At 39.3% G+C, this 55,864-nt stretch carries 71 protein-coding genes and 1 other annotated feature (1 of these 72 cut by a window edge); of the genes, 63 read left to right on the top strand and 8 right to left on the bottom strand.

Annotated elements, in window-relative coordinates:
* The 54 genes from V7138_RS22275 to V7138_RS22010 all read left to right on the top strand — a co-directional run.
* Positions 1-302, top strand: partial view of an NYN domain-containing protein gene (locus V7138_RS22275; protein WP_335401737.1) — the 3' portion only. The gene continues 208 nt to the left of window position 1, outside the view; only the last 302 of its 510 coding nucleotides appear in the window; the start codon falls outside the window, past its left edge; the stop codon is at positions 300-302.
* A gap of 127 nt (positions 303-429) precedes the next feature.
* On the top strand, positions 430-1,083 hold the full coding sequence (gene sigH / locus V7138_RS22270) for an RNA polymerase sporulation sigma factor SigH (protein ID WP_335401734.1): 654 nt from the start codon (positions 430-432) through the stop codon (positions 1,081-1,083).
* A gap of 127 nt (positions 1,084-1,210) precedes the next feature.
* Positions 1,211-1,357 carry a 50S ribosomal protein L33 gene (gene rpmG / locus V7138_RS22265; protein ID WP_335401732.1) on the top strand — a complete coding sequence of 49 codons (147 nt, stop codon included), beginning with the start codon at positions 1,211-1,213 and terminating at the stop codon, positions 1,355-1,357.
* Positions 1,358-1,394: 37 nt separating this feature from the next.
* On the top strand, positions 1,395-1,577 hold the full coding sequence (secE, locus tag V7138_RS22260; protein ID WP_335401729.1) for a preprotein translocase subunit SecE: 183 nt from the start codon (positions 1,395-1,397) through the stop codon (positions 1,575-1,577).
* A 230-nt stretch (positions 1,578-1,807) separates the two neighbouring features.
* A complete protein-coding gene (gene nusG, locus V7138_RS22255) occupies positions 1,808-2,341 on the top strand; it encodes a transcription termination/antitermination protein NusG (RefSeq protein ID WP_335401726.1) in 534 nt (177 codons plus the stop codon).
* Positions 2,342-2,564: 223 nt separating this feature from the next.
* Positions 2,565-2,990, top strand: coding sequence for a 50S ribosomal protein L11 (gene rplK, locus V7138_RS22250; RefSeq protein ID WP_010285014.1), 426 nt, complete (start codon positions 2,565-2,567; stop codon positions 2,988-2,990).
* A 158-nt stretch (positions 2,991-3,148) separates the two neighbouring features.
* Entirely contained in the window at positions 3,149-3,838 is a 690-nt protein-coding gene (rplA, locus tag V7138_RS22245) for a 50S ribosomal protein L1 (RefSeq protein WP_335401723.1), read from the top strand.
* A 62-nt stretch (positions 3,839-3,900) separates the two neighbouring features.
* Positions 3,901-4,026, top strand: a sequence feature (ribosomal protein L10 leader region).
* A gap of 75 nt (positions 4,027-4,101) precedes the next feature.
* Positions 4,102-4,602 (top strand): 50S ribosomal protein L10, encoded by a 501-nt coding sequence (rplJ, locus tag V7138_RS22240; protein ID WP_136379923.1) that lies wholly within the window; start codon positions 4,102-4,104, stop codon positions 4,600-4,602.
* A gap of 62 nt (positions 4,603-4,664) precedes the next feature.
* Positions 4,665-5,027 carry a 50S ribosomal protein L7/L12 gene (gene rplL, locus V7138_RS22235; RefSeq protein WP_335401721.1) on the top strand — a complete coding sequence of 121 codons (363 nt, stop codon included), beginning with the start codon at positions 4,665-4,667 and terminating at the stop codon, positions 5,025-5,027.
* 116 nt (positions 5,028-5,143) lie between these two features.
* Positions 5,144-5,749, top strand: coding sequence for a class I SAM-dependent methyltransferase (locus tag V7138_RS22230; protein ID WP_335401719.1), 606 nt, complete (start codon positions 5,144-5,146; stop codon positions 5,747-5,749).
* Between the two features lie 446 nt (positions 5,750-6,195).
* Complete coding sequence (gene rpoB, locus V7138_RS22225; RefSeq protein WP_335401717.1) at positions 6,196-9,765, top strand: DNA-directed RNA polymerase subunit beta; 3,570 nt, start codon at positions 6,196-6,198, stop codon at positions 9,763-9,765.
* A gap of 247 nt (positions 9,766-10,012) precedes the next feature.
* A complete protein-coding gene (gene rpoC, locus V7138_RS22220) occupies positions 10,013-13,609 on the top strand; it encodes a DNA-directed RNA polymerase subunit beta' (RefSeq protein ID WP_335401715.1) in 3,597 nt (1,198 codons plus the stop codon).
* A gap of 141 nt (positions 13,610-13,750) precedes the next feature.
* Positions 13,751-13,999, top strand: a complete 249-nt coding sequence (locus V7138_RS22215; RefSeq protein WP_335401711.1) for a 50S ribosomal protein L7ae-like protein — start codon at positions 13,751-13,753, stop codon at positions 13,997-13,999.
* A 105-nt stretch (positions 14,000-14,104) separates the two neighbouring features.
* A complete protein-coding gene (gene rpsL / locus V7138_RS22210; protein ID WP_335401710.1) occupies positions 14,105-14,527 on the top strand; it encodes a 30S ribosomal protein S12 in 423 nt (140 codons plus the stop codon).
* A gap of 38 nt (positions 14,528-14,565) precedes the next feature.
* Positions 14,566-15,036 carry a 30S ribosomal protein S7 gene (gene rpsG, locus V7138_RS22205; RefSeq protein WP_335401708.1) on the top strand — a complete coding sequence of 157 codons (471 nt, stop codon included), beginning with the start codon at positions 14,566-14,568 and terminating at the stop codon, positions 15,034-15,036.
* Positions 15,037-15,119: 83 nt separating this feature from the next.
* Complete coding sequence (gene fusA / locus V7138_RS22200) at positions 15,120-17,198, top strand: elongation factor G (protein ID WP_335401707.1); 2,079 nt, start codon at positions 15,120-15,122, stop codon at positions 17,196-17,198.
* Between the two features lie 120 nt (positions 17,199-17,318).
* The gene (gene tuf, locus V7138_RS22195; protein WP_335401705.1) at positions 17,319-18,509 is read left to right on the top strand and encodes an elongation factor Tu; all 1,191 of its coding nucleotides are present in this window, start codon (positions 17,319-17,321) and stop codon (positions 18,507-18,509) included.
* Between the two features lie 780 nt (positions 18,510-19,289).
* Positions 19,290-19,598, top strand: a complete 309-nt coding sequence (gene rpsJ / locus V7138_RS22190; protein WP_003348621.1) for a 30S ribosomal protein S10 — start codon at positions 19,290-19,292, stop codon at positions 19,596-19,598.
* Positions 19,599-19,642: 44 nt separating this feature from the next.
* On the top strand, positions 19,643-20,272 hold the full coding sequence (rplC, locus tag V7138_RS22185; protein WP_335401703.1) for a 50S ribosomal protein L3: 630 nt from the start codon (positions 19,643-19,645) through the stop codon (positions 20,270-20,272).
* A gap of 25 nt (positions 20,273-20,297) precedes the next feature.
* A complete protein-coding gene (rplD, locus tag V7138_RS22180) occupies positions 20,298-20,921 on the top strand; it encodes a 50S ribosomal protein L4 (RefSeq protein WP_116354141.1) in 624 nt (207 codons plus the stop codon).
* The gene (gene rplW, locus V7138_RS22175; protein WP_077620217.1) at positions 20,921-21,208 is read left to right on the top strand and encodes a 50S ribosomal protein L23; all 288 of its coding nucleotides are present in this window, start codon (positions 20,921-20,923) and stop codon (positions 21,206-21,208) included. The genes rplD and rplW overlap by 1 nt, the downstream gene beginning before the upstream one ends.
* A gap of 26 nt (positions 21,209-21,234) precedes the next feature.
* Entirely contained in the window at positions 21,235-22,065 is an 831-nt protein-coding gene (rplB, locus tag V7138_RS22170) for a 50S ribosomal protein L2 (RefSeq protein WP_335401701.1), read from the top strand.
* Between the two features lie 57 nt (positions 22,066-22,122).
* Complete coding sequence (rpsS, locus tag V7138_RS22165; protein ID WP_136379910.1) at positions 22,123-22,401, top strand: 30S ribosomal protein S19; 279 nt, start codon at positions 22,123-22,125, stop codon at positions 22,399-22,401.
* A gap of 17 nt (positions 22,402-22,418) precedes the next feature.
* Positions 22,419-22,760 carry a 50S ribosomal protein L22 gene (rplV, locus tag V7138_RS22160; RefSeq protein WP_116354137.1) on the top strand — a complete coding sequence of 114 codons (342 nt, stop codon included), beginning with the start codon at positions 22,419-22,421 and terminating at the stop codon, positions 22,758-22,760.
* A gap of 3 nt (positions 22,761-22,763) precedes the next feature.
* Positions 22,764-23,420: a 30S ribosomal protein S3 gene (gene rpsC / locus V7138_RS22155; RefSeq protein ID WP_335401699.1), complete on the top strand. Its 657-nt coding sequence runs from the start codon at positions 22,764-22,766 to the stop codon at positions 23,418-23,420.
* Position 23,421: 1 nt separating this feature from the next.
* Positions 23,422-23,856 (top strand): 50S ribosomal protein L16, encoded by a 435-nt coding sequence (rplP, locus tag V7138_RS22150; RefSeq protein WP_335401696.1) that lies wholly within the window; start codon positions 23,422-23,424, stop codon positions 23,854-23,856.
* Positions 23,846-24,043, top strand: coding sequence for a 50S ribosomal protein L29 (rpmC, locus tag V7138_RS22145; protein WP_010285065.1), 198 nt, complete (start codon positions 23,846-23,848; stop codon positions 24,041-24,043). Before rplP ends, rpmC begins: the two co-directional genes overlap by 11 nt.
* Before the next feature lie 28 nt (positions 24,044-24,071).
* Positions 24,072-24,335 (top strand): 30S ribosomal protein S17, encoded by a 264-nt coding sequence (rpsQ, locus tag V7138_RS22140; RefSeq protein ID WP_010285067.1) that lies wholly within the window; start codon positions 24,072-24,074, stop codon positions 24,333-24,335.
* A 46-nt stretch (positions 24,336-24,381) separates the two neighbouring features.
* Complete coding sequence (gene rplN / locus V7138_RS22135) at positions 24,382-24,750, top strand: 50S ribosomal protein L14 (protein WP_116354133.1); 369 nt, start codon at positions 24,382-24,384, stop codon at positions 24,748-24,750.
* 37 nt (positions 24,751-24,787) lie between these two features.
* Positions 24,788-25,099, top strand: a complete 312-nt coding sequence (gene rplX / locus V7138_RS22130) for a 50S ribosomal protein L24 (RefSeq protein ID WP_335401692.1) — start codon at positions 24,788-24,790, stop codon at positions 25,097-25,099.
* A gap of 24 nt (positions 25,100-25,123) precedes the next feature.
* Positions 25,124-25,663, top strand: coding sequence for a 50S ribosomal protein L5 (rplE, locus tag V7138_RS22125; RefSeq protein ID WP_335401689.1), 540 nt, complete (start codon positions 25,124-25,126; stop codon positions 25,661-25,663).
* Between the two features lie 13 nt (positions 25,664-25,676).
* Positions 25,677-25,862: a 30S ribosomal protein S14 gene (rpsN, locus tag V7138_RS22120; protein ID WP_010285078.1), complete on the top strand. Its 186-nt coding sequence runs from the start codon at positions 25,677-25,679 to the stop codon at positions 25,860-25,862.
* A gap of 30 nt (positions 25,863-25,892) precedes the next feature.
* Entirely contained in the window at positions 25,893-26,291 is a 399-nt protein-coding gene (gene rpsH, locus V7138_RS22115) for a 30S ribosomal protein S8 (protein ID WP_335401687.1), read from the top strand.
* A gap of 28 nt (positions 26,292-26,319) precedes the next feature.
* A complete protein-coding gene (rplF, locus tag V7138_RS22110; RefSeq protein ID WP_335401684.1) occupies positions 26,320-26,856 on the top strand; it encodes a 50S ribosomal protein L6 in 537 nt (178 codons plus the stop codon).
* Positions 26,857-26,888: 32 nt separating this feature from the next.
* Entirely contained in the window at positions 26,889-27,251 is a 363-nt protein-coding gene (gene rplR, locus V7138_RS22105; protein ID WP_335401682.1) for a 50S ribosomal protein L18, read from the top strand.
* Between the two features lie 22 nt (positions 27,252-27,273).
* A complete protein-coding gene (gene rpsE / locus V7138_RS22100; protein WP_335401681.1) occupies positions 27,274-27,774 on the top strand; it encodes a 30S ribosomal protein S5 in 501 nt (166 codons plus the stop codon).
* Positions 27,775-27,787: 13 nt separating this feature from the next.
* Complete coding sequence (gene rpmD, locus V7138_RS22095) at positions 27,788-27,970, top strand: 50S ribosomal protein L30 (RefSeq protein ID WP_335401679.1); 183 nt, start codon at positions 27,788-27,790, stop codon at positions 27,968-27,970.
* A gap of 33 nt (positions 27,971-28,003) precedes the next feature.
* A complete protein-coding gene (gene rplO, locus V7138_RS22090; protein ID WP_335401678.1) occupies positions 28,004-28,444 on the top strand; it encodes a 50S ribosomal protein L15 in 441 nt (146 codons plus the stop codon).
* Positions 28,444-29,736, top strand: coding sequence for a preprotein translocase subunit SecY (gene secY, locus V7138_RS22085; RefSeq protein WP_335401676.1), 1,293 nt, complete (start codon positions 28,444-28,446; stop codon positions 29,734-29,736). The genes rplO and secY overlap by 1 nt, the downstream gene beginning before the upstream one ends.
* A gap of 59 nt (positions 29,737-29,795) precedes the next feature.
* Complete coding sequence (locus V7138_RS22080) at positions 29,796-30,446, top strand: adenylate kinase (protein ID WP_335401674.1); 651 nt, start codon at positions 29,796-29,798, stop codon at positions 30,444-30,446.
* Entirely contained in the window at positions 30,447-31,193 is a 747-nt protein-coding gene (gene map / locus V7138_RS22075; protein WP_335401672.1) for a type I methionyl aminopeptidase, read from the top strand. It begins immediately after the preceding gene.
* Between the two features lie 166 nt (positions 31,194-31,359).
* Positions 31,360-31,578: a translation initiation factor IF-1 gene (gene infA / locus V7138_RS22070; protein ID WP_010285101.1), complete on the top strand. Its 219-nt coding sequence runs from the start codon at positions 31,360-31,362 to the stop codon at positions 31,576-31,578.
* A gap of 32 nt (positions 31,579-31,610) precedes the next feature.
* Positions 31,611-31,724 carry a 50S ribosomal protein L36 gene (gene rpmJ / locus V7138_RS22065; protein WP_003156543.1) on the top strand — a complete coding sequence of 38 codons (114 nt, stop codon included), beginning with the start codon at positions 31,611-31,613 and terminating at the stop codon, positions 31,722-31,724.
* A gap of 23 nt (positions 31,725-31,747) precedes the next feature.
* Positions 31,748-32,113 carry a 30S ribosomal protein S13 gene (gene rpsM, locus V7138_RS22060; protein ID WP_335401671.1) on the top strand — a complete coding sequence of 122 codons (366 nt, stop codon included), beginning with the start codon at positions 31,748-31,750 and terminating at the stop codon, positions 32,111-32,113.
* 19 nt (positions 32,114-32,132) lie between these two features.
* Positions 32,133-32,522, top strand: a complete 390-nt coding sequence (rpsK, locus tag V7138_RS22055) for a 30S ribosomal protein S11 (protein ID WP_335401669.1) — start codon at positions 32,133-32,135, stop codon at positions 32,520-32,522.
* A gap of 277 nt (positions 32,523-32,799) precedes the next feature.
* Entirely contained in the window at positions 32,800-33,744 is a 945-nt protein-coding gene (locus tag V7138_RS22050; protein WP_335401667.1) for a DNA-directed RNA polymerase subunit alpha, read from the top strand.
* A gap of 121 nt (positions 33,745-33,865) precedes the next feature.
* Positions 33,866-34,228: a 50S ribosomal protein L17 gene (gene rplQ / locus V7138_RS22045; RefSeq protein WP_116354123.1), complete on the top strand. Its 363-nt coding sequence runs from the start codon at positions 33,866-33,868 to the stop codon at positions 34,226-34,228.
* Positions 34,229-34,541: 313 nt separating this feature from the next.
* The gene (locus V7138_RS22040) at positions 34,542-35,381 is read left to right on the top strand and encodes an energy-coupling factor ABC transporter ATP-binding protein (protein WP_335401665.1); all 840 of its coding nucleotides are present in this window, start codon (positions 34,542-34,544) and stop codon (positions 35,379-35,381) included.
* Positions 35,357-36,232: an energy-coupling factor ABC transporter ATP-binding protein gene (locus tag V7138_RS22035; RefSeq protein ID WP_335401663.1), complete on the top strand. Its 876-nt coding sequence runs from the start codon at positions 35,357-35,359 to the stop codon at positions 36,230-36,232. Before V7138_RS22040 ends, V7138_RS22035 begins: the two co-directional genes overlap by 25 nt.
* The gene (locus tag V7138_RS22030) at positions 36,229-37,020 is read left to right on the top strand and encodes an energy-coupling factor transporter transmembrane component T family protein (protein WP_335401661.1); all 792 of its coding nucleotides are present in this window, start codon (positions 36,229-36,231) and stop codon (positions 37,018-37,020) included. The genes V7138_RS22035 and V7138_RS22030 overlap by 4 nt, the downstream gene beginning before the upstream one ends.
* 8 nt (positions 37,021-37,028) lie before the next feature.
* Positions 37,029-37,781: a tRNA pseudouridine(38-40) synthase TruA gene (gene truA / locus V7138_RS22025; RefSeq protein WP_335401659.1), complete on the top strand. Its 753-nt coding sequence runs from the start codon at positions 37,029-37,031 to the stop codon at positions 37,779-37,781.
* A gap of 172 nt (positions 37,782-37,953) precedes the next feature.
* Positions 37,954-38,391 carry a 50S ribosomal protein L13 gene (gene rplM, locus V7138_RS22020; protein ID WP_335401658.1) on the top strand — a complete coding sequence of 146 codons (438 nt, stop codon included), beginning with the start codon at positions 37,954-37,956 and terminating at the stop codon, positions 38,389-38,391.
* Positions 38,392-38,411: 20 nt separating this feature from the next.
* Positions 38,412-38,804 (top strand): 30S ribosomal protein S9, encoded by a 393-nt coding sequence (gene rpsI / locus V7138_RS22015; protein WP_335401655.1) that lies wholly within the window; start codon positions 38,412-38,414, stop codon positions 38,802-38,804.
* Between the two features lie 284 nt (positions 38,805-39,088).
* Positions 39,089-39,808: a UTRA domain-containing protein gene (locus tag V7138_RS22010; RefSeq protein WP_335401652.1), complete on the top strand. Its 720-nt coding sequence runs from the start codon at positions 39,089-39,091 to the stop codon at positions 39,806-39,808.
* Positions 39,809-39,850: 42 nt separating this feature from the next.
* Here the strand turns inward: V7138_RS22010 and V7138_RS22005 are convergent, their stop codons facing one another.
* Positions 39,851-41,587, bottom strand: coding sequence for an amylo-alpha-1,6-glucosidase (locus tag V7138_RS22005; RefSeq protein ID WP_335401650.1), 1,737 nt, complete (start codon positions 41,585-41,587; stop codon positions 39,851-39,853).
* A 105-nt stretch (positions 41,588-41,692) separates the two neighbouring features.
* Here V7138_RS22005 and V7138_RS22000 point away from each other — a divergent pair, with 105 nt between their 5' ends.
* The 3 genes from V7138_RS22000 to fni all read left to right on the top strand — a co-directional run bounded on the left by V7138_RS22000 (position 41,693) and on the right by fni (position 45,820).
* On the top strand, positions 41,693-43,123 hold the full coding sequence (locus V7138_RS22000) for a PTS transporter subunit EIIC (protein WP_335401648.1): 1,431 nt from the start codon (positions 41,693-41,695) through the stop codon (positions 43,121-43,123).
* Between the two features lie 780 nt (positions 43,124-43,903).
* A complete protein-coding gene (locus V7138_RS21995) occupies positions 43,904-44,716 on the top strand; it encodes a squalene/phytoene synthase family protein (RefSeq protein WP_335401645.1) in 813 nt (270 codons plus the stop codon).
* Positions 44,717-44,791: 75 nt separating this feature from the next.
* Positions 44,792-45,820, top strand: a complete 1,029-nt coding sequence (gene fni, locus V7138_RS21990) for a type 2 isopentenyl-diphosphate Delta-isomerase (RefSeq protein ID WP_335401644.1) — start codon at positions 44,792-44,794, stop codon at positions 45,818-45,820.
* Between the two features lie 113 nt (positions 45,821-45,933).
* Here fni and V7138_RS21985 read toward each other — a convergent pair whose 3' ends face one another.
* From V7138_RS21985 to V7138_RS21965, 5 genes are all read right to left on the bottom strand, one after another.
* Positions 45,934-46,575, bottom strand: a complete 642-nt coding sequence (locus V7138_RS21985) for a response regulator transcription factor (RefSeq protein ID WP_335401642.1) — start codon at positions 46,573-46,575, stop codon at positions 45,934-45,936.
* A 12-nt stretch (positions 46,576-46,587) separates the two neighbouring features.
* Positions 46,588-47,706 carry a GAF domain-containing sensor histidine kinase gene (locus V7138_RS21980; RefSeq protein ID WP_335401640.1) on the bottom strand — a complete coding sequence of 373 codons (1,119 nt, stop codon included), beginning with the start codon at positions 47,704-47,706 and terminating at the stop codon, positions 46,588-46,590.
* Between the two features lie 77 nt (positions 47,707-47,783).
* The gene (locus V7138_RS21975; protein WP_335401638.1) at positions 47,784-48,125 is read right to left on the bottom strand and encodes a VOC family protein; all 342 of its coding nucleotides are present in this window, start codon (positions 48,123-48,125) and stop codon (positions 47,784-47,786) included.
* 10 nt (positions 48,126-48,135) lie between these two features.
* Positions 48,136-49,164, bottom strand: coding sequence for an S-adenosylmethionine:tRNA ribosyltransferase-isomerase (locus V7138_RS21970; protein WP_335401636.1), 1,029 nt, complete (start codon positions 49,162-49,164; stop codon positions 48,136-48,138).
* Positions 49,165-49,166: 2 nt separating this feature from the next.
* A complete protein-coding gene (locus V7138_RS21965; RefSeq protein WP_335401633.1) occupies positions 49,167-49,886 on the bottom strand; it encodes an SDR family NAD(P)-dependent oxidoreductase in 720 nt (239 codons plus the stop codon).
* Positions 49,887-50,130: 244 nt separating this feature from the next.
* Here V7138_RS21965 and V7138_RS21960 point away from each other — a divergent pair, with 244 nt between their 5' ends.
* From V7138_RS21960 to V7138_RS21945, 4 genes are all read left to right on the top strand, one after another.
* A complete protein-coding gene (locus V7138_RS21960; protein ID WP_335401631.1) occupies positions 50,131-50,358 on the top strand; it encodes a hypothetical protein in 228 nt (75 codons plus the stop codon).
* Between the two features lie 297 nt (positions 50,359-50,655).
* The gene (locus V7138_RS21955) at positions 50,656-51,099 is read left to right on the top strand and encodes a YbaK family protein (RefSeq protein ID WP_335401629.1); all 444 of its coding nucleotides are present in this window, start codon (positions 50,656-50,658) and stop codon (positions 51,097-51,099) included.
* A 66-nt stretch (positions 51,100-51,165) separates the two neighbouring features.
* The gene (cwlD, locus tag V7138_RS21950) at positions 51,166-51,879 is read left to right on the top strand and encodes an N-acetylmuramoyl-L-alanine amidase CwlD (protein WP_335401627.1); all 714 of its coding nucleotides are present in this window, start codon (positions 51,166-51,168) and stop codon (positions 51,877-51,879) included.
* A 120-nt stretch (positions 51,880-51,999) separates the two neighbouring features.
* On the top strand, positions 52,000-53,049 hold the full coding sequence (locus tag V7138_RS21945; RefSeq protein WP_335401625.1) for an Mrp/NBP35 family ATP-binding protein: 1,050 nt from the start codon (positions 52,000-52,002) through the stop codon (positions 53,047-53,049).
* A 48-nt stretch (positions 53,050-53,097) separates the two neighbouring features.
* Here V7138_RS21945 and gerD read toward each other — a convergent pair whose 3' ends face one another.
* Positions 53,098-53,694, bottom strand: coding sequence for a spore germination lipoprotein GerD (gerD, locus tag V7138_RS21940; RefSeq protein WP_335401623.1), 597 nt, complete (start codon positions 53,692-53,694; stop codon positions 53,098-53,100).
* 148 nt (positions 53,695-53,842) lie between these two features.
* Between gerD and V7138_RS21935 the strand changes: the two genes are divergently transcribed.
* On the top strand, positions 53,843-54,439 hold the full coding sequence (locus V7138_RS21935; RefSeq protein ID WP_335401621.1) for a KinB-signaling pathway activation protein: 597 nt from the start codon (positions 53,843-53,845) through the stop codon (positions 54,437-54,439).
* A gap of 36 nt (positions 54,440-54,475) precedes the next feature.
* Here V7138_RS21935 and pdaB read toward each other — a convergent pair whose 3' ends face one another.
* On the bottom strand, positions 54,476-55,240 hold the full coding sequence (pdaB, locus tag V7138_RS21930; RefSeq protein ID WP_335401619.1) for a polysaccharide deacetylase family sporulation protein PdaB: 765 nt from the start codon (positions 55,238-55,240) through the stop codon (positions 54,476-54,478).
* A 144-nt stretch (positions 55,241-55,384) separates the two neighbouring features.
* Between pdaB and V7138_RS21925 the strand changes: the two genes are divergently transcribed.
* A complete protein-coding gene (locus V7138_RS21925; protein ID WP_335401616.1) occupies positions 55,385-55,615 on the top strand; it encodes a hypothetical protein in 231 nt (76 codons plus the stop codon).
* The last annotated feature ends 249 nt before the right edge of the window (positions 55,616-55,864 follow it).

The following is a 55,864-nucleotide window of genomic DNA, read 5'->3' as shown; positions in this document are numbered from 1 at the left end:
AAGTCATTTTTACTCGTGAAAATGAGACGGCTGACGAACGAATTGAAAAGCTTGCCAAACAATTAAGCAATATCAAAACACAAATCCATGTAGCGACTTCAGATTATACGGAGCAATGGCAGATTTTCGGACAAGGAGCCCTACGAAAATCTGCCAGAGAATTATTAACGGAGATGGAAGTTGTGGAGTCCGGAATCCAAAAGGATGTCAAGAAAACCTATCAAGAAAAAAGTGTATCAAAAATACCACTTTCCGACGAAATTGCAGAAATATTTGAAAAATGGCGTCGCGGACAGCGATGAGCGGTTGACGCTTGGAAAAGCACTCCTGTATAATATTTCTAGATAAAGAATTTTTGAACATTACGGATTACATCGAAAGTAAGGTTTTGGGTAGAAACAACTTCTAAGGTAGGTCGGAGGGATCGGTGTGAGTTCAAGCTTCGATGATTATGGCAACAGGTTAAATTATGACCGACTAGAGGATGAGGCAGTCGTCGAATTGGTTCATGCTGGGGAAAGTGAGGCATTGGACTATCTAATCAATAAGTATAAAAATTTTGTGCGTGCCAAAGCCAGATCATATTTTTTAATTGGAGCAGATCGAGAAGATATTGTTCAAGAAGGTATGATTGGGTTATACAAAGCGATACGTGATTTTAAAGAGGACAAGCTGTCTTCATTTAAAGCGTTTGCGGAGCTTTGTATTACACGTCAAATTATTACTGCGATTAAAACGGCTACAAGACAAAAGCATATTCCTTTAAACTCTTATGTTTCGTTGGACAAGCCGATATATGATGAAGAATCTGACCGTACATTAATGGATGTTATATCAGGAGCGAAGATTCTGGATCCTGAGGAATTAATCATCAACAGGGAAAAATTCGATGATATTGAGTTGAAAATGGCAGAGCTCTTAAGTGATTTAGAGCGGAAGGTATTAAACTTATACTTAGACGGAAGGTCCTATCAAGAGATTTCTGAGGACTTAAACCGTCATGTTAAATCGATTGATAATGCCCTCCAACGTGTAAAACGGAAACTAGAGCGGTATTTAGAAATTCAAGAGATTAAATTATAAATATGCGGTATTACCTATTATTTACAGATGGGGCTAGTATTGACATATAATTCATGCCTGTGTTACATTTTTAAGGAAATTGAGACTTAAATAGAATGCTATAGCATTTTACATAGAAGGTGATAAAATGCGAAAAAAGGTAATTTTAGCCTGTGTGGAATGTGGCAGCAGAAATTATTCCACTATGAAGAATAGCACTTCATCTGAGCGACTTGAAATGAAGAAGTTTTGTAAGACTTGCAATTCCCACACGAATCATCGTGAAACGAAATAGATCGCAGACTGTGTTGATAAAGTTGGAGGTTACATGGATGAAACGCTTAACCAAGTTTTTTCGTGAAGTAGTTAGAGAAATGAAGAAAACTAGCTGGCCTAAGAGAAAGGAACTTACGCGCTATACAATTGTTACGTTAACAACAGTAATCTTTGTATCTGTATTTTTTGCTGTGATTGACTTAGGAATTTCCGAATTAATTCGTTTAGTACTTGAATAAACACTGTACACTCATGGTATAATGATGGATAGAGAATAAGAATGTTTACGAAAAGCCCGGGCTCGGGTTTTTTTAATTGCAAAAAAATAACAGTAGGTCCCTAGTCATATAGTTGTTTGAATAAGAACGGTAAAACCTAGTTAGCGAACATATTTCATTGACTGAGTCTACAAAATAGGAATAAGGAATTTGATCGCACAAAGGGAGGGAAGGACGAGCAGTCCTAACATATGGAAAAGAATTGGTATGTTGTTCATACGTATTCAGGGTATGAAAACAAAGTAAAAGCAAATTTAGAGAAACGTGTCGAGTCAATGGGTATGCAAGATAAAATCTTCCGCGTTGTGGTCCCAGAAGACGAAGAGACAGATATTAAAAACGGGAAAAAGAAAATTGTTAAAAAGAAAGTATTTCCAGGATATGTATTAGTTGAATTAATCATGACTGATGATTCTTGGTATGTCGTTCGTAACACTCCTGGAGTTACAGGCTTCGTTGGGTCAGCTGGATCTGGATCGAAACCAACGCCACTTTTACCTGAAGAAGTAACATTCATTCTTAAGAGAATGGGAATGGATGAAAGACCAATGGAAGTGGATTTTGAATTAAAAGAAACAGTTCGTGTCAAAGAAGGGCCATTTACTAACTTCACGGGTGCCATTGAGGATCTTGATGTTGATAAGCAAAAGGTAAAGGTTCTTGTAAACATGTTTGGTCGTGAAACACCAGTTGAATTAGACTTTACACAAATTGAAAAAATCTAGCACGAAATGCCAAACCCTTTTAGAGGGGTGCGCTGAGGCTGGACAAAAAAACTTTAAGAAAAACTTGATATTAAAAATGAAAAGTGGTAATATTGCATAGGTCAGTATGTCTCTAAACATAGAGACTTGCTATGCTAAAAGTTCTTTATCGATATGTAAAGAATAGATGAGTGGGAGGGTGAACCCCTATTACCACATCACGGACTTTAAGGAGGTGTGTCTCGTGGCTAAAAAAGTAATTAAAGAGGTTAAATTACAAATTCCAGCGGGTAAAGCAAACCCAGCACCACCAGTTGGACCGGCTTTAGGTCAAGCAGGTGTTAATATCATGGGATTCTGTAAAGAGTTCAATGCTCGTACAGCAGAACAAGCTGGTTTAATTATTCCTGTTGTAATCACAGTTTATGAAGATCGTTCATTTACATTTATTACAAAAACTCCTCCTGCTGCAGTTCTTTTAAAGAAAGCGGCTGGTATTGAGTCTGGTTCTGGTGAACCAAACCGTAATAAAGTTGCAACAGTTAAGCGTGATAAAGTACGCGAGATTGCAGAAACAAAAATGCCTGATTTAAATGCAGCAAATGTTGAATCTGCAATGCGTATGGTTGAAGGTACTGCTCGTAGCATGGGAATTGTTATTGAAGACTAATTCCAATTTGTTACAATGATTTTGGGGGTTGCGGATGGAACATCTCTTTTCTTTCGTTCGCAACCTTTGTTATGTCTGGCGTCAGTATGGAAAAATGATGCTGTTTGCTGGGCGTGGGAGGTTATTCCGTTAAAACCACAATTGAGGAGGAAATTATAATGGCAAAAAGAGGTAAAAAGTACGTTGAAGCTGCTAAATTAGTAGATCGTACAAAAGCTTACTCAGTTGCAGAAGCAATTGAACTAGTAAAGAAAACAAGCACATCTAAATTTGATGCGACTGTTGAAGTTGCATTCCGTTTAGGAGTTGACCCTAAGAAAGCTGACCAACAAATTCGTGGTGCAGTTGTACTACCAAACGGTACTGGTAAGACTCAACGTGTATTAGTTTTCGCTAAAGGTGAAAAAGCAAAAGAAGCAGAAGCTGCAGGTGCTGACTATGTTGGTGATAGCGAGTTCATCACTAAGATCAACCAAGGTTGGTTCGATTTTGATGTAATCGTAGCTACTCCTGACATGATGGGTGAAGTTGGTAAGCTTGGTCGTGTATTAGGACCTAAAGGTTTAATGCCAAACCCTAAAACAGGTACTGTTACATTTGATGTAACAAAAGCAGTGAATGAAATCAAAGCTGGTAAAGTTGAATACCGCGTTGATAAATCTTCAAACATCCATGTTCCAATTGGTAAGATTTCATTTGACGATCAAAAATTAATTGAGAACTTCACTACAATTTATGAAACTATGCTTAAGGTTAAACCATCTGCAGCAAAAGGTACTTACATGAAGAACATTGCTGTATCATCTACAATGGGACCTGGCGTAAAAGTTGACGCTTCTACATTCTAATTAGAAATAAGTGGATATTGACTTTTGCGAAAGCATTTCATATAATAAATTTTGTTGTTAACAAATGAATAGCATTTGTACCGTAGACAGTAGGTGCTCATAAGCTTAATTTCCTACCGAGGTGTAGTATATTACTTGATCATTACTACCTCTATGTCTACTCGACATAGAGGTTTTTTAATCTAGATACGTGTTCACGTCGAACACCCTCTAACACCGAACGGTTTCAAGTGTCTGAAATTACTCACAGGAGGTGTAGAAGAATGAGTCATGCAGTAGAACAAAAGAAACAAATTGTAACAGAAATTGCTGACAAACTACGTGCAAGTAAATCAACTGTAGTAGTAGACTACCGCGGTCTATCTGTTGCGGAAGTAACTGAACTACGTAAGCAGCTTCGTGATGCAGGCATTGAATTCAAAGTGTACAAAAACACTTTAACTCGCCGTGCTGCAGAACAAGCAGAACTTGCTGGTTTAAATGATGCATTAACAGGACCAAACGCAATTGCATTCAGTAATGAAGATGTAGTTGCTCCTGCGAAAATTCTTAATGACTTCGCGAAAAAGCATGAAGCATTAGAAATCAAAGCAGGTGTTATCGAAGGAAACATTGCAACTCTTGAAGAAGTTAAAGCTCTTGCTGATCTACCATCACGCGAAGGTTTACTTTCTATGTTGCTTAGTGTACTTCAAGCTCCAATCCGCAATCTTGCACTTGCTACTAAAGCAGTTGCAGATCAAAAGGAAGAGCAAGGCGCTTAATCGTAAAACAAACGTACCATTCGAAATAAAAAATAGGATAATTATTTAAGGAGGATTTTCTAATGACTAAAGAACAAATCATTGAAGCAGTTAAAAATATGACTGTTTTAGAACTAAATGACCTAGTAAAAGCAATTGAAGAAGAATTTGGTGTAACTGCTGCTGCTCCTGTAGCTGTAGCTGCTGGTGGCGCTGCTGAAGCTGCTGCTGAGCAATCTGAATTTGATGTTGTATTAGCAGACGCTGGTGCACAAAAAATCAAAGTTATCAAAGTTGTACGTGAAATCACTGGTCTTGGCTTGAAAGAAGCTAAAGAACTTGTTGACAACACTCCAAAAGCAATCAAAGAAGGCGTTTCTAAAGAAGAAGCTGAAGAAGTTAAAGCTAAACTTGAAGAAGTTGGAGCTGGCGTAGAAGTTAAGTAATAATTAATGAACGTAAGAAAAAGCTCGCTATGAAAGCGAGCTTTTTTACTCTTTTATTGTTTTTGGTAATGATATGGGTATACTGTTAATATACTCTTATGTTGGGAGATACATAAATGGCCGAACATTATTATACTAGCAAACCCACGGTAGCAAGCAATCAAAAAACTTGGGATTTTGTTTTAAAAGGACATTCATTTTCATTTACAAGTGATAGTGGTGTTTTTTCGAAAAATGAAGTTGATTTTGGATCAAGATTACTAGTAGAAGAATTTCGTGCTCCTGAAGCGACTGGCCCGTTTTTGGATGTAGGTTGTGGATATGGGCCCATTGGCCTTGCACTGGCAAAAGTACATAATGAACGTTCAGTGGAAATGATTGATGTGAATGAGCGAGCAATTGACCTTGCAAAAAAGAATGCGGAAATAAATAAAGTCAACAATGTTGAAATTTATCAAAGTGATCTGTTTACAAATGTTGAAAATCGAGGTTTTGCTGCAATTATTTCAAACCCGCCCATTCGTGCAGGGAAGAAAGTAGTTCATCATATTTTAGAAGAGAGTTATCGGTATTTGGTGCCTGGAGGAGAGCTTTGGGTTGTAATTCAAAAGAAGCAAGGAGCTCCATCTGCTATACAAAAGCTTGAAACGGTTTTTGAAGAGGTGGAAATCGTTGAAAGAAAAAAGGGCTACCATATCATTAAGGCTATACGATCGATGTAGTATAAAAAAACCACTTGACAAATACAAAAACCTGTTGACTGGCCATTTTTCGTGTGGTAACATTATATAATGCCGATATGTAGATTTTCCATGTATAACTAAAAAATTAAATATATGTATAAATATAGTATGTATGGAAAAACTAATAAAATCAATAGTTTGTTTTTGAAAGTGTGGTTTTCTTAGTAGAAACCCTTTTTCTTTTTGTCTATAAAAATGTCGTATTTTTAGGTTTTTAAAACATCTACATAAGGCAAAAACGATTGCGTATTCGGCTTGAAAAGTCGAGGAATTTAAGAATTGATAGGCTGCGTTATGTGTCCTATCATTTTGATTTGTGGTTAACATTCTTATTGATTATATAAGGTCCCCAAATAGACTTTAATAATTAGTAAGTATTTATAATTTAGCAAGATTAATAACGCTTGATATGAGGGGTGAATGGGTTGATAGGTCAACTAGTTCAGTATGGACGACACCGCCAACGAAGAAGTTATGCTCGTATTAGTGAAGTTTTAGAATTACCAAATCTTATTGAGATTCAAACCTCTTCTTATCAGTGGTTTCTTGATGAGGGTCTTAGGGAGATGTTCCAGGATATTTCCCCAATTGAAGATTTTACAGGTAACCTATCTCTAGAGTTCATTGATTACAGTTTAGGTGAGCCAAAGTATTCTGTCGAAGAATCAAAAGAGAGAGATGTTACTTATTCAGCGCCACTTCGAGTTAAGGTGCGTTTGATCAACAAAGAAACTGGTGAAGTAAAAGATCAAGATGTGTTTATGGGTGATTTTCCACTCATGACAGAAACAGGTACATTCGTAATTAATGGTGCAGAACGTGTAATTGTTTCTCAATTGGTTCGTTCACCAAGTGTCTATTTCAGTGGTAAAGTAGATAAAAATGGAAAACGCGGCTTTACTGCAACGGTAATACCAAACCGTGGTGCATGGTTGGAGTATGAAACAGATGCGAAGGATGTTGTGTATGTTCGTATCGACCGTACCCGAAAATTACCAGTAACGGTTCTTTTGCGCGCGCTTGGGTTTGGCTCTGATCAAGAAATCATCGATTTATTCGGTGAAAATGAATATTTACGCAACACGCTTGAGAAAGACAACACAGAAAGCACAGAAAAAGCATTACTAGAAATATATGAACGTCTACGTCCTGGAGAACCACCAACAGTAGATAATGCAAAAAGTTTATTAGAATCTCGCTTTTTTGATCCAAAGCGTTACGACCTTGCGAGTGTAGGTCGTTACAAGATTAATAAAAAACTTCATATTAAGAACCGTTTGTTTAATCAACGTCTAGCCGAAACACTTGTTGATCCTGAAACAGGTGAAATCATCGTAGAAAAAGATACGCTTCTCGATCGCAGAACGCTAGACCGTATCATTCCGTATTTAGAGAGTGGTATTGGTTTTAAAACACTTCAACCATCAGGCGGCGTAATTGATGAGGAAATTACACTTCAATCGATTAAAATTTACGCTCCAAATGATCCAGATGGCGAACAAGTCATTCATGTCATTGGGAATGCCTATATTGAAGAAGGAGTTAAGAATATTACACAAGCGGATATTCTTTCTTCTATTAGTTATTTCTTTAACCTATTACATCAGGTTGGAGATACAGATGATATCGACCATCTAGGTAATCGTCGTTTACGTTCTGTTGGTGAGCTTTTGCAAAACCAATTCCGTATCGGGTTATCAAGAATGGAGCGTGTTGTTCGTGAGAGAATGTCAATTCAAGATACGAATACCATTACTCCACAGCAACTAATCAATATTCGTCCAGTGATTGCGTCTATTAAAGAGTTCTTTGGTAGCTCGCAGCTTTCACAGTTCATGGACCAAACCAATCCATTAGCAGAATTAACACATAAACGTAGATTGTCTGCATTAGGACCTGGTGGACTAACACGTGAACGTGCAGGATTTGAAGTGCGTGACGTTCACTATTCTCACTATGGTCGTATGTGTCCGATTGAAACGCCGGAAGGTCCAAATATCGGATTGATTAACTCGTTATCATCTTATGCAAAAGTGAATCGATTTGGATTTATCGAAACTCCATATCGAAGAGTTGATCCTGAGACAGGCAAAGTAACAGACCGTATCGATTACTTAACGGCAGACGAAGAGGATAACTACGTTGTCGCTCAAGCGAATGCCCGTTTAAGTGACGATGGCGAATTTTTAGATGAAGATGTAGTAGCTCGTTTCAAGGGTGAAAACACAGTTGTTAACCGTGATCGAATTGACTACATGGACGTATCACCAAAACAAGTTGTATCTGCAGCGACAGCATGTATTCCGTTCTTAGAAAATGACGACTCTAACCGTGCGCTAATGGGTGCGAACATGCAACGTCAAGCTGTTCCGCTAATGAACCCAGAGGCTCCACTTGTTGGTACGGGTATGGAATATGTATCTGGTAAAGATTCAGGTGCTGCTGTTATTTGTAAACACCCTGGTATTGTTGAGCGTGTTGAAGCAAAACAAATTTGGGTACGTCGCTATGCAGAAGTAGATGGTCAAAAGGTAAAAGGTGACCTTGATAAATATCGACTTCTTAAATTTATTCGTTCTAACCAAGGTACATGCTATAACCAACGCCCAATTGTGACAGAAGGGGACGAAGTGGTAAAAGGAGAAATCCTTGCAGATGGTCCTTCAATGGAACAGGGTGAACTAGCTTTAGGACGCAACGTTCTTGTTGGTTTCATGACTTGGGATGGATATAACTATGAAGATGCCATCATCATGAGTGAAAGACTTGTGAAAGATGATGTATATACTTCTATTCATATTGAAGAATACGAATCAGAATCTCGTGATACAAAATTAGGACCTGAGGAAATCACACGTGATATTCCAAACGTTGGGGAAGATGCGCTACGTAATCTTGACGAGCGTGGAATTATCCGTATTGGTGCAGAAGTAAAAGACGGAGACCTACTTGTAGGTAAGGTTACACCTAAAGGGGTAACTGAGCTAACAGCAGAAGAACGACTTTTACATGCAATCTTCGGTGAAAAAGCACGTGAGGTCCGTGATACTTCTCTTCGTGTACCACATGGTGGAGAAGGGATAATCCTTGATGTGAAGGTATTTAACCGTGAAGATGGGGATGAGTTACCACCAGGTGTAAACCAGCTTGTTCGTGTTTATATCGTTCAAAAACGTAAAATTCACGAAGGCGATAAAATGGCTGGTCGTCACGGAAACAAAGGTGTAATTTCAAGAATTCTTCCAGAAGAGGATATGCCATTCCTTCCAGATGGAACACCAATCGATATCATGTTAAACCCATTAGGGGTTCCATCACGTATGAACATCGGCCAGGTACTAGAGCTACACTTAGGTATGGCTGCTAGACAGCTGGGTATTCATGTTGCGTCACCAGTTTTTGACGGTGCAACTGAAGAAGATGTATGGGATACGCTAGAAGAGGCTGGGATGTCTCGTGATGCGAAGACTGTCTTATATGATGGAAGAACGGGTGAACCGTTTGATAACCGAGTATCTGTTGGTGTAATGTATATGATCAAATTAGCACATATGGTTGATGACAAACTTCATGCTCGTTCAACTGGACCTTATTCTCTTGTTACTCAGCAGCCACTTGGTGGTAAAGCTCAGTTCGGAGGACAACGTTTCGGTGAGATGGAAGTTTGGGCGCTTGAAGCTTATGGTGCTGCATATACACTACAAGAAATTCTCACAGTTAAATCAGACGATGTCGTTGGACGTGTGAAGACGTACGAAGCGATTGTGAAGGGTGAAAATGTACCAGAACCTGGTGTCCCTGAATCGTTCAAAGTATTGATTAAAGAACTTCAATCACTAGGTTTAGATGTGAAAATTCTTTCCGGTGATGAAGAAGAGATTGAAATGCGTGATTTAGAAGATGAAGAAGAAGCAAGTCAATCAGAGGGAATATCTCTTGATTCTGACCAACAAATCGACGTAGAACTAGAAAAGAACGCAGTTGTCAAAGAATAAAAACATTATTCAGCAGAAGTCTAAACTCCTGCTGAATAATGATAAGCCTTCGGCGAATGCCACGATTTTTTAAGAAAACTGTCCGAGATTGAGATTGAAATGATACATTCTGTGGCAACGTTTTTGTTTGCCGCCTCGTGCCAGCTTAAAAAATGAGTGCAATTACGCCAAGGCACATTTGATTGTCAGTCATGAAAAGCAAAGGTCAATTAGGGTAATCCTGTAGATCGAAAGGGAGGTAGGCCCCTTGCTAGATGTTAATAATTTTGAATACATGAGCATTGGTCTCGCTTCACCCGATAAAATCCGTTCATGGTCTTTCGGTGAAGTGAAGAAGCCAGAAACAATCAACTATCGTACATTAAAACCAGAAAAAGACGGGTTATTCTGTGAACGAATTTTTGGTCCGCAAAAGGACTGGGAATGTCACTGTGGTAAATACAAGCGTGTTCGCTACAAAGGAGTCGTCTGTGACCGATGCGGCGTTGAAGTAACTCGTGCTAAAGTTCGTCGTGAACGCATGGGACATATCGAGCTTGCTGCACCTGTTTCACATATTTGGTACTTTAAAGGAATTCCAAGCAGAATGGGACTTATCCTAGATATGTCTCCTCGTGCTCTTGAAGAAGTCATTTATTTCGCATCCTATGTAGTAACAGAAACTGGAGATACTCCTTTAGATAAAAAGCAATTGCTTTCCGAAAAGGAATACCGTGCATACCGTGAAAAATACGGAAACACATTCCATGCTGCAATGGGAGCTGAAGCAATTAAAAAACTTCTTCTTGACATTGATTTAGAAAAAGAAGTGGATGCCCTAAAAGAAGAATTAAAAACTTCTCAAGGACAAAGAAGAACTCGTGCAATCAAGCGACTAGAGGTGCTAGAGGCTTTCCGTAACTCAGGAAATGAGCCTTCGTGGATGATCCTTGATGTACTACCGGTCATTCCTCCAGAACTACGACCAATGGTTCAGCTTGATGGTGGTCGTTTTGCCACTTCAGACTTAAACGACTTATATCGACGTGTAATCAACCGTAACAATCGCTTGAAACGTCTCTTAGATTTGGGTGCTCCAAGCATTATCGTTCAGAACGAAAAACGTATGCTTCAAGAAGCGGTCGATGCATTGATTGACAATGGACGTCGCGGAAGACCAGTAACAGGTCCTGGTAATCGTCCATTAAAGTCACTATCCCATATGTTAAAAGGGAAACAAGGTCGTTTCCGTCAAAACCTTTTAGGTAAACGTGTTGACTACTCAGGTCGTTCCGTTATCGTTGTTGGTCCGAATCTTAAAATGTACCAGTGTGGTTTACCGAAGGAAATGGCGTTGGAATTATTCAAACCATTTGTAATGAAAGAGCTTGTTGAAAAAGGGCTTGCTCATAATATAAAGAGTGCAAAGCGTAAAATTGAACGTGTACAGCCAGAGGTTTGGGATGTGCTCGAATCAGTCATTAAAGAGCATCCGGTTCTCTTAAACCGTGCTCCTACATTGCACCGTTTAGGGATTCAAGCATTTGAACCAACGTTAGTTGAAGGACGTGCAATTCGTCTTCACCCACTCGTATGTACTGCCTACAATGCAGACTTCGACGGTGACCAAATGGCGGTTCACGTACCACTTTCTGCAGAAGCGCAGGCTGAAGCAAGATTATTAATGTTAGCTGCACAAAACATTCTTAACCCGAAAGATGGAAAACCAGTTGTTACACCATCTCAGGATATGGTATTAGGTAACTATTACCTCACGATGGAACGTCCTGGAGCAGTTGGAGAAGGAATGGTCTTTAAAGATACAAACGAAGCTATTCTTGCATACCAAAATGGTTATGTACACTACCACACAAGGGTTGCGGTACATGCTGGCTCACTAAATAACGAAACATTTACTGATGAACAAAATAATATGTTGCTGATGACAACAGTAGGTAAGTTGATTTTTAACGAGATTCTTCCTAAATCGTTCCCGTATATTAATGAACCTACAAAAACGAACCTAGAAGTGAAAACACCTGAAAAGTATTTCATTCCTAAAGGTGCAAATGTTAAAGAATTAATTCAAAGTCAGGAACAGATTGACCCGTTCAAGAAGAAAATTCTCGGTAATATTATCGCAGAAGTCTTCAAACGTTTTAAAATCACAGAAACCTCAAAAATGCTTGATCGCATGAAGGATCTCGGATTTAAGCACTCAACAAAAGCAGGTATTACCGTTGGTGTAGCTGACATTGTTGTACTAGCTGAAAAAGAAGAAATCTTAGCACAAGCGCAAGCGAAGGTTGATAATGTATTAAAACAATTCAGACGTGGTTTAATCACAGAAGATGAGCGTTATGATCGTGTTATCTCTATCTGGAGTGCGGCGAAAGATAATATTCAAAATAAGCTAATGGCTTCTCTTGATAAGCGTAACCCAATCTTCATGATGAGTGACTCGGGTGCCCGTGGTAACGCATCTAACTTTACACAGTTAGCAGGTATGCGTGGACTTATGGCGAACCCGGCTGGACGTATTATTGAACTTCCGATTAAATCAAGTTTCCGTGAAGGTTTAACGGTATTAGAGTACTTTATCTCGACTCACGGTGCGCGTAAAGGACTTGCGGATACTGCTCTGAAGACCGCTGACTCTGGTTACTTAACAAGACGTTTAGTTGACGTTGCTCAGGACGTTATCGTACGTGAAGACGATTGCGGAACTGATCGTGGCTTACTTGTTAGTGCCTTAAAAGAGGGAACAGAAATTATTGAACCTCTTGAAGAGCGTCTAGATGGTCGTTACGCAAGAAAGAAAGTTGTTCACCCTGAAACAAATGAAGTATTGGTAGCAGAAAATGAATTAATTACTGAAGATATTGCAAAGACAATTGTTGATGCTGGTGTTGAAGAAGTTACAATTCGTTCTGCATTTACATGTAATACACGCCATGGCGTATGTAAAAAATGTTATGGACGTAACCTTGCAACAGGATCAGAGGTTGAAGTTGGTGAAGCAGTAGGTATTATCGCTGCTCAATCAATCGGGGAGCCAGGAACACAGCTTACAATGCGTACGTTCCATACTGGTGGGGTTGCAGGAGACGACATCACACAAGGTTTACCTCGTATTCAAGAGCTATTTGAAGCGAGAAATCCGAAAGGTCAAGCTGTTATTACGGAAATCAGTGGGGTAGTAACATCCATTAATGAAGTAAAAGATAGACAGCAAGAAATCGTAATCCAAGGCGATGTAGAATCTCGTTCTTACACTGCACCATATAGCGCTCGCTTGAAAGTAGCTGAAGGCCAACAGGTTGAAAGTGGTCAGGTACTAACAGAAGGTTCTGTTGATCCGAAAGAGTTGTTAAAGGTAACAAATACGTCAGCAGTTCAAGAATACCTGTTAAAAGAAGTACAAAAAGTATATCGTATGCAGGGTGTTGAAATCGGAGATAAACACGTCGAAGTAATGGTTAGACAAATGCTTCGTAAAGTACGTGTTACGGATGCGGGTGACACAGATGTGTTACCAGGTTCACTACTTGATATCCATCAGTTTACTGATGCAAACACGAAGGTTTTACTAGAAGGTAAAGCTCCAGCTACAGGTAGACCAGTACTTCTAGGTATAACTAAGGCGTCACTAGAAACTGATTCATTCCTATCTGCTGCATCATTCCAGGAGACTACACGTGTCCTTACAGATGCTGCAATTAAAGGAAAACGCGATGAGTTACTAGGATTAAAAGAAAATGTAATTATTGGTAAGCTTGTTCCTGCTGGTACAGGTATGAATCGTTATCGTCGAGCAGAACCGGTAGTTGTAGAGCAACAAGAAGATCCAGTAGGTGTTGAATAAAGGTTAGAAGAGCATATCTAAGATATTGGATGTCTACTACGAGCAAAATAATTTTATTTACTTGTAGTTGACATCCTTCTCTTAGGGTGTTAATATATCTAAGGTGCTCCTTAAAACCTGTTACTTTGGAGGATATTTTATATGTCTTATGAAAAAGTATTACAGGCAAAGAAGATTATCATTGGTACAAAGCAAGCAGTAAAAGCAATACACTCCAATATGGTAACAGAAATTGTTGTAGCAGAAGATGCGGATCGGCGTGTAATCAACAAAGTATTACAGTTAGCTGAGGAACAGCAAATTCCGATATCAAAGGTAGATTCGATGCTGAAGCTTGGAAAAGCCTGCGGAATCGAAGTAGGAGCTTCTACTGTGGCAATTATTAATTAAAAACTGTTTTTGTGGAGAAAAGATTCTACAAAGACTTTGTTTTTGTAAAAAAATGAACCACCTGGATATGTGGTCTTAAAGAAAGTAGAAGGGAGGAAACAAATAATGCCTACAATTAACCAATTAATTCGTAAGGGTCGTGAATCGAAGGTTCAAACTTCAGACTCTCCAGCGTTAAATAAAGGTTATAACAGCTTCAAAAAGTCACAAACTAATGCTACTTCACCTCAAAAGCGTGGTGTATGTACTCGTGTTGGTACTATGACTCCAAAGAAGCCGAACTCAGCGCTTCGTAAGTATGCTCGTGTACGTTTAACAAACGGAATTGAGGTTACTGCTTACATCCCAGGAATTGGTCACAACTTACAAGAGCACAGTGTTGTACTAATTCGTGGTGGACGTGTTAAGGACTTACCGGGGGTACGTTATCACATCGTTCGTGGTGCACTTGATACTGCTGGTGTTAATAACCGTGCGCAAAGTCGTTCTAAATACGGTACTAAGCGACCAAAAGCAGCTAAGAAATAATAGACTAACATATTTATGACTGAAAGGAGGAAATATCAATGCCTCGTAAAGGACCTGTTGCTAAAAGAGATGTATTACCAGATCCAATTTACAATTCAAAGCTTGTAACTCGTTTAATCAACAAAATGATGGTTGACGGAAAAAGAGGTAAATCTCAAGCGATTTTATATAATGCGTTTGATTTAGTTCAACAACGTTCAGGTAAAGATGCAATGGAAGTGTTTGAACAAGCACTTAAAAACATCATGCCTGTCCTAGAAGTAAGAGCACGTCGTGTAGGTGGTGCAAACTATCAAGTTCCTGTTGAAGTTCGCCCAGACCGTCGTTCTACTTTAGGATTACGTTGGTTAGTAAACTACGCTCGTCTTCGTGGTGAAAAAACTATGGAAGAGCGTTTAGCTAACGAAATTCTTGATGCAGCTAATAATTCTGGTGCGTCAGTTAAGAAACGTGAAGATACACACAAAATGGCAGAAGCAAACAAAGCATTTGCTCACTACCGTTGGTAAAAACAAGAGCTCTGTTAATCTATTTAACAGAGCCATTACTACAATAAAAATCATACTTACTCATAGGAAGGAGAAAGACCCAAATGGCAAGAGAGTTCTCCTTAGAAAAGACTCGTAATATCGGTATCATGGCACACATCGATGCTGGTAAGACAACAACAACCGAGCGTATCCTTTATTATACTGGTAAAATTCACAAACTTGGTGAAACCCATGAAGGTGCGTCTCAAATGGACTGGATGGAGCAAGAACAAGAACGTGGTATCACAATTACATCTGCAGCAACAACTGCATCATGGAAGGGTCACCGCGTCAACATCATCGATACACCAGGACACGTAGACTTCACAGTTGAAGTTGAACGTTCACTTCGTGTACTTGATGGTGCTGTAACTGTTCTTGATGCACAATCTGGAGTTGAGCCACAAACTGAAACAGTTTGGCGTCAAGCTACAACTTACGGTGTTCCAAGAGCTGTATTCGTAAACAAAATGGACAAGATTGGTGCTGACTTCTTATATTCAGTAAGCACACTTCATGACCGTCTTCAAGCGAATGCACACCCAATCCAATTACCAATTGGTGCAGAAGATCAATTCCGAGGTATTATTGACCTTGTTGAAATGAATGCAACAATCTACGGTAATGACTTAGGAACTGATGTTGAAGTAGTTGAAATTCCTGAAGAATATCAAGACCAAGCAAATGAGTACCGTGAAAAGCTTGTAGAAGCTGTAGCGGAATTAGATGAAGAGTTGATGGAAAAATACCTTGGTGGAGAAGAAATCTCTAATGAGGAATTGAAAAAAGCAATTCGTACTGCAACACTTAAGGTAGAATTCTACCCTGTAATGTGTGGTACTGCATTTAAGAACAAAGGTGTTCAAAAAATGCTAGATGCTGTTATCGACTATCTTCCAGCACCAACAGATGTAGCATCTATTCAAGGTCATGATGCTGATACTGGAGAAGAAATTGAACGTCATTCAGACGACAGTGAGCCATTCTCGGCACTTGCGTTCAAAGTAATGACTGATCCTTTTGTTGGTAAGTTAACATTCTTCCGTGTGTATTCAGGTACATTAAACTCTGGATCATACGTGAAAAACTCAACAAAAGGCAAGCGTGAGCGTATTGGACGTATCCTTCAAATGCACGCAAACCACCGCCAGGAAATTTCAACTGTTTATGCTGGCGACATCGCTGCGGCTGTTGGATTGAAAGATACTACAACTGGAGATACATTATGTGATGAAAAGGATAATGTAATTCTTGAATCCATGACATTCCCAGAGCCGGTTATTCAACTTTCTGTTGAACCGAAATCAAAAGCTGACCAAGATAAAATGTCTACAGCTTTACAAAAGCTTCAAGAAGAAGACCCAACATTCAGAGCTCACACTGACACTGAAACAGGACAAACAATCATCGCTGGTATGGGTGAGTTACACTTAGATGTCCTAGTGGATCGTATGAAGCGTGAATTCAAAGTAGAAGCAAACGTTGGTGCTCCACAAGTTGCGTACCGTGAAACTTTCCGTCAATCTGCACAGGTTGAAGGTAAATTCGCTCGTCAATCAGGTGGACGCGGACAATACGGACACGTTTGGATCGAATTCTCACCAAACGAAGAAGGAAAAGGCTTCGAATTTGAAAATGCGATTGTTGGAGGGGTTGTTCCACGTGAATACATCCCTGCTGTACAAGCTGGTTTAGAAGACGCTCTAGATAGAGGGGTTCTAGCTGGTTATCCGTTAGTTGACATCAAAGCAAAGCTTTATGATGGTTCATACCATGATGTTGACTCAAGTGAAATGGCGTTTAAGATTGCCGCTTCTATGGCACTTAAGAACGCTGCAGCAAAATGTCAACCAGTTATACTTGAACCTGTAATGAAGGTTGAAGTTGTTATTCCTGAAGAATACATGGGAGACATTATGGGTGGTATCACTTCTCGTCGTGGACGCGTTGAAGGTATGGAAGCTCGCGGTAATGCACAAGTAGTACGTGCGATGGTTCCACTATCTGAAATGTTTGGTTATGCTACATCTTTACGTTCTAACACACAAGGACGTGGAGTATTTACAATGCATTTTGATCACTACGAAGAAGTACCAAAATCAATTTCTGAAGAAATTATCAAAAAAAATAAAGGTGAATAATTGATTTTCACCCAAACATCAAGTATAACTACTTATGTAGGCCTCGAAAGTGGTTACAAGCCACTTTCGGGAATTCATACTTAATATATTAAATTACAAATACTTAAGGAGGCTTTTCAAATGGGAAAAGAGAAATTTGACCGTTCGAAACCACATGCTAATATTGGTACAATTGGACACGTTGACCATGGTAAAACAACTTTAACAGCTGCTATCACTACTGTTCTTGCTAAAAGAAGCGGTAAAGGTGCAGCGATGGGCTATGACCAAATCGATGGTGCGCCTGAAGAACGTGAACGTGGTATCACAATCTCAACTTCACACGTTGAGTATGAAACTGATAACCGTCACTATGCACACGTTGACTGCCCAGGACACGCAGACTACGTTAAAAACATGATCACAGGTGCTGCACAAATGGACGGCGGTATCTTAGTAGTATCTGCTGCTGACGGCCCAATGCCACAAACTCGTGAGCACATCCTTCTATCTCGTCAAGTAGGTGTTCCTTACCTAGTTGTATTCATGAACAAATGTGACATGGTTGACGACGAAGAATTATTAGAATTAGTAGAAATGGAAGTTCGTGACCTTCTTTCTGAATACGAATTCCCTGGTGATGATGTACCAGTAATCAAAGGTTCTGCTCTTAAAGCTCTTGAAGGAGAAGCTGAGTGGGAAGAAAAAATCATCGAATTAATGGCGGCTGTTGACGAGTACGTTCCAACTCCAACTCGTGACACTGAAAAGCCATTCATGATGCCTGTTGAGGATGTATTCTCAATCACAGGTCGTGGTACAGTTGCTACAGGTCGTGTTGAGCGTGGACAAGTTAAAGTTGGTGACGTTGTAGAAATCATCGGTTTAACTGAAGAGCCTAAATCAACAACTGTAACAGGTGTTGAAATGTTCCGTAAGCTTCTTGACTATGCCGAAGCTGGTGACAACATTGGTGCACTTCTTCGTGGGGTTTCTCGTGAAGAAATCCAACGTGGTCAAGTACTTGCTAAGCCAGGTACAATCAAGCCACACCAAAAGTTCAAAGCTGAAGTTTACGTTTTATCAAAAGAAGAAGGTGGACGTCACACTCCATTCTTCTCAAACTACCGCCCACAGTTCTACTTCCGTACAACTGATGTAACTGGAATTTGTAACCTTCCAGAAGGCGTAGAAATGGTAATGCCTGGTGACAACATCGAAATGACAGTTGAACTAATCGCTCCAGTTGCAATCGAAGAAGGAACTAAGTTCTCAATTCGTGAAGGTGGACGTACAGTAGGCGCTGGCGTTGTTGCTACAATCACTGAGTAATAACTATATGTTTTCAAAAACAGGCGGTTGATCCCGCCTGTTTTTTTGTCCAGTTTCTTCTATATATATGTGTGTTGAAACGTATATTGGCAGAGTTCAAATCAATGGGACAATCGGACAGGGATTAATGAAAATTAAGTAACTCGAGTCCAAATGCATGTGTCATTTGGACAGCATGAATGAATTTTAGAAGAAGTGAGTCCAAATCAAGTGATCATTAGGACAGAGATCAATGAAAGTTCAGTGCTTGAGTCCAAATGAATGCCCCATTCTGACAGCGTGAATGAATTTTTAGAAGAACTGAGTCTAAATTGAGTGGTCAAATGGACAGGGATCAATGAAAGTTCAGTAGCTCAAGTCCAAATGAACAAGTCATTTTGACAGCAGGGCCGAAATTTAGTAGAACTGAGTCCAAAACAAGTGGTCATTCGGACAGCAATCAACGATAATCCAGACGCGCGAGTCCAAATCCAGCTGTCATCTGATCAAAATCAATCATACTCCAGTATGAATTACCAAAATCTAACGTGAAAATAAATCGTGACTTTTGTTGAAATCCCCATTTATGGTGTGTATAATTGAAAAAGTGCGAAAGACATGCATAAAACTAAGAATTATGTTGCATTTCGTATTTGTTTTCTATATAATAGACAATGTTGGTCTTTGACTGCGATGATGTGGAAGGTTGCTGATACACCCGGCCGCTTTGCCATGGCGAGTGTAAGGAAATTTCCACGGAGAAGGTCTATTTTAAAAATAGGCGATAAAGGAGGGAAAATAATGGCAAAACAAAAAATTCGTATTCGTTTAAAAGCATATGATCATAGAATTCTTGATCAATCTGCAGAAAAAATCGTAGAGACAGCAAAACGTTCTGGTGCGGCAGTTTCTGGTCCAATCCCACTTCCAACTGAGAAGTCTGTTTATACGATTCTTCGTGCTGTTCACAAGTACAAAGATTCTCGTGAGCAATTCGAAATGCGTACACACAAACGCTTAATCGACATCATTAACCCAACACCACAAACTGTTGATTCATTAATGCGTTTGGACTTACCATCTGGTGTTGACATTGAAATTAAACTTTAATTCTAAAATGAAATAAATTGTAAAAATTATAGGAGGTGTGACTAATGACCAAAGGAATCTTAGGAAGAAAAATTGGTATGACTCAAGTATTCGTAGGTAATGGCGAACTTATCCCTGTAACTGTAATCGAAGCTGCTCCAAACGTAGTTCTTCAGAAGAAGTCAGCTGAAACTGACGGCTATGAAGCAGTTCAAATCGGTTTCGAAGACAAGAGAGAAAAGCTTTCAAACAAACCTGAAAAGGGTCATGCATCAAAAGCAAACACTGCACCTAAGCGCTTCGTTCGCGAACTACGCGGAGTTAACTTAGATGAGTTTGAAGTTGGTCAGGAAGTCAAAGTTGATATCTTCGCTGAAGGAGATATTGTAGATGTAACAGGAATTTCAAAAGGTAAAGGATTCCAAGGTGCAATTAAGCGCCACGGACAATCTCGCGGACCTATGAGTCACGGTTCACGTTATCACCGTCGTCCTGGTTCAATGGGACCTGTAGCTCCAAACCGTGTATTTAAAAACAAACTTCTACCTGGTCGTATGGGTGGAGAACGTATCACAGTACAAAACTTAGAGATCGTGAAAGTAGATACAGAACGTAATCTTCTTCTAGTAAAAGGTAATGTACCTGGTGCGAGAAAATCTGTTATTACAGTAAAAAGTGCTGTTAAAGCAAAGTAATTTACTAGGAAAGGAGGACATTTGAATGCCTAAAGTATCATTGTATAACCAAACTGGTTCAGCTGTTGGAGAAATCGAATTAAACGATTCTGTATTCGGTGTTGAACCAAATCAACAAGTTTTATTTGATGCAGTTATCATGCAAAGAGCTTCCTTACGTCAAGGAACTCATAAAACAAAGATTCGTTCTGAAGTAGCAGGCGGAGGTCGCAAACCATGGCGTCAAAAGGGTACTGGTCGTGCTCGTCAAGGTTCAATCCGTTCACCACAATGGCGTGGCGGTGGAACAGTATTTGGTCCAACTCCAAGAAGCTATAGCTACAAATTACCTAAAAAAGTACGCCGTTTAGCAATCAAATCAGCATTATCAACAAAGGTATTAGAGGAAAACATTTTAGTACTAGACAATCTAGTATTAGAAGCTCCTAAAACAAAAGACATGGTTGCGGTACTGAAAGGATTAAACGTTGATCGCAAAGCGTTAATCGTAACTGCAGATGTAAATGAAGCAGTAGAACTTTCAGCTCGTAATATTCCTGGAGTAACTGTTGTTGCTGCAAATGGAGTAAGTGTTCTTGATGTTCTAAACCATGATAAGCTTGTGATTACTAAAGCTGCGGTGGAAAAAGTAGAGGAGGTGCTCGCATAATGAAAGATCCTCGTGATATTATTAAGAGCCCTGTTATTACTGAACGTTCATCAGACTTAATGGCTGAAAAAAAATACACATTTGATGTTGACGTGAAATCTAACAAAACTGAAGTTAAAGATGCTATAGAGCAAATTTTCGGTGTGAAGGTTGAAAAAGTAAACATCATGAACTACAAAGGTAAGTTCAAGCGTGTAGGACGTTACAGTGGATATACAAATCGTCGCAGAAAAGCAATTGTTAAATTAACTGCTGATAGCAAAGAAATCGAATTCTTTGAAGTTTAATTTTATAGAGAAGGAGGGAAATAGAGATGGCGATTAAACATTACAAACCAACCTCTAATGGTCGTCGTGGTATGACAACACTAGATTTCGCAGAAATCACTACTGACAGACCAGAGAAATCATTACTTGCACCTTTAAACAAAAAAGCTGGACGTAATAATCAAGGTAAAATAACAGTACGTCATCAAGCTGGCGGACATAAGCGTCAATACCGTATCATCGACTTCAAACGTGATAAAGATGGTATACCTGGACGCGTTGCTACGATCGAATACGATCCAAACCGTTCAGCAAACATTGCATTAATCAACTATGCAGATGGAGAAAAACGTTACATTATTGCTCCAAAAAACCTAAAAGTAGGTATGGAGGTAGTATCAGGACCTGAATCTGATATTAAACTAGGTAACGCACTTCCATTAGTAAACATTCCAGTTGGTACAGTAGTACACAATATCGAATTAAAACCTGGTAAAGGTGGTCAATTAGTTCGTTCAGCTGGTACTTCTGCACAAGTACTTGGTAAAGAAGGTAAATATGTTCTAGTTCGTTTGAATTCTGGTGAAGTTCGTATGATTCTTGGAACTTGCCGTGCAACTGTAGGTCAAGTTGGGAACGAACAACATGAACTTGTTAACATTGGTAAAGCAGGTCGTTCACGTTGGTTAGGTAAACGTCCAACTGTTCGTGGATCTGTAATGAACCCTAACGATCACCCGCACGGTGGTGGTGAAGGTAAAGCACCTATCGGACGTAAGTCACCTATGACTCCATGGGGTAAACCAACTCTTGGTGCGAAAACTCGTAAGAAGAAAAACAAGTCAGATAAATTTATCGTACGTCGTCGTAAAAAATAACGGGATTGTGCTACGGTTCGTTGGAACCGTAGGTCAATCACGAAGGGAGGTTCACTTATGGGACGCAGTTTGAAAAAAGGACCTTTTGTAGATGATCACTTAATGAAAAAGGTTGAAAATCAAAACGGATCTGAAAAGAAACAAGTTATTAAAACTTGGTCACGTCGTTCAACGATTTTCCCACAATTCATCGGTAATACAATAGCTGTATATGATGGTCGTAAGCATGTACCGGTTTATGTTACTGAAGATATGGTAGGTCACAAACTTGGTGAATTTGCACCAACTCGTACTTACAAAGGCCACGCAAGTGACGATAAGAAAACAAGACGCTAATGAGAGGAGGATTATCTATGCAAGCTAAAGCTGTTGCGAGAACAGTTCGTATTGCTCCTCGTAAGGTTCGTTTAGTAGCAGATTTAATTCGAGGCAAGCAAGTAGGTGAAGCAATCGCAATCCTACGTCATACACCAAAAGCTGCTTCTCCTATTGTAGAAAAAGTATTAAATTCTGCGATTGCGAATGCAGAGCATAACTACGAAATGGACGCTAATAACCTAGTTATTACTGAAGCATATGTAAATGAAGGTCCAACATTAAAAAGATTCCGTCCAAGAGCTATGGGACGTGCAAGTCAGATTAACAAGCGCACTAGCCACATTACAATCGTGGTATCAGAAAAGAAGGAGGGATAAGTAGTGGGTCAAAAAGTTAATCCAATAGGAATGCGTGTTGGTATCATCCGTGACTGGGAGTCAAAATGGTACGCAGGCAAAGACTATGCAGATTTATTACACGAAGACATTAAAGTTCGCGAATACATCGCAAAACGTTTAAAAGATGCTTCTGTTTCAAAAATTGAAATTGAACGTGCAGCTAACCGTATTAACGTTACTGTCCATACTGCTAAACCTGGTATGGTAATTGGTAAAGGTGGTACAGAAGTTGAAGCGCTTCGTAAAGCATTAAACCAATTAACAGGTAAGAGAGTCCACATCAACATCCTTGAAATTAAAAGAGCTGATCTTGATGCAACTCTAGTAGCTGAAAATATTGCTCGTCAATTAGAAAATCGTGTATCATTCCGTCGTGCTCAGAAACAAGCAATTCAACGCACAATGCGTGCTGGTGCACAAGGTATTAAAACACAAACTTCAGGTCGTTTAGGCGGAGCTGATATTGCTCGTGCTGAACACTATAGTGAAGGAACAGTTCCACTTCACACTCTTCGTGCAGACATCGATTATGGTACTGCAGAAGCTGATACTACTTATGGAAAAATCGGTGTAAAAGTATGGATCTATCGTGGAGAGGTCCTTCCTACGAAGAAGAAAACTGAGGAAGGAGGAAAATAATATGTTATTACCAAAACGTGTGAAATACCGCAGAGAACACCGTGGAAAAATGCGTGGTCAAGCAAAAGGTGGTACTGAAGTACATTTCGGTGAATACGGTTTACAAGCTCAAGACGCTTCTTGGATTACAAACCGCCAAATCGAAGCTGCTCGTATCGCGATGACACGTTATATGAAACGTGGCGGTAAAGTTTGGATCAAAATTTTCCCATCTAAACCATATACATCAAAACCTCTAGAGGTACGTATGGGTTCCGGTAAAGGTGCTCCTGAAGGATGGGTAGCAGTTGTTAAACCTGGAAAAGTATTATTTGAAATTGCAGGTGTATCTGAAGAGATTGCTCGTGAAGCACTACGCCTAGCAGCTCATAAACTACCAGTTAAAACTAAGTTTGTAAAACGTGAAGAAATTGGTGGTGAATCAAATGAAAGCTAATGAAATCCGTGACCTTACCACTGCCGAAATAGAACAAAAAGTAAAATCATTAAAAGAAGAGTTATTTAACCTTCGCTTTCAACTAGCTACTGGTCAACTTGAGAATACTGCACGTATTCGTGAAGTTCGTAAATCGATCGCTCGTATGAAAACAGTAGTCCGCGAAAGAGAAATCGGTCGTAAATAATCGATAACCAGGAAGGAGGTCTACGATAGTGAGTGAACGTAACCAACGTAAGGTTTACACTGGACGTGTTGTATCTGACAAAATGGATAAAACAGTTACCGTTCTAGTAGAAACTTATAAAAAGCATTCTCTTTACGGGAAACGCGTAAAGTATTCAAAGAAATTTAAAGCACATGATGAAAACAATGTTGCAAAAACTGGCGACATCGTAAAAATTATGGAGACTCGCCCATTATCTGCTACAAAACGCTTCCGTCTTGTTGAAGTAGTAGAAAAGGCAGTTATTATCTAATTATATTTGTTCGGATCAATCAATAATCCGAAGGGAGGTTTCATGAATGATTCAACAAGAAACTCGTTTGAAAGTTGCCGACAACTCAGGAGCACGTGAGGTACTTACTATTAAAGTATTAGGTGGTTCTGGTCGTAAAACAGCAAATATTGGTGATGTTATTGTATGTACAGTAAAACAAGCAACACCAGGTGGCGTTGTTAAAAAAGGTGACGTAGTTAAGGCTGTAGTTGTACGTACGAAGCGTGGTGTACGTCGTAATGACGGAACATACATCCGTTTTGATGAAAATGCTTGTGTTATTATCCGTGACGACAAGAGTCCACGTGGAACTCGTATCTTCGGTCCGGTAGCACGTGAATTACGTGATAGTAACTTTATGAAAATTGTTTCACTAGCTCCAGAAGTATTATAATTCGAAATCGATTGGCCTTTAAGGAGGTGCGAAATAGATGCATGTAAAAAAGGGTGACAAGGTACAGGTTATTTCAGGGAAAGATAAAGGTAAACAAGGTGTGATCCTTGAAAGCTACCCAAAGAAAGACCGTGTTCTTGTAGAAGGCGTTAATATCGTAAAGAAACACTCAAAACCGTCTCAAGCGAATCCACAAGGTGGTATCATTAGCCAAGAGGCACCTATTCATGTATCAAATGTATTGCCATTAGATCCTAAGTCTGGTAATCCAACACGTGTTGGTTACAAAGAAGTTGATGGCAAAAAGGTACGTGTATCAAAAAAATCTGGTGAAGTTTTAGATAAATAGTAAACGAAGAAAGGAGGTAATTACATGAACCGCCTAAAAGAAAAGTTTCAAAAAGAAATTACACCTGCTCTAATGAGCAAGTTTAACTATAAGTCTGTTATGCAAGTTCCGAAAGTAGATAAAATCGTGATCAACATGGGCGTTGGTGACGCAGTTCAAAACTCTAAAGTATTAGATAACGCAGTAGAGGAATTAGCTGCTCTAAGTGGACAGAAACCAGTTGTAACTAGAGCTAAGAATTCAATCGCTGGTTTCCGTCTTCGTGAAGGAATGCCGATCGGTGCGAAAGTTACACTACGTGGTGAGCGTATGTACGAATTCCTAGATAAGCTTGTTTCTATCTCACTTCCACGTGTACGTGACTTCCGTGGTGTATCAAAGAAATCATTTGATGGCCGTGGAAACTACACTTTAGGTGTAAAAGAACAATTAATTTTCCCTGAAATTGATTACGATAAAGTAAGTAAAGTTCGTGGTATGGATATCGTTATCGTAACTACTGCAAATACTGACGAAGAAGCTCGTGAGTTATTAACAGCATTCGGTATGCCGTTCCAAAAGTAAAGGAGGCGAAAACGTGGCTAAAAAATCAATGATTGCGAAACAAAAACGCACACAGAAATTTAAAGTACAAGAGTACACTCGTTGCGAGCGTTGCGGCCGTCCACACTCTGTATTACGTAAATTTAAATTATGCCGTATTTGTTTCCGTGAACTAGCTTATAAGGGTCAAATTCCTGGTGTAAAAAAAGCAAGTTGGTAAACCCCGAATTGGGAAGGAGGTAAAAATACTATGGTGATGACAGATCCAATTGCAGATATGCTTACTCGCATCCGTAATGCGAACATGGTTCGTCACGAAAAACTTGAAATCCCTGCATCAAACATCAAAAGGGAAATCGCTGAAATCTTAAAACGTGAAGGTTTCGTTCGTGATGTTGAATTTATTGAAGATGACAAACAAGGTATCATCCGTATCTTCTTAAAATACGGTGCAAACAATGAGCGCGTAATTACTGGCCTTAAGCGTATTAGTAAGCCTGGTCTACGTGTATATGCAAAGTCTAATGAAGTACCACGTGTGTTAAACGGTTTAGGAATCGCGATCGTTTCAACTTCACAAGGTGTATTAACTGATAAAGAAGCTCGTCAAAAGCAAGCCGGCGGAGAAATATTAGCTTACGTTTGGTAATAGCTTGATAAGAATGGAGGTGTAGTACATGTCACGTATTGGTAAAAAACCAATCGAAATACCAACTGGTGTTACTGTAACTTTCAGCGGTAATACTGTTACTGTAAAAGGACCAAAAGGCGAATTAACTCGTGCTTTCCATCCTGATATGCAAATCAATGTTGAAGACAACGTGATCAACGTTGCTCGTCCAACTGATAATAAAGAACACCGTGCTCTTCACGGCACAACACGTAGCCTACTTGGAAACATGGTTGAAGGTGTATCCAAAGGTTTTGAAAGAGGCTTAGAGCTAATCGGGGTCGGATACCGTGCTCAGAAAGCTGGAAATAAGCTTGTATTAAACGTTGGATATTCTCATCCTGTAGAAATCGTTCCAGAGACAGGCGTTGAAATCGATGTTCCATCTAACACTAAGATTATTGTTAAAGGTATCGACAAAGAACGTGTTGGAGCGTTAGCTGCTAATATTCGTGGTGTACGTCCGCCTGAGCCTTATAAAGGAAAAGGTATTCGCTACGAAGGTGAATTTGTTCGTCGTAAAGAAGGTAAAACTGCGAAGTAAGCCTTTTTAGGTAAAAGAAAGGAGAGACGTAAATGATTACGAAACAGGATAAAAATGCAGTTCGTAGAAAAAGACATGCTCGTGTTCGTTCTCGTGTTTCAGGAACTGCTACTCGTCCTCGCTTAAATGTGTTCCGTTCAAACAAACACATTTACGCTCAATTAATCGATGATGTTAACTCTGTAACAATCGCAAGTGCTTCTACATTAGATAAAGAGCTTTCTATCGAAGGTGCTGGTAACGTAGATGCAGCTACAAAAGTTGGCGAATTAGTTGCAAAGCGCGGAATTGAAAAAGGAATCAAAGAGGTTGTATTTGACCGCGGAGGTTACTTATATCACGGACGTGTTAAAGCACTAGCAGAGGCTGCTCGTGAAGCTGGATTACAATTTTAATTAAAAAGGAGGGACATTATAGATGCGTCGCATTGATCCAAATAAATTAGAACTTGAAGAACGCGTAGTTACCGTTAACCGTGTTGCTAAGGTTGTAAAAGGTGGACGTCGTTTCCGCTTTGCAGCACTAGTAGTAGTTGGTGATAAGAACGGACATGTTGGATTTGGAACTGGTAAAGCACAAGAAGTTCCAGATGCAATTCGTAAAGCAATTGAAGATGCTAAAAAGAATCTAATCTCTGTACCAATGGTTGGAACAACAATTCCTCACCAAGTAATTGGACAATTTGGAGCAGGAGAAGTATTCCTAAAGCCTGCTTCTGAAGGTACTGGAGTTATCGCTGGTGGACCAGTTCGTGCGGTATTAGAACTTGCTGGTATTGGTGATATCCTTTCTAAATCTTTAGGTACGAATACTCCAGTAAATATGATTCGTGCAACACTACAAGGTTTAGGACAATTAAAGCGTGCTGAAGAAGTAGCTAAGTTACGTGGTAAATCAGTAGAAGAACTGTTAGGATAGGAGGGAAAACATAATGTCAAAGAAATTAGCAATCACCCTCACTCGCAGTGTCATTGGACGTCCTGAAGACCAACGTGTAACTGTTCGTACTCTTGGATTGAAAAAATTACATCAGACTGTTGTTCTTGATGATAATGCTGCGATTCGCGGTATGATTAATAAAGTTGCTCACCTAGTTACGGTTAAAGAACAATAATTCGATTTTTTTCTGAAATAAGGAGGTGCCCAAATGAAACTTCATGAATTACAAGCAACTGAAGGGTCCCGTAAAACACGTAATCGTGTAGGACGTGGAACTGGTTCAGGTAATGGTAAAACTGCTGGTAAAGGTCATAAAGGTCAAAATGCACGTTCAGGTGGCGGTGTTCGTCCTGGATTTGAAGGTGGTCAAATGCCTTTATTCCAACGTTTACCAAAACGTGGTTTCACAAACATCAATCGCAAAGACTTTGCAATTGTTAACCTTGAAACATTAAATCGTTTTGAAGACGGAACAGAAGTAACACCTGAACTATTAATTGAAACTGGTGTTGTAAGTAAACTTAATGCTGGTATTAAGGTCCTTGGTAAAGGTACTCTTGATAAAAAGCTAACAGTTAGAGCTCACAAATTCTCCTCTTCTGCTCAACAAGCGATTGAAGCTGCTGGCGGAACAACTGAGGTGATCTAATGTTTCAAACAATCTCCAATTTTATGCGCGTTGGTGATATAAGAAACAAAATTATATTCACCTTACTTATGTTAGTAGTATTTCGAATCGGCACCTTTATTCCAGTACCAAATGTCAATGCCGATGTTTTAAAAGCGACTGATAGCAATACAGCGTTTGGCCTCTTAAATACATTTGGTGGTGGAGCATTGTTTAACTTCTCAATCCTTGCGATGGGAATCATGCCTTACATTACTGCATCAATTATCATTCAATTGTTGCAAATGGACGTTGTTCCAAAATTTACGGAATGGTCTAAGCAAGGAGAAGTTGGACGTCGTAAATTAGCACAGTTTACTCGCTATGGAACAATCGTGCTTGGTTTCATCCAAGCATTGGGTATGTCATACGGCTTTAACAATATGTCAAATGGAATGTTAATTGTAAATCCAAGCATCGGAACGTATTTATTAATCGCTGTTGTATTAACTGCTGGTACTGCATTTCTAATGTGGTTAGGTGAACAAATTACAGCGAAGGGCGTCGGAAACGGGATTTCTATTATAATTTTCGCTGGTATTGTTGCCGGTATTCCTACAGCTGTAAATCAAATCTATATTCAACAATTTGAAGATGCAGGAGATCAATTATTCCTTAGCATCATCACTGTTGTTTTACTGCTAATTGCAATTATAGCTGTTGTCGTAGGTGTAATATTCGTACAACAAGCTTTACGTAAAATTCCAATACAATATGCAAAGCGGTTAGCTGCTAATAGCCCGGTTGGAGGACACTCCACACATTTACCATTAAAAGTAAATGCGGCTGGTGTTATTCCTGTAATCTTTGCAGTTTCCTTCATTATCACACCACCGACGATCGCATCGTTCTTTGGTCCTAATGCGGTAACTGAATGGATTCAAAAATATTTTGATTATACCCAACCTGTGGGAATGATCATTTATATCGCGCTAATCATTGCGTTCTCATATTTCTATACATTTGTTCAAGTGAATCCTGAGCAAATGGCAGATAATTTGAAAAAGCAAGGCGGCTACATTCCAGGGATTCGTCCAGGAAGAAATACGCAAGAATATGTAACAAAAATTCTGTATCGATTGACTTTTGTTGGTTCTATTTTCTTAGCAGCAATTTCTGTTCTTCCTGTATTCTTTATAAAATTTGCGAATTTACCGCAGTCTGCACAAATTGGTGGAACTAGTTTGCTTATCGTTGTCGGTGTTGCACTTGAGACAATGAAGCAACTTGAAAGTCAGCTTGTAAAACGTCATTATAAAGGATTTATCAAATAAGGTTCTGGGAATGTTCTTTCCCAGCACCTCTAAGATAAGAGGCTGAGGGGGCAAATCACTTGAACTTAGTATTAATGGGGCTTCCGGGTGCGGGTAAAGGCACTCAAGCTGAAAGAATCGTAGAAAAGTACAATATCCCTCATATCTCAACAGGAGATATGTTCCGTGCTGCAATAAAAGATGGAACAGAACTAGGACTTCAAGCAAAATCTTTTATGGATAAAGGTGAGCTTGTTCCTGATGAAGTTACGATCGGAATTGTCCGTGAGCGATTAAGCAAAGATGATTGCAACCAAGGATTTTTACTTGATGGATTTCCACGTACCGTTCCACAAGCAGAAGCACTTGAGGCAATCCTTACTGATCTCGGTAAGAAGATTGATTATGTGATTAACATAGAAGTTGATTCTGATATTTTACTCGAGCGACTAACTGGTCGTCGTATTTGTAAGGATTGTGGTTCTACCTACCACTTAGTATTCAACCCACCTAGTCAGGAAGGGACATGCGATAAGTGTGGTGGAGAACTATATCAGCGTGCCGATGATAATGCGGAGACAGTTGGGACTCGTCTTCAAGTGAATATCGAGCAATCTAAGCCACTTCTTGACTTTTATCAGGAAAAGGGCTATCTACGTAATATCGATGGACAACAAGAAATTAACAAAGTTTTTGGTGATGTAGAGGAGCTCCTTGGGGGATTAAAGTAGATGATAATCTGTAAGTCACCTAGAGAGATTGAGATAATGCGCGAAGCCGGTAGGATCGTTGCATTGACACACCAAGAATTACAAAAATATATTGCTCCAGGGATTTCAACGGAAGAACTGGATACAATTGCTGAAAAGTTTATTCGTGGATATGATGCAATTCCTTCTTTTAAAGGGTATAATGGTTTTCGCGGTAGTATCTGTACTTCTGTAAATGAAGAGTTGGTACACGGTATCCCGGGTAATCGCGTCTTAAATGATGGAGATATTATAAGTATTGATATCGGCGCCGAGTACAAAGGATATCATGGTGATTCAGCTTGGACATATCCGGTTGGTACGATTTCACCTGAAAATCAAAAACTTCTTGAAGTTACAAAGGAATCCCTTTATAGAGGATTAGAAGAAGCAAAACCTGGTGTGCGTCTTTCAAATATTTCTCATGCAATTCAAGTTTATGTCGAGTCACATGATTTTTCGATTGTTCGTGAATATGTTGGTCACGGTGTAGGCAAAGAATTACATGAGGAACCACAAATTCCACATTTCGGTCCTCCTAATAAGGGACCACGTTTAAAACCAGGAATGGTACTTGCCGTTGAACCGATGGTAAATGCAGGTAGTCGATACGTGAAGACGTTAGCAGATAACTGGACTGTTGTAACAGTCGATGGCAAAACGTGTGCGCATTTTGAACATACGATTGCTATTACAGAAACAGGGTATGAGATCTTAACAAAATTGTAAGGCACAAACCCTATTCATGAATAACATTCATCTAATTTTTGATTACGTATCTCCGGAAGTTCAGAGCAGTATTAACAAAACTGGTCGATGGCAAACGTTGAAGTCCTGAGTGTATCGAAGTTTGTCAATGAGCAAGTTACTGATTTGAAGAAGGGAGAACATTCCAATGGCGAAAGACGATGTAATTGAAGTTGAAGGTACTGTTGCAGAAACATTACCTAATGCAATGTTTAAAGTTGAATTAGAGAATGGTCATACTGTTTTGGCCCATGTTTCTGGTAAAATTCGCATGCACTTTATTCGTATTTTACCTGGAGACAAGGTTACGGTTGAATTATCACCTTATGACTTGACTCGCGGTAGGATTACGTACCGTTTTAAATAAATGCGCTCCGAACTATCAAGGAGGTTTGAAAAATGAAAGTGAGACCATCAGTAAAACCTATCTGCGAAAAGTGTAAAGTTATTCGTAGAAAAGGTAAAGTAATGGTAATTTGTGAAAACCCAAAACATAAACAAAAACAAGGCTAATTAATAAGGAGGTGTACGTCTAAATGGCACGTATTGCTGGTGTTGATATTCCACGTGAAAAACGTGTAGTTATATCATTAACATATATTTTTGGAATCGGACGTCCAACTGCACAAAAAATCTTAGCAGAAGCTGGTGTTTCTGAAGATACACGAGTTCGTGATCTTACTGAAGACGAACTAACTAAGATTCGTGAAATCGTTGACCGTTACAAAGTAGAAGGTGACCTTCGTCGTGAAGTTTCACTTAACATCAAACGTTTAATCGAAATCGGTTCTTACCGTGGTCTACGTCATCGTCGTGGATTGCCTGTAAGAGGTCAAAATACTAAAAATAATGCTCGTACACGTAAGGGACCTCGTCGTACTGTAGCGAACAAGAAGAAATAGTAAGGGAGGTAATGGATAAATGGCACGTAAAACGAATACTCGTAAACGTCGTGTAAAAAAGAATATTGAAACTGGTGTAGCACACATCCGTTCAACATTCAACAATACGATCGTAACAATTACAGATGCACACGGAAATGCAATCTCTTGGTCAAGTGCTGGTGCTCTTGGTTTCAAAGGTTCACGTAAATCTACTCCATTTGCTGCACAAATGGCTGCTGAAACAGCTGCTAAAGCTTCAATGGAACATGGTATGAGAACTCTTGAAGTAACTGTAAAAGGCCCTGGCGCAGGACGTGAAGCTGCAATTCGTGCTCTTCAAGCTGCTGGTCTTGAAGTTACAGCTATTAAAGATGTTACTCCAGTACCACATAACGGATGTCGCCCACCAAAACGTCGTCGTGTGTAACATTAGCGGACGTATTTGATCTTTTTTCTGTATAAGATTTATTATCCATGGCTATAATGGATTAATGGGTTTTGATAAACTTTTTTATTCTTATAAGTGTAACAACGGCGTGAGTGAGGTCGATTCACGAATCGCCATGTTTTGTTTATAAGTTCTTTACAGAATGAATCGAGTTGTTGTTGTGCACAGATAGGGAACTTAACTATTGGGAATTTCGGTTAGACGTCAATGATCATGGTCTAGCCGAGGTTTCGACGTTTTGAAGGAGGGTTTATAAATGATCGAAATTGAAAAACCAAAAATCGAAACGGTTGAAATCAGCGAAGATGCCAAATACGGTAAATTCGTCGTCGAGCCACTTGAGCGTGGATATGGAACAACTTTGGGTAACTCCTTACGTCGTATCCTATTATCTTCTCTTCCTGGTGCCGCTGTAACGTCTATTCAAATAGACGGGGTACTACATGAGTTCTCAACAATCGAAGGCGTCGTCGAAGATGTAACATCTATAATCTTAAATGTGAAGAAATTAGCTCTTAAAATCTACTCTGATGAAGAGAAGACTCTTGAGATTGATGTTCAAGGTGAAGGTCCGGTTAAAGCTTCTGACATCACACATGACAGTGATGTTGAAATCTTAAACCCAGATCTACACATTGCAACACTTGCTAAGGACGCACATTTTCGTGTGAGATTTACTGCGAAGCGTGGACGAGGATATTCTCCGGCTGATGCGAACAAACGTGAAGATCGACCAATCGGTGTAATCCCGATTGACTCCATCTATACTCCAGTTTCACGTGTTAATTACCAAGTGGAAAAGACACGTGTTGGACAGGTCGCAAACTTTGACAAACTGACTTTTGATGTTTGGACTGATGGTAGTACTGGTCCAAAAGAAGCGATTGCACTGGGTGCGAAAATCCTAACAGAACATTTAAATATTTTTGTAGGATTAACGGATGAAGCTCAAAATGCAGAAATTATGGTTGAAAAAGAAGAGGATCAAAAAGAGAAAGTCCTCGAGATGACAATTGAAGAGTTAGATCTCTCAGTTCGTTCATATAACTGCTTAAAGAGAGCAGGAATCAATACGGTTCAAGAACTTGCTCATAAAACTGAAGAGGATATGATGAAGGTACGTAACCTTGGTCGTAAATCTTTAGAAGAAGTTAAGGCTAAACTAGAAGAGCTTGGTTTAGGTTTACGTAAAGATGACTGACTCGTTTTGAATTATGCGGATTAGAGGCGTCTTTCTTACACGTTCAGTCATACTTGTTACAAGAGCCTAGTTATCTAATGCTTTGTCTTTCATAATAATTCAACAAAGGAGGGAATACCTCATGTCATACCAAAAATTAGGACGTACAAGCGCGCAACGTAAGGCGTTATTACGTGACCTTACTACTGACTTAATCATCAATGAGCGTATCGAAACAACTGAAGCTCGTGCGAAGGAATTAAAATCAGTTGTAGAAAAAATGATTACATTAGGTAAGCGTGGTGACCTTCACGCTCGTCGTCAAGCAGCATCTTACATCCGTAATGAAGTTGCAAACGAAGAGTCTGGTCAAGATGCGCTACAAAAATTATTCAGTGACATCGCAACTCGTTATGAAGAGCGTCAAGGTGGATACACTCGTATCATGAAACTTGGACCTCGTCGTGGTGACGGTGCACCAATGGTTATCATTGAGTTAGTTTAATTCTTTACATTAGAGGGGCGGGACAGTTTATTAAACTGGTCTAAGCCCTTTTTATTTTATATTTATTATTTTTCGAAAAAGATAGAATTATCTACAAATAATAATTTACTCTCCTTATTGATTACGCACAATATAAACATACTTCTCCTGAAATATTGGAATAACACGCTTTTATTCCCTTGACAGATAAGGAAGAAACGAATAATTTTGAAGGTAGTAAGTTGAGATGAGAAACATTTTATTTCTATGGAAATAATTTATTTAACACTGTGCAAATGTGTGATGACACATTTGACTTAAGTGGGGGATGAGCATGAGTGAAAACCTTTTGGTCGTGGATCAGATAAGCTATAAATATGCAGAAAACACGAGGTTTGCATTGGAAAACCTATCATTCTCTGTTCAAAAAGGAGAATGGCTTGCGATTGTCGGCCATAATGGCTCTGGTAAATCCACATTAGCGCGAATTCTAAATGGGTTATTGTTACCTCAAACAGGCAGCGTAACGATTGAGGGCATCAAGCTAAACGAAGAGTCTATATGGGATATTCGCAGGAAAATTGGCATGGTGTTTCAGAATCCAGATAACCAATTTGTTGGAACCACGGTTAAAGATGATATTGCTTTCGGGATGGAAAATAACGGATTGCCTCGCGAAACGATGCTTTCTCGTATTGAAAGAGTGATTGATCTGGTAAAGATGGGGGAATTTCTTGAGCATGAGCCGCATCAGCTCTCAGGAGGTCAAAAGCAAAGGGTAGCAATTGCGGGGGTTCTTGCGGTCCAACCGGATTTAATTATTTTAGATGAGGCAACCTCGATGCTGGATCCTATTGGGCGCACAGAGGTGTTAGAAACAATACGAGAAATCAAAAATGAAAGTCAAATCACGGTGATGTCAATCACTCATGATTTAGAGGAAGCAGCAAGAGCTGACCGAATGATTGTGATGAACCAGGGACGCTTATTTGCTGAAGGAAAGCCAGAGGAAATTTTTGCATTAGATGATAAGCTTGTTGAAATCGGATTAGATTTACCATTTTCTGTAAAGGTATCTAAGAAACTACGATCAATTGGCGTTCCTCTTTCTAAGAATCATATAACAGAAGAAAGCTTGGTGAATGAGTTATGGACATTACAATCGAAAAACTAGAGCATCGTTACCAGATTCGTTCACCCTTTGAAAGACTAGCATTATATGATGTGAATGCGGAAATAAAGTCTGGTTCATACACCGCTATTATCGGCCATACGGGCTCCGGAAAATCAACGATACTTCAACATTTAAATGGACTCTTGCAGCCAACTTCTGGTTCGATTACAATCGGTGACCGTACCATTACATCAAAGCAAAAAGAAAAAAATCTTAAGCCTCTTCGAAAAAATGTCGGGGTAGTGTTTCAATTCCCTGAACACCAACTGTTCGAGGAAACGGTTGAGAAAGATATTTGTTTTGGTCCGTTAAACTTTGGTGTGCCATTAGATGAAGCACAGAACAGAGCACGACAGACAATAAAAATGGTGGGGCTTACGGAAGAGTATTTAACGAAATCACCTTTTGATTTGAGTGGCGGTCAAATGAGACGGGTGGCGATTGCTGGAATCCTGGCTATGAACCCACAAGTACTCGTTTTGGACGAGCCTACTGCAGGATTAGATCCGCGTGGCCGGTATGAAATTATGGAAATGTTTTATAAGCTCCACAAAGAGCGAAGGCTTACGACTGTTCTTGTAACCCATAGCATGGAGGATGCTTCCCGATATGCCGATCAAATTCTTGTTATGGAAAAAGGAACTATTAAATTTCAAGGAAGTCCTATTGAGATTTTTTCAAATCCCGAGCAGGTTCTACATTTGGGGTTGGACGTACCAGAAGCAGTAAGATTGAAAGGGTTGCTTGAGGATAAATTAGGCATTGAGATTCCACCGATGGCAAGTTTATCAGTCAATGAAATTGTTCGCTATGTCGGAGAAGCCTTTAAAGATAAGGGGGCCAGTCAATGAACATCATAATAGGTCGCTATATACCAGGTAACTCCCCCCTACATCGAATGGACCCTCGGGCCAAGCTCTTATTAATTTTCTTTTATGTGTTTATTGTCTTTATCGCGAATTCAGTTCTAACCTACGCACTTTTGGGGATTTACACCTTAACAATTGTACTGCTAACAAAGGTCCCCTTACGCTACATTCTGTCGGGGTTGAAACCAATTTTATGGGTTATCCTGTTTACCTTCATTCTCCATATCTTTTTAACGAAAGAAGGAGACGTCTTAGTCGACTTTGATTGGCTTCAGGTTTATGAAGGCGGAGTGAGACAGGGGATATTTATCTCTTTACGGCTATTATATTTAATTATTATGACCACAATATTAACACTAACTAGTACGCCAATTGAGATAACCGATGGCATGGAAAGTTTATTATCACCGTTTAAAAAAATTGGACTTCCTACACATGAACTTGCACTGATGATGTCGATTTCACTTCGATTTATTCCGACATTAATGCAAGAAACAGAGAAGATTATGAAGGCACAGGCTGCACGTGGTGTCGAATTTACGAGTGGTCCGATTAAGGACCGAATGAAGGCTATTGTTCCTTTATTAATTCCTTTGTTTATTAGTTCATTTAAACGTGCGGAGGAACTTGCAATCGCTATGGAAGCTAGAGGCTATCGTGGTGGAGAAGGACGAACAAAGCTGCGTTTATTACAGTGGCGTGGCCTTGATACACTGATGCTCGTGTTGTTATTTGCAACAGCAGCTATACTATTTTTATTACGTGGATGAGGGAAAAGATGAGTCGGTATAAATGCATCATTTCGTATGATGGGACCCAGTTTTCAGGTTACCAGGTACAACCGAATAAACGAACCGTTCAATCGGAGTTCGAATATGTTTTACAAAAAATGCATAAAGGGGAGCACATAAAAATTGTCGCTTCTGGTCGAACCGATGCAAATGTTCATGCCCTTGGACAAGTCGTTCATTTTGATTCACCTTTGACAATCCCTGTCGAAGGGTGGAGAAAAGCCCTGAATTCGATGCTCCCGGAGGACATTCGAGTTCAGACTGTAGAAAAGGTCGATCCAGATTTTCATGCGCGTTTTGATGTAAAAGCGAAGGAATACCGGTATCGACTGTGGACTAATGAAGAGCCAAGCGTTTTTAAACGCCAATATACTTATCATTATCCATATTCACTAAACCTTCAAGCCATGAAAGAAGCTGCTTCTTTTTTAGAGGGTACACATGATTTTACTAGCTTTTGTGCATCCAAGACAGAAGTGCAGGATAAGGTTCGTACGATTTATCAAATAAAAATGGAAAAACTTGACGATGAACTCATTTTTTCATTTATTGGAAGTGGTTTTTTGTATAATATGGTACGAATAATAATGGGTACTTTACTAGATGTTGGAAGTGGCCAAAAAGATGCAAAAACGGTACCGTCTATATTGACTGGAAAAGACCGATCGCTAGCAGGAAAAACGGCTCCCGGCCATGGTTTATACCTATGGCAGGTGTTCTATGAAGAATGGAAGGAATAGGAAGTTAGAAAAATGTTATAACAACTAATCCTGGTGTAACATTTTCTTGACAATACACCTTGAAAGTTATATTATATTTTAGGTATGATATTTAAACCCCACGTTAAAGCCCCGGAACTTTAATCGTGATTAAATACAATATGAAACGTTAGTGAAATTAGGAGGGAAACTCATGCGTACAACATTTATGGCTAATGCTAGTAATATAGAACGCAAATGGTATGTTGTAGATGCTGCAGGCAAAACTTTAGGTCGTTTATCAACTGAAGTTGCAACATTACTTCGTGGAAAACACAAACCAACTTATACACCACATGTTGACACTGGTGATAATGTGATCATTATCAACGCTGAAAAAATCGAATTAACTGGTAATAAGCTACACGATAAGCTTTACTACCGTCACAGCCAATATTCTGGCGGATTAAAATCAAGAACTGCGTTAGAAATGCGCACAAACTATCCAACAAAAATGCTTGAACTTGCAATCAAAGGAATGCTTCCAAAAGGTTCACTTGGCCGTCAAATGGCGAAGAAATTGCACGTTTATGCTGGAAGCGAACATCCACATCAAGCACAACAACCTGAAGTTTACGAACTTCGCGGTTAATTAATAAGGAGGGTATTAATTTGGCACAGGTACAATATTATGGCACTGGTCGTCGTAAGAGCTCTGTTGCACGTGTACGTTTAGTTCCTGGCGACGGACGTATTGTTATCAACGGTCGTGACATTGCAGAATATATTCCATTCGAAGCTTTAAGAGCAGTTGTAAATCAACCTCTAATTGCTACTGAAACTGTAGGACGTTATGACGTTCTTGTAAATGTAAATGGTGGTGGTTACACAGGTCAAGCTGGCGCAATTCGCCACGGTATCGCTCGTGCGTTACTACAAGCTGACCCTGAGTTCCGTCCATCATTAAAATCAGCTGGACTATTAACACGTGACCCACGTATGAAAGAGCGTAAGAAATACGGTCTTAAAGGCGCTCGTCGTGCACCTCAGTTCTCAAAACGTTAATCTTAATAAAAACATTGATTTATCAACGTTTACAGGCTATTTCATCTATGATGAGGTAGCCTGTTTTATTTTGCCTTAAAACTGGCCATGTAAATTGAAAATAGTTATTTTACGTAAAAAATAAATGAATAAAATTTTAATGATATACTTGTAATAAAGAACGGTATGAAGATAGTATGAGATTTGAAGTTGTTACCCTGTTAATCCAAGTATAGAAAGATTCTGAAGAAGAAAAACCTATGTTTTTATTTTCTTTGAAACTATATAGGGCATAGGAGGCTATTATGTCAGGTATAAAGTACGAAAAAATATATGAAGATTTAAAGAGGAAAATTGAGCAAAATGTTTACCATTATCAACAATTCATTCCTTCAGAGAACACATTAGTTAAAAAGTATGGGTGCTCAAGAAACACATTACGAAGAGCAATCGGAAACCTTGTGGACGATGGATATGTTCAAACCAAACAAGGAAAAGGTGTCCGTGTTATTTATCAGGACTTCGGAAAAAATGAATATATGTTCGGTGAGACGGAAACATTTAAGGAGTTTGCTATTCGAAACCATAAAAAGCATCGGACGGAAGTCATCGTCTTTGAGGAATTGGTGGTAGATCAAAACCTTCATGAGCAAACCAGGTTTCCAATTGGTGTTGTAGTGTATCACCTAAAGCGTGTCCGTTATTTAGAAGGAAATCCGGTCATCATGGACTATAATTATTTTAGGAAAGATATTGCTAAAGGATTAACGTTGGAGATAGCGGAGGATTCAATTTATGAATTCTTAGATAGAGAGCTGGACCAGCGAGCGGTCACTGCAAAACGAAAAATGGTGGTAGAAAGAACAAATGAATTGGATGAAAAATATTTAGAGCTAGATGGATTTAATAGTGTAGTCGTTGTAACTAGTCATATTTTTAATGCGGATGGTGTGATGTTTGAATATACCATGTCTAGGCATACTCCAAGTAACTTTGTGTTCTTCGACCAAACACAACGAAAATAAGAAAGTGTACGAGATAAAGCTTCTCGCACACTTTTTTTGTTATTACTTCGCCAGTTTTTTTGCTAAATGGATAAATACGCTTGACGTCCATGTATGAGCAAGGTCTCGCAAACCTCTTCCTGTTTCAGCATGGAAGTTCTCTGCAAATCCCCCATTTTTACATAGTTCAAGAAACTTCTCAGTTAGTTCATTCGCTAATTCTTGTTCTCCGCATTCTTCAAATGCCTCTATAAAAAGGAGAGTGGTAGGAGCCCAAATTGGTCCTCTCCAATAGGCATCCTCATCATAATAGGGACTGTCAATGGCTTCTGATGCGATTCCCCACTTCGTTAAATACCTTTCACTCTTTAGAATATTGATGATGTTCTTTTTAGTAGCTTCAGGAAGTTTGTTTGCCAAGATGATTGATATTAAAGGCAGGATTCCATCGCTTTCAATGACTTTACCGTCCCTTGTATATCGAGCGACTGGAAGGTCCTCAACAAGGAAATAGTCGCAAAACTTCTGTGTGTATTTTACGGATTGTTCTTCCCAGTATTTTTTATCTTGATCTCTATCAAGTTTTTCTGCCACAACAGCAAGCATATCCATCGATTTTATCAAGAAAGCAGTTAAGTCTGGTGAATCGATAATGTCTGCATTTTTGAATACCGTACTGTTGTCCTGTCCAGAATCATTACCGTGATGGTATTCGCAAATCCCGTCACCATTGAAATCTTTGTATCGGAGATAAAATTCAACATGTCTACGAATCTGAGTAAAGATTTTCTCTAACTGTTCAGTAGTCAAGGTCATTTTTTCCATCATCTTTAATACAAATAATCCTTGTACAGGCGGCTTTGAGAAATTCCAGCGGATGGTTGAATCACTTATAGAACCAGGGATTTGGCCTTTGTCGTCCTGATAATCGAATAATAATTGAATTTGATCCCATGCAAGTTCATCATCAACACCCGCGAGTGCTAATGCATTGAATGCATTATCCCAACTCCAAACTCCTGGAAAGTTCGAGTTTGACATATATATAGCTTTTCTTTTCAATAACCCTTGTTCATTCACTACACATGTCCAATTTAGATAAGCAGCATCTCTTAGTGTTTGTTGATATCTTTTTGGAACAATTGGGTGCTTAGATAAGAAATTCAGAAAATGATTGGTGCTCTTATTCAATGCATCTTCAAACTTGTACTCTCGTTTTTCCGGAATTGCTCCGTTCGTAGCAATGTCTTCAATGACACATAAGAATTCATTTGAATCTTTCGTTGAGGTGATTTGGATACTCGACAGGTTATCTGCTTTGTTTGTGCTGCCTGTCGTATCGATGAATACGTTTTGTTGAAGTGATACTGATCCCTGAGGTGCAAAGACCATGTATTTTGTGAGATTCTTGTAGCTGTTTACAATGCAATATTCTTCACCAGTGTTACCTAAAAGATAGTTATATTCGAAGTTGAAAATTGGTTGGGTATCCAGTGTCAAACCAACATTATCCCCTTGTCCTTTTACAAAAACTCTTTCAGCATCTTCAAAGCATAAATAGATTTTACCGCCATCAAATGACAGGACAATCTTAAATCCGTCAGCTTCATAGGTGAATTCAACAGGAGTCCCATTTATTGTCGGGATAACTTTAAGAGCATTTTGATGATGTTTGGATTTTCCCTTTACTGAATTTATATATAGCCCATTTTTCTCAGGGCTTGGATTCTCTTGGTATGTGACTGCCATGTAAGAACCATAATGACTCATAGGTGTGACCCGTATATCCAAAGTGAACACTCCTCTTTTAAATTTTTTATTGACAACCAAATATACTGTACTATAATTAACTTGTTTAAACAAGTTGAAAATTTATAGGGATTAGTTAGATTGGAGGGGTATCGCATGGATTTTAAAGATCAGGTTTCTAGTATTATTAAAAATATCGGTGGGTCTGAAAACGTCAGTAATGCAACACACTGCGTGACAAGGCTCCGTTTAGTATTAGAAGATGAGAGCCAAGTGAATAAAGAGGCATTAGAGGAAAATGAACTGGTTAAGGGAACATTCTCAGTGAATGGCCAGTACCAAATTATCATTGGTCCTGGGCTAGTTGAGAAAGTTTACAGTGAGTTTGTAAATCAGACCGGTGCGGAAGAGGTAAGCAAGGATGAGATGAAGCAGATTACTGCAAAAAAGGGAAACATCATTCAGAGAGTTGTAAGGGTTTTAGCAGACATCTTTATTCCAATTCTCCCGGCAATTGTTGCTGCAGGTCTTCTATTGGGATTAAATAATATGCTTGCAAACCCTGGTATTTTCTTTGATGAGAAATCCTTATTAGATGTATATGAGGGTTGGACAGGTTTTGCGGAATTTATTAATGTCATTGCTAATACAGCATTTACATTTTTGCCTGTGCTCATCGCATGGTCCGCTGCTAAAAAATTTGGTGGCAGTCCGTTATTAGGGATTGTATTAGGGCTATTATTAGTACATCCTTCATTAATGTCAGCCTATGCATATGCAGAAAATCCAAGTGAAGTAGAATACTGGAGTTTATTTGGCTGGGACATTGCCAAAATAGGATATCAAGGACAAGTTCTTCCGGTTATTTTTGCTACATGGATATTAGTCTGGTCTGAGAAGCGTTTGAAGCGATTTATTCCAGATAATTTACAAATGATATTTGTGGCACCGTTCGCATTAGTCTTCGCTGGTCTATTAACATTCGGAGTTATCGGGCCTATTACGATGACAGGTTCAAACTGGATCACGAATGGTATTCTTTATTTATTTGAAGTATCACCTGCGTTTGCTGGAGGCGTGTATGGATTTATTTCAGGTCCTCTTGTTATTACTGGTATGCACCATATTTTCTTAGGGGTAAATCTCCAAATGGCAGGTACGCTTGGCTATGTGACTTTATGGCCGATTGGGGAAACAGTTACACTCGCCCAAGGTGCTGCTGCTTTGACTATGTTCTTTATTCTGAAACAAAACCCAAAATTAAAAAGTGTGTCACTCACTGCAACCTTATCCGCATGGCTCGGGGTTACCGAACCAGCGATTTACGGAATCAACCTCCGATTCAGATATCCTTTCATAGCTGTTATGATAGGAAGTGCACTTGGAAGTGCCTATCTTGCGGCACAAGGGGTAAAAGCTACCTCTGTCGGAGTGGGGGGAGTTCTATCATTCCTCTCAGTTTATCCGGAACATTGGGTCTTCTATTTCACTGGGATGGCAATCACTTTTATTTTCACCGTTACGTTAACATTTGTGTTCTTTAAAAGTAAATTTTTTAAGGGTGGAAAAGCTGTTGAGAAGAGATAGATAAATAAACACCCTGCCACAAAAGACGTAAAAAAACTTCCAAAGGCTCTCAGGCATTTTGCTTGGGGGTCTTTTTATGTCTTAAAAGAATGTTGAACAATTGTAAATACGATCGACTTTTGGTAGGGAATAGTCCAAATGTAAGTGTCATTTTGACAGCTAGGTTGACTTTTATTAGAACAGAGTCCAAATCAAGTCGTCATTCTGACAGGAATTAATCTCAAAACCCAGCGTTCTAGTCCAAATACAAGTGTCATTTTGACAACATGCACGGCTTTTAGTAGAAGTGAGTCCAAACCAGGTCGTCATTTGGACAGGGACCAACAAAACCCGGTAGCTCCAGTCCAAATACAAATGTCAATTTGACAGGCCGGACGACTTTTAGTAGAACNNTCCAAATTCAATTGTCATTTTGACAGGTAGGTTGACTTTTAGTAGAACAGTGTCCAAATCTGTTCGTCATTCTGACAGGAATCAATCAAAACTCAGTAGCTCCAGTCTAAATACAAGTGTCTTTTTGACAGGCCACACGACTCTTAGTAGAACAGTGTCTAAACCAAGGTATCATTTGGAAGTTCTTTCATTCACTTATTTTATAGAATGTTATGTATAATGGATGTTAGAGGAGAAGTCCAATTCGCATACTAAGATTAAACGATAATAAATTTTTTAATTAATGAGATACATAAGGTTATTTAACTGATTTTTTTGTTTGTTTTAGAGGGTCTGATTGAGTTACCATGGTGAGTATGGATGATTTGGATTTAGGAGGTAAGGAAGATGAGTGGGTTTCCAAAAGATGCAATGAGAATGCTTAAAGAGACGAGTCGTACATTTTATATTCCGATTACTTTTTTGCAGAAGGAGTTAAAGTACTCGGTTGCATCTGCTTATTTGGTATTTCGTGCAATTGATGAAATTGAAGATCATGAAGAACTAGACAATGGTGTAAAATATACAATCTTAATGCAAGTTAGCGATTTATTTAAACGTCCATTTGATAACGAAGCATATTTAAAAATACTAGGATCGACCAAAGAACAACTACCCGAAGTGTCACTTCGTTTAGAAGAATGGCTGCAAGCTTGTCCAAAGGAAGCCCTTCCTATCCTTATGAATGCTGCTAATGAAATGGCATTAGGTATGGCAAAATGGGCAAAAGCTAATTGGGATATCCGTACACGAGAAGATCTGGATGATTATACATATTACGTTGCTGGACTTGTAGGAGTCATGCTTTCAGAACTTTGGGAGCTTTATGGCGAAGAAAAAACAGATCGTGAACTTGCGATTGGATATGGACGTGGTCTTCAGGCTGTAAACATATTGCGCAATGAAAAAGAGGATTTGGATGAACGTGGTGTTAGCTTTGTACCTGATGGATGGAGTCGGGAGGAGCTATTCAAGTATGCAGAAGAAAATCTAACAAAGGCAGATGAATATATGAAGTTTCTTACTAAGAGAAGCATCGTACTATTCTGCCGTCTGCCGCTTGAACTTGCCCATAAAACATTAAAAGCATTGAAAGAGGGGCGCAAAAAGATTACACGTGCAGAAGTGGAACAAACGGTGGAAGAAGTGCAAACGAATTAATTCTTGTGTAGACAGGGGTTGAAGATGCAGGATCTGCCGTCTTTAGAATTTTAATGATAAGGGCAGGTGTTGGTGATGACCAACTCAATCGAGCAAAGAAAATCTCAACATATTAAGATTTCATTAAATGAAAAGGTTACGGGGGAGTCCATTACAACGGGATTAGAGTCGTTTGTTTTTATTCACAATGCGCTCCCTGAAATTGATTTTGATGAAATCTCTATAGAAGCTCCATTCCTCGGCTTTACTAGCAAAACACCGTTTCTCATAAGTTCCATGACGGGTGGGACAGACCTCGCTGAGACCATTAACCGAAATTTAGCTTTAGCTGCTGAAGAAAGAGGTTGGGCGCTTGCGCTTGGATCGACCCGTGCGTTGCTCGACAGTGAAGGACATGCCTCATCTTTCCTAATGAGGAAGTATGCACCGAATGTCCCAATCATCGCAAATTTGGGTGCTGTCCAGTTTAATTACGGATATGGTGTTGAGGAATGCAGGAAAATTATTGAATTGACCGAGGCTGATATGCTCGTTCTTCATTTGAACAGTATCCAGGAAGTGATTCAGGAAAATGGAGATACGAATTTTAAAGGCTTATTAAAAAAGATTGAACAGGTTTGTAACACGTTGGGAGTTCCTGTAGGAGTCAAGGAAGTCGGCTGGGGAATCGATGGACAGACGGCTAGAAAACTAATCGATGTAGGCATTTCATTTATTGATGTCGCTGGCGCGGGAGGGACTTCATGGAGTCAAGTGGAAAAATTCCGTGCCAATGATCCGATCAAGCGGGTTGCTGCTGAAGCGTTTAGCGATTGGGGCATTCCAACGGCAGAGTCAATCAGAATGGTTCGTGAAGAGATTGAAGACCGTCCGCTAATTGCCAGCGGTGGAATCATGACTGGATTGGACGGTGCCAAGGCGATTGCGTTGGGGGCAAATCTAGTAGGATTCGGACGATCTATCCTTAAGGAAGCGACCCAAAGTGCGGACCATGTCATTGAGTTGATGAAAATCCGGGAAATGGAATTACGGATGTCAATGTTCGGAATTGGGGCCTCAACCATCCAGGAACTAAAGAGTACCTCGCGTTTAAAGAAAATATGACAATAGTCGGAGACTCATGACCAATTGGTTATGAATCTTTTTTTGCAACTTTTGCATTTTTTCAAAATCTACTAATATTAAAAACGGATGTAGATTCCTTCCTACATCCGTTTTTAGTCTACTAATTTATTTTTCACGGCATAAAGAGCTGCTTGTGTTCGGTCAGTTACCCCAAGCTTTCCCAGGAGATTGGATACATGCGTTTTAACTGTTTTTTCAGTGATGAATAAGGAGCTTGCGATTTCTTTGTTGCTTTTTCCTTTGGCAATTTCCTTTAACACATCTAACTCACGATTCGTTAGTTCTTCTATTAGGTTTTTATCTTGGTTTCGAGAACTGGATAAGTTGGCCAGTAAGTGTGAAGTAGCTTTTGGATGGAGCTGATTTTCACCGCCCATCATTTTTTTGATGGATGTGACAAGGTCATCAGGTTCAATGTCTTTTAATTGGTAGCCTGATGCACCTCCTTCCAGAGCGGGGATGACATGATCTTGATCGGAAAAGCTGGTAAGCATCATAATTTTAATTTCAGGTCGTTCTTTTTTGATTATTTTGGTTGCTTCAATCCCGTCCATTTCTGGCATCACCAAGTCCATTAAGATAAGATCGGGTTTTAAGGATGTGGCCAATTCAATTGCTTCAATTCCATTAGCTGCTTCTCCGATAATTTCTAGACCCTTTTGTGTTCTGAGAAATATGACAAGGCCACGTCTAACAACATGATGGTCATCCACGACTACTATTTTTATACTCACTACATAATCCCCCTAAAACGGAATGTGGATCTCTATTTCTGTTCCACTTCCCGGTTTACTCTGTAAAGAAAATGTCCCGTTTAAGCCTTCTGTCCGTTTTTTCATGTTCCGTAATCCCAATGACGGTATTTCAAGGTTCTCTTCATAGTGAAAGCCACATCCCATATCCTTTATCGTCATTTTCACTTCATCTTTTGAAGTTTGCAAATGTAAAACGACGTCTGTGGTTTGGGAATGCTTTTTGCAATTTGCTAATGCCTCTTGCCCGATACGCCAAAGGGCTTCCTCTACTTTGCCAGGAACCATTGCTGCACCTGTCACAGTTGTTTCGATTGATAGACCAAGCATTTCGGCAAAGCTTCGTAAGGCGCTTACGAGTCCGTTTTCAAGACCCACAGGCCGCAGTTGCCAGATTAAGGCTCTCATTTCACCAAGAGCCTCTTGGGCCATATCTTGTATATAGGTGAATGTTTGTTTGACGTCATCACTTTCTGTCATCTCTACTCCAGCTCTAGCAGTAAGACTAAGGGAGAATAAAAGTTGATTAACCGAGTCATGAAGGTCCCGGGCCAAACGATTTCGTTCAGCAACAAGTGCCGTCTGTTGCTCGCGTTGAGTCAATTTGATTCGCTTCAATGCGGTTCCGATTTGATAGGCCACAGCCTCGAGCAAGGCAAGTTCATTTTTTTCAAAATGAGTTTTATGTGGTGCCCCCACATTTAGAATCCCAAATCGTTCCTGTCCAGCACGGAGCGGGACAGTTGCGTGATGTGTCAAACCACATGTATCACCGGCTTTCTCATTAATAGCATCTTCAATTCTTTTACACTCAATAATATTGGTTGCTTTATTGAGTTGTAAATTGATGTACTTATTTACACACCAGCATTTGCCCTGACACATTCGTCGCTTTTGGTCACTTGCTAATGCAGGGGGGAGTGCTTCGTCAGCTATAAGATGGTGCATACCGTGCTCATCGATTAAGAATATCCATCCTGTATGGAGCCCTGTTACCTGAAGAAGCTTTTTCAAGACAGCCCCCAATACGTTCTTTGTATCTGTTCCTTCATTTAAAAGTTCAGCTATTTCCTTTAAAATGCCAATTTCCTCATATCTAGCCTCAACGGACATGAATTTCCCTCCACGGTATTTTCTGATTCCATTATAGCCTATTTCTAATTTTCAGACTTCTGAAATTTTAGATGGACTCAATTCGTTTGCAAAAACTCAAGCGTTTCTTTAGTAGGACCTTCATAAAAGACGGTCCGCCACCCGTTATCGAGGTCATAGGGGCCTTCGACTTTTCGAAGCCCCAAAAGCATGGCCATTAACTTATCTAAATCTGATACTTCAAAGCAGATATGAGCATTTATCGCAGTACTAGCTGTGAGCTCTAATCTAAAATCACCGAGGATCAAAAATACGATTTCTTCTTCCATGAAACTAAAACGTGTTTCTTCCTGAAAACCTAAATGATTTTTATAAAAGTCGATAGCATCCTCAAAATTTCTTACTTCAAGACCGTAATGATGAAGTTTCACTGCTGCCATCCCCCCTAAATCAGATGATAAGATTCATGTCCCCGAATTCATGCCATAAATAACGGGCGTCAATTGCTTGGTCGTAAGCACTAAGAAGATGCTGTTCAGAAATAAACGCAGATAACATATCAAGATGGCTCGCTTTTGGCTCGTGAAATCCAGTAATAATCCCATCGGTTATTTTCAAAGGAAACTGGTGGTGAATGTATAAATTTGTTAAGCCTGAAAGGTTTCCAAACGCGCCGGCACTTTCAAGAGCTCGAACAACGGTTGTTCCGACCGCAATAACTCTTTTTCCAGCAGCTTTTGTTTGCATAATCCGTTGCATCGTTTTTTCGGGAATGTGATATTCTTCTACGTTTTCTTCAGGTTTCTGATGCCACTTATCATCAAGTAAGTAACTAAGACCTGTATGGAGTTGAATAAACTCAATTTGTATTCCGCACCGCATTAAGGTAAACAGAAGCTCCCAGCTAAACGCCCTTCCTGCAGAGGGCATTTCTACTGAACCTGGGTGGCTGGCAAAAACCGTTTGGTAATAATCTAACCCCCATGGTTGATCAATATATTCGTATCGAACTGGCTCCCCAAGTGCATAGATCATGTTGAATAGGTCTGAGCCCTTTTTCGTAAACTTCAATATTTTTAATGGTGAATTCTTTTTTTCATTGATTACTGTCGCCGATAAATCCGATGAAAAAATGAATTGATCACCAATATTTGCGTATTTTTCAACAATGAGTGCCTCCCAACTATCTTCATTAAGTCGTCTGGCTAGTCGGATTTCGGCCATGGTTGCAAGTTGAATATTGTTTCTTTGCCATTCGGCATGTAAAACAGCGGGAATGGTGCGGCTATTATTTAAAATAACTAGATCACCTGCCTGAAGATAGTGTGGTAAATGAAAGAAGCGGTCGTGCCGGATGTTGCCGGAACCACGTTCAAGCACCATCATACGGACGTAATCTCGCCTAATTCCACGCTTTTCAGGAGGATGAGATGCATTTAATTGATCTGGAAGATAAAAATCTAAGGCTTTTGCTACCATCGTTATACCTCCTCATGGGATTGGGCTGAAAACCGTTTCCCATTGATTCCTTTAGTCTGTTCAGAAGCAAGCTGTAAAAAAGTATCGACGACATCTTCTGGTTTGGCTAAAGGGTAATCACAGTCAGGAACAGCCAATTGATGCATCTCTGTATCCATTTCGCCAGGATCAACCATATTGACTCGAACGCCGGTCTCGCTTAATTCATCTGCCCATGTTTCGGTGAGGCCTTCAACTGCAAACTTTGATACCCCGTATGCACCCCAGCCTGCAAACCCGGTGTGACCAGCTTCTGAAGTAACATTGATAATTGAACCTTGGTTGCGTTGAAGCATTCCGACAACAACTCTTCTTGTTACTAAAAATGGTGATAGGGCATTTACCTTAAGTACCTCCATAAAGTCCTCTTCGGGGTAATCGAGTAATAACGGCATTGGGCTAGGACCCAACATGGAGGCATTATTTATTAGAACATCAATTTTGCCATATGCTTCCTCAGTTAGAGCAACAAACCTTTCAACATCTCTAGATTTAGAAACATCAGCAGTAACGGCTAAAACTGTTGCGCCAAAGCTTTCCGCTTCATGCTTTACCTTTAATAGGTTATCTTCATTCCTTGCACAGATTGCCAGCATCGCGCCTTTTTTTGCAAAAGCTAATGTCAATGCTCTTCCTAATCCTTTAGATGCTCCAGTAATCATGACAACTTTATTCTTCATCATTTAATCTCTCCTTATATACTTTATGACTTAAGCATACTGGCTACTGGGAAATCCTTCGTCGTCAAAAAGCTTGAACTTTATCTACAACTTTTGGATGAGAAGAGTTAAAAAGGAGTTAAATGACATCATGGAAGAGTAAAAGACGTGTCGGACAACCTTCTGTCAAAATTCAAGTTATTTCGAGCAAATCATCGACATAAGATGGATGTAAGAATGGTAACAAATTTGAAGAGGTGGGTGGAAAATGAGTCGTATCCAAAAATCATTGCTCGGTGCATTTATTGGTGCTTCGTCGGCAGGAATGTGGTTAATCGTTGATCTCTTGCTTCCAGAACCAATCGGAGATTACTTATTATTTGGAATTATGGGTGTCGTTCATATGGTCATTGGTTGGCAGGTTGCAAGGCTAATTGGAAAACAAAAGGATAGTCCATTACCAGCAGAAGAAAGTCTAAAGATTTCGGATATATAAAGATGTAGGCCCTCAATCAAAGGATTGAGGGTTTTTTCATAAATTGATGAAGGAGAAATGTTGTGCGAAAAAAGAGATGGAATTCATTTCATACGCTCGATGATGAAGAGCTTCGCGGCAAAGCTCCATCCGTGTAGGGTCCTCCATACCCTACAAAAACTGCTTAGACCCAGTAAATTCCCAGACGAAACTATAAATGTATGCATAGTTTTATTTGGCAATTAAGGTAGTTTGTGTTGAGCGCATGTTTACGATGATCCAGTTAGAAACTATTTGTCAAAGGGGGGTTCTTATTTTATGAATGTAATTACAACCTTCAAGGAAAAACGGAAAGAGAAGCAAATCAAGTATGAACGAAAAATGCTGCGTGAGCTTTCATTAGAAGAACTTAAGAAAAGCGTCGTGGATACCTTTAGCAGCTTCTTTAGAATGGATTCCATTCTTGGAAGTGCAATTGAAGAAGGTTGCATTGATGTCGCGATAGAGTCATACCTTTTAGGGGCTAAGTATAGCAAATTCGGTTACTACGGGGAGTCTGTTGAAGAAGTGAGAATGCGATGTTACAGATTTGAAAAGAACCTCATTGATGCGTTATATGAATTCATATGTTATTGGGGGCATATTGGAGATCAGGGTTTTGTGAATGAGTCCCTATACTACTCATGTGAGCACTATGTAACCTATTGGTGGACGGAAGGATTCCAGAAAGGGGAAAAAAGACACCGGCTAAAATTGCATTAGAATTTTTAATCATATATACTCTCCTTGTCCCATATAGTTAATGTAGGGACATGCAGGAGGGAAATGATGAATAAGAAACTAAAAATCGCTGGCATCCTTTTAGGTGCTGTTGTTTTATTTATATTTATACAATATCGATTCATGGATAAAGATGTATGGGACCCATGGAGTTTACCTCTATCAGGGAAGTTCATTATTATCGATCCGGGCCATGGTGGGCCAGATGGTGGTGCCGAAAGTGGCGAGGTGCAGGAAAAGGACATCGCCCTTGAAATTTCCCATAAACTTCGCGATTATTTACAGCAGCAGGGTGCCTTTGTCCAAATGCTACGGGAAGAAGATACAGATTTAGCGCAGGACGGAACAAAAGGGCTCAGTCGACGAAAAACAGAGGATTTGAAAAAACGTGTTCAAACCATTAATGAATCAGAAGCGGATTTATTTATAAGCATACATTTAAATGCCATTCCTTCACCAAGATGGAGAGGGGCACAAACATTTTACTTTAGTACCTTCAAGGAAAATGAAGAAGTAGCCAAATTTATTCAAGATGAGCTTCGCAACAATCTCGGAAATACAACACGACAAGCAAAAGCGATTAATGGCATTTATTTATTGAAAAGTGCAAAGAAACCAGGCGCACTTGTAGAAGTGGGGTTCCTCTCAAACCCAGAGGAAAAAGCTCTATTAGTTCAAGATAAATACCAAGATAAGGTCGCAGCCTCCATCTATACAGGAATCAACCGATATTTCTCTAACGAATCAAACCCACCCGAATAAAAGGTGGGTATTTTCATGTGTTTTTTAAGAAGCTATGACACTCCTCACACTGTAAATTGGGACAGGTATGGTATAATGAGAAAGGAGTGAAACCGAATACAATATCTAGGTGGTGTTTATATGTTAACTGAGCAACAGGTGAGAGAAGTATTACATTCATTGCAAGATCCATTCTTACATAGAACATTCGAGGAAACGAATGCAATCCAAGAGATTAAAATAAAAGAAGAAAAGAAACATGTCAGTGTAAAAATCGCCCTTTCTAAAACTGGTACAGGCGAACAGCTTCAGCTCCAAACGGCAATTGTAAATGCACTAAAACAAGCGGGAGCAGAGTCTGTAGGTCTGCGGTTTGCTGACCTTTCGCCGGAAGAACTAGCGAAATTTAAGACGGAAACAACTGAGGAATCAGCACCTTTATTATCTCCAGTAAATCAAACGACCTTTATAGCAGTAGCAAGCGGTAAGGGAGGGGTTGGTAAATCAACCGTCTCCGTCAACTTAGCTATATCATTAGCAAGACTAGGGAAAAAGGTCGGAATCATTGATGCTGATATTTATGGATTCAGTGTTCCAGACATGATGGGAATTACAAATCGCCCTGTTGTTCGTGGTGAAAAAATTATCCCTGTAGAAAGAAAAGGGGTAAAAGTGATTTCAATGGGCTTCTTTGTTGAAGACAATTCACCGGTAATCTGGCGCGGTCCAATGTTAGGAAAAATGTTGAACAATTTCTTTAATGAGGTTGAGTGGGGAGATCTTGATTATCTCGTTCTCGACTTGCCGCCAGGTACAGGTGATGTGGCGTTAGATGTTCATACGATGCTACCACATTGCAAAGAAATTATTGTCACAACACCACATCCAACAGCCGCATTTGTTGCAGCAAGAGCGGGTGCAATGGCGCTTCGAACAGAGCACGAAATTCTAGGCGTTATCGAGAATATGTCTTATTTTGAAAGCAAGGTTACAGGTGAAAAGGAATATGTATTCGGTAAGGGCGGTGGAGAAAAGCTTGCGGAAGAGCTTCAAACTTCTTTACTAGGTAAAATTCCACTGGGACAACCTGATTGGAATGATGATGATTTTGCACCATCTGTTTATGACGAAGACCATCCAACAGGAAAAATCTATAATGACATTGCAAAAAGAGTAATTGACGCAATTTAATCTAAAGACCCTCTCGAATATCGAGAGGGTCTTCTATCTATTGGCAAATTAGGTATTACCGCTACCCTGACCTTCATCCTTTTTTGCCTTTTCTTCTTTTTCCATGTCTTCTGCAGCTTTGATAAGAATATCTTCAATCTTCGCTTTATATAACGGGCTCTCAAGTGTTTCGCTAATAACCGTTTGAAGATGCTTTCTAAATTCCTGACTTTTAACAACATCTGTAAATTGTTGTTCCATCTCAGGATTTTTTAAGATATCCATCACCATTTTTTGATAATCGGGATCCTTCATTAAGTCTTTAATGAGCTTTTCGTGCTCCATTTTCATACTTTTTGCGTATTCTTCAACAAATTTCGTATCTTCGAATGTCTTTTTCCAAAACTCAACTCCATTGTCAGAGGTAAGTGTTTCTTGGATGGCGTCTTTTACAACGGCTTGGTCCATGACGAGGTGCTGCTTAATTTTTTCATCACGCATTAGTTCCTCAATCGCCTTTTTACCATCATCGGTTTTCAATATATCGACAACCATCTTTTTGGTTTCTTCATAATCCATTCGATTTTGTTCAACATTTGCTGGGGCACACCCCACTATAACCAATAGAAAACTAAAAATGAGGAGGAGCGACATCCTTCTTTTCATTTCTAAAGCTCCTTTCATAAGGGATCCTTATTTGTTAATATGCTTTTTTTGTTAAAAAATATTCACGTATTGCATGGTGAGAAACTGGCATTCATCCCCTCCGTTTTGGTACAATCATATTTGAATATATAGAGTGGGGGATTTTGTCGTGAAAAGTCGAAATTGGGTAAGGTTTTTTCTTTCTACCTTACTAGTTGGTGCGATAAGCACAATCTTTTTTGGATTTGCCGTTAAATGGAGTGAATATAAAGAATTATTTTTAGCAGCAGAAATCATCGAAATACTTCTTGTAGTATTTTGGCTAATCGGTGTTGGATTTATTTTTAGTATTATTAGCCAAATGGGCTTCTTTGCCTACCTGACTGTTCACCGATTTGGACTTGGGTTGTTCAAGAGTGCATGGGGTCCTGCGCAAATAGTGTTAATTGCTTTTGTATTATTTGATTTAATCTATTTTCGTATTAAGGTGTTTGCAACAGAAGGCGAAAGCATTGCGCCATATGTATGGATACCCATATTGATTTTAGTATTTTCATTAATCATTGCATACTTTAAAAGCAAACAAACAAATAGTAAGGCGTTTATTCCAGCTGTTTTCTTCATGTTTGTAGTGTCAGTAATTGAATGGATGCCAGCCATCCGTGTAAATGATACAAGCTGGCTGTATTTAATGATTTATCCGCTTTTAATTTGTAACGCCTACCAATTATTAATCCTGCCCAAAATAACAAAACAAAAAAGCTGACCCGATGGATCAGCTTTTTATTTTTTACCCCAAACGTTAATCGACAACTTCACTTTTTACATCCGCATTATTAAGCATGTCGCTTACCGTCACAAACGAAAGGCCTTTTCCTTTGATTCCTTTTAATACCTCAGGAAGAGCTTCAGCGGTCTGCTTGGCAGAATCCGATGCGTGGAACAAAATGATATCTCCCCCTTTTACCTTATCTAATACATTACTTGTAATTTTAGCTACTCCAGGATTATTCCAATCGTTTGAATCAATGCTCCAATGGATAAGGGTATAGCCAAGAGAGTCCAATATTTTCACAACTCTTGAATCAAAATTAGCATCAGGTGTGCGTGCGAATGAAACAGTTTTGACTCCCATTTTCTTAAATGCATCCTGTGCCTTGAAAATATCTTTTTTGATTTGTGCATCCTCTAATTCCGTATAGTTTTTATAATCATACCCCTTAATGCCAATTTGATGTCCATCCTTCACAATCCGTTCAACAATTTGTGGGTGACGCTCAGCCCATGAAGCAGAAAGGAAGAATGTTGCATTTTTGACACCTTCATTTTTTAGGGTGTCGATAATCGGAAGAGCCTTTGTATCTCCCCAACTAATGTTAAAGGTCAGTGCAACCGCCTTTTCGCTCTTTTCTCCCGTATAAATCACCCGAGGACCATTTTCGGTTGAAAAAACAGGAGCAATATTGCCTTTTTCTATGTAAAAAATACTAGCTGTAAATAAGGAAGCGAAAAGAATAATCAATGTTTGTTTAATCCTTTTGCTACTCAGGATGTAGAAAAAATTCATTTTTATCCTCCTTGTCCAAAGCATCTTCTGTAAAAATAATATGCTTGTCATGCAATTTGTATGTGTAAAACTCTTTGGAAATTCCGTTCATAAAATATTTAAATCTGGTAATAATTAGAATTACAACAAACATGGGGTGAAACAATGATTGGATTACTAGTTGATCAGAAGGAAATAAAAGAATTAGAATACCTTCTAAAAAGAGAAATGGACGAAATACTCTTTGATGTGGGAGATGCAAGGATCGACCATATTGTAAAAAGAGCAATGGAAGAACGATATCAAATTTTATTTCGTTTATTTAAAAGAATTGCTGATCCAACTGAATGCAGCAAGTATATTCGTTCAAAGAAGGTAAATAGTAATAAGGGGTAAACCTAATAAAATTGGGAGGATTATATGCTGAATATGGTCCTCTTTTAATATTTTAAATAGATTATTGACACGTGTTTTAGATGATGATATATTAATAAACGTCGTCGCTGACGATCATGACTTTCGAAAAAAACTTTTAAAAAAGTGTTGACTTCAAGTTGTCAGCATGGTATATTAAGAAAGTCGCTTCTGAGCGATTATACAATAAAAGTTCTTTGAAAACTGAACACAATACAAACGTCAACGTTT

It is taken from the genome of Bacillus sp. JJ1533, from assembly GCF_036965045.1.
Classification (GTDB): domain Bacteria; phylum Bacillota; class Bacilli; order Bacillales; family Bacillaceae_L; genus Ferdinandcohnia.
Note: the sequence above shows the minus strand (reverse complement) of the source record. Positions and strands in the feature narration are given on the sequence as shown.

What these genes read in the sequence shown, in the direction of transcription:
- V7138_RS21925 (WP_335401616.1), top strand. Translation starts at nt 55,385, where the DNA reads ATGATTGGATTACTAGTTGATCAGAAGGAAATAAAAGAATTAGAATAC.
- nusG (WP_335401726.1), top strand. Translation starts at nt 1,808, where the DNA reads ATGGAAAAGAATTGGTATGTTGTTCATACGTATTCAGGGTATGAAAAC.
- rplN (WP_116354133.1), top strand. Translation starts at nt 24,382, where the DNA reads ATGATTCAACAAGAAACTCGTTTGAAAGTTGCCGACAACTCAGGAGCA.
- rplW (WP_077620217.1), top strand. Translation starts at nt 20,921, where the DNA reads ATGAAAGATCCTCGTGATATTATTAAGAGCCCTGTTATTACTGAACGT.
- rplL (WP_335401721.1), top strand. Translation starts at nt 4,665, where the DNA reads ATGACTAAAGAACAAATCATTGAAGCAGTTAAAAATATGACTGTTTTA.
- rplE (WP_335401689.1), top strand. Translation starts at nt 25,124, where the DNA reads ATGAACCGCCTAAAAGAAAAGTTTCAAAAAGAAATTACACCTGCTCTA.
- rplM (WP_335401658.1), top strand. Translation starts at nt 37,954, where the DNA reads ATGCGTACAACATTTATGGCTAATGCTAGTAATATAGAACGCAAATGG.
- V7138_RS22040 (WP_335401665.1), top strand. Translation starts at nt 34,542, where the DNA reads ATGAGTGAAAACCTTTTGGTCGTGGATCAGATAAGCTATAAATATGCA.
- rplP (WP_335401696.1), top strand. Translation starts at nt 23,422, where the DNA reads ATGTTATTACCAAAACGTGTGAAATACCGCAGAGAACACCGTGGAAAA.
- rpmC (WP_010285065.1), top strand. Translation starts at nt 23,846, where the DNA reads ATGAAAGCTAATGAAATCCGTGACCTTACCACTGCCGAAATAGAACAA.
- rpmG (WP_335401732.1), top strand. Translation starts at nt 1,211, where the DNA reads ATGCGAAAAAAGGTAATTTTAGCCTGTGTGGAATGTGGCAGCAGAAAT.
- truA (WP_335401659.1), top strand. Translation starts at nt 37,029, where the DNA reads ATGAGTCGGTATAAATGCATCATTTCGTATGATGGGACCCAGTTTTCA.
- V7138_RS21960 (WP_335401631.1), top strand. Translation starts at nt 50,131, where the DNA reads ATGAGTCGTATCCAAAAATCATTGCTCGGTGCATTTATTGGTGCTTCG.
- secE (WP_335401729.1), top strand. Translation starts at nt 1,395, where the DNA reads ATGAAACGCTTAACCAAGTTTTTTCGTGAAGTAGTTAGAGAAATGAAG.
- V7138_RS22215 (WP_335401711.1), top strand. Translation starts at nt 13,751, where the DNA reads ATGTCTTATGAAAAAGTATTACAGGCAAAGAAGATTATCATTGGTACA.
- gerD (WP_335401623.1), bottom strand. Translation starts at nt 53,694, where the DNA reads ATGAAAAGAAGGATGTCGCTCCTCCTCATTTTTAGTTTTCTATTGGTT.
- rpsE (WP_335401681.1), top strand. Translation starts at nt 27,274, where the DNA reads ATGCGTCGCATTGATCCAAATAAATTAGAACTTGAAGAACGCGTAGTT.
- rpmJ (WP_003156543.1), top strand. Translation starts at nt 31,611, where the DNA reads ATGAAAGTGAGACCATCAGTAAAACCTATCTGCGAAAAGTGTAAAGTT.
- rpsL (WP_335401710.1), top strand. Translation starts at nt 14,105, where the DNA reads ATGCCTACAATTAACCAATTAATTCGTAAGGGTCGTGAATCGAAGGTT.
- V7138_RS22050 (WP_335401667.1), top strand. Translation starts at nt 32,800, where the DNA reads ATGATCGAAATTGAAAAACCAAAAATCGAAACGGTTGAAATCAGCGAA.
- rplO (WP_335401678.1), top strand. Translation starts at nt 28,004, where the DNA reads ATGAAACTTCATGAATTACAAGCAACTGAAGGGTCCCGTAAAACACGT.
- fni (WP_335401644.1), top strand. Translation starts at nt 44,792, where the DNA reads ATGACCAACTCAATCGAGCAAAGAAAATCTCAACATATTAAGATTTCA.
- rpsH (WP_335401687.1), top strand. Translation starts at nt 25,893, where the DNA reads ATGGTGATGACAGATCCAATTGCAGATATGCTTACTCGCATCCGTAAT.
- rpsG (WP_335401708.1), top strand. Translation starts at nt 14,566, where the DNA reads ATGCCTCGTAAAGGACCTGTTGCTAAAAGAGATGTATTACCAGATCCA.
- infA (WP_010285101.1), top strand. Translation starts at nt 31,360, where the DNA reads ATGGCGAAAGACGATGTAATTGAAGTTGAAGGTACTGTTGCAGAAACA.
- V7138_RS21975 (WP_335401638.1), bottom strand. Translation starts at nt 48,125, where the DNA reads ATGGCAGCAGTGAAACTTCATCATTACGGTCTTGAAGTAAGAAATTTT.
- rplX (WP_335401692.1), top strand. Translation starts at nt 24,788, where the DNA reads ATGCATGTAAAAAAGGGTGACAAGGTACAGGTTATTTCAGGGAAAGAT.
- rplJ (WP_136379923.1), top strand. Translation starts at nt 4,102, where the DNA reads ATGAGTCATGCAGTAGAACAAAAGAAACAAATTGTAACAGAAATTGCT.
- rplQ (WP_116354123.1), top strand. Translation starts at nt 33,866, where the DNA reads ATGTCATACCAAAAATTAGGACGTACAAGCGCGCAACGTAAGGCGTTA.
- secY (WP_335401676.1), top strand. Translation starts at nt 28,444, where the DNA reads ATGTTTCAAACAATCTCCAATTTTATGCGCGTTGGTGATATAAGAAAC.
- pdaB (WP_335401619.1), bottom strand. Translation starts at nt 55,240, where the DNA reads ATGAATTTTTTCTACATCCTGAGTAGCAAAAGGATTAAACAAACATTG.
- V7138_RS21970 (WP_335401636.1), bottom strand. Translation starts at nt 49,164, where the DNA reads ATGGTAGCAAAAGCCTTAGATTTTTATCTTCCAGATCAATTAAATGCA.
- rplD (WP_116354141.1), top strand. Translation starts at nt 20,298, where the DNA reads ATGCCTAAAGTATCATTGTATAACCAAACTGGTTCAGCTGTTGGAGAA.
- rplA (WP_335401723.1), top strand. Translation starts at nt 3,149, where the DNA reads ATGGCAAAAAGAGGTAAAAAGTACGTTGAAGCTGCTAAATTAGTAGAT.
- fusA (WP_335401707.1), top strand. Translation starts at nt 15,120, where the DNA reads ATGGCAAGAGAGTTCTCCTTAGAAAAGACTCGTAATATCGGTATCATG.
- V7138_RS22230 (WP_335401719.1), top strand. Translation starts at nt 5,144, where the DNA reads ATGGCCGAACATTATTATACTAGCAAACCCACGGTAGCAAGCAATCAA.
- V7138_RS21945 (WP_335401625.1), top strand. Translation starts at nt 52,000, where the DNA reads ATGTTAACTGAGCAACAGGTGAGAGAAGTATTACATTCATTGCAAGAT.
- V7138_RS22000 (WP_335401648.1), top strand. Translation starts at nt 41,693, where the DNA reads ATGGATTTTAAAGATCAGGTTTCTAGTATTATTAAAAATATCGGTGGG.
- map (WP_335401672.1), top strand. Translation starts at nt 30,447, where the DNA reads ATGATAATCTGTAAGTCACCTAGAGAGATTGAGATAATGCGCGAAGCC.
- V7138_RS22035 (WP_335401663.1), top strand. Translation starts at nt 35,357, where the DNA reads ATGGACATTACAATCGAAAAACTAGAGCATCGTTACCAGATTCGTTCA.
- rpsK (WP_335401669.1), top strand. Translation starts at nt 32,133, where the DNA reads ATGGCACGTAAAACGAATACTCGTAAACGTCGTGTAAAAAAGAATATT.
- rpsS (WP_136379910.1), top strand. Translation starts at nt 22,123, where the DNA reads ATGGGACGCAGTTTGAAAAAAGGACCTTTTGTAGATGATCACTTAATG.
- rplR (WP_335401682.1), top strand. Translation starts at nt 26,889, where the DNA reads ATGATTACGAAACAGGATAAAAATGCAGTTCGTAGAAAAAGACATGCT.
- rpsJ (WP_003348621.1), top strand. Translation starts at nt 19,290, where the DNA reads ATGGCAAAACAAAAAATTCGTATTCGTTTAAAAGCATATGATCATAGA.
- rpsM (WP_335401671.1), top strand. Translation starts at nt 31,748, where the DNA reads ATGGCACGTATTGCTGGTGTTGATATTCCACGTGAAAAACGTGTAGTT.
- V7138_RS21995 (WP_335401645.1), top strand. Translation starts at nt 43,904, where the DNA reads ATGAGTGGGTTTCCAAAAGATGCAATGAGAATGCTTAAAGAGACGAGT.
- rplV (WP_116354137.1), top strand. Translation starts at nt 22,419, where the DNA reads ATGCAAGCTAAAGCTGTTGCGAGAACAGTTCGTATTGCTCCTCGTAAG.
- V7138_RS21965 (WP_335401633.1), bottom strand. Translation starts at nt 49,886, where the DNA reads ATGATGAAGAATAAAGTTGTCATGATTACTGGAGCATCTAAAGGATTA.
- rplB (WP_335401701.1), top strand. Translation starts at nt 21,235, where the DNA reads ATGGCGATTAAACATTACAAACCAACCTCTAATGGTCGTCGTGGTATG.
- V7138_RS21980 (WP_335401640.1), bottom strand. Translation starts at nt 47,706, where the DNA reads ATGTCCGTTGAGGCTAGATATGAGGAAATTGGCATTTTAAAGGAAATA.
- rplF (WP_335401684.1), top strand. Translation starts at nt 26,320, where the DNA reads ATGTCACGTATTGGTAAAAAACCAATCGAAATACCAACTGGTGTTACT.
- V7138_RS21955 (WP_335401629.1), top strand. Translation starts at nt 50,656, where the DNA reads ATGAATGTAATTACAACCTTCAAGGAAAAACGGAAAGAGAAGCAAATC.
- V7138_RS22010 (WP_335401652.1), top strand. Translation starts at nt 39,089, where the DNA reads ATGTCAGGTATAAAGTACGAAAAAATATATGAAGATTTAAAGAGGAAA.
- rpmD (WP_335401679.1), top strand. Translation starts at nt 27,788, where the DNA reads ATGTCAAAGAAATTAGCAATCACCCTCACTCGCAGTGTCATTGGACGT.
- cwlD (WP_335401627.1), top strand. Translation starts at nt 51,166, where the DNA reads ATGAATAAGAAACTAAAAATCGCTGGCATCCTTTTAGGTGCTGTTGTT.
- V7138_RS22030 (WP_335401661.1), top strand. Translation starts at nt 36,229, where the DNA reads ATGAACATCATAATAGGTCGCTATATACCAGGTAACTCCCCCCTACAT.
- rplC (WP_335401703.1), top strand. Translation starts at nt 19,643, where the DNA reads ATGACCAAAGGAATCTTAGGAAGAAAAATTGGTATGACTCAAGTATTC.
- tuf (WP_335401705.1), top strand. Translation starts at nt 17,319, where the DNA reads ATGGGAAAAGAGAAATTTGACCGTTCGAAACCACATGCTAATATTGGT.